The sequence below is a fragment of the Pararhizobium sp. LjRoot255 genome, assembly GCF_964252905.1.
Taxonomy (GTDB): Bacteria; Pseudomonadota; Alphaproteobacteria; order Rhizobiales; family Rhizobiaceae; genus Pararhizobium.
Genome location: NZ_CAXUPQ020000003.1, coordinates 57672 through 114661, shown reverse-complemented (window position 1 = coordinate 114661; position 56990 = coordinate 57672). Strand labels below are relative to the sequence as shown.

The 56990-nt window shown below is 57.7% G+C and carries 55 protein-coding genes (2 of these 55 cut by a window edge); 17 read left to right on the top strand and 38 right to left on the bottom strand.

The window, feature by feature from the left end:
* From ACSQ2W_RS26255 to ACSQ2W_RS26200, 12 genes are all read right to left on the bottom strand, one after another.
* A protein-coding gene (locus ACSQ2W_RS26255; RefSeq protein ID WP_436089100.1) for a hypothetical protein crosses the window boundary here: on the bottom strand, positions 1-431 show its 5' portion. It extends 196 nt beyond the left edge of the window; only the first 431 of its 627 coding nucleotides appear in the window; the start codon lies at positions 429-431; its stop codon lies beyond the left edge, outside the window.
* Positions 432-729: 298 nt separating this feature from the next.
* Positions 730-1200 (bottom strand): transposase, encoded by a 471-nt coding sequence (locus ACSQ2W_RS26250; protein ID WP_436089099.1) that lies wholly within the window; start codon positions 1198-1200, stop codon positions 730-732.
* Between the two features lie 803 nt (positions 1201-2003).
* Entirely contained in the window at positions 2004-2564 is a 561-nt protein-coding gene (locus ACSQ2W_RS26245; protein WP_436089098.1) for an NADPH-dependent FMN reductase, read from the bottom strand.
* A gap of 120 nt (positions 2565-2684) precedes the next feature.
* Complete coding sequence (mhpA, locus tag ACSQ2W_RS26240; RefSeq protein ID WP_436089097.1) at positions 2685-4292, bottom strand: bifunctional 3-(3-hydroxy-phenyl)propionate/3-hydroxycinnamic acid hydroxylase; 1608 nt, start codon at positions 4290-4292, stop codon at positions 2685-2687.
* A 12-nt stretch (positions 4293-4304) separates the two neighbouring features.
* Complete coding sequence (locus ACSQ2W_RS26235; protein WP_436084227.1) at positions 4305-5012, bottom strand: ABC transporter ATP-binding protein; 708 nt, start codon at positions 5010-5012, stop codon at positions 4305-4307.
* Entirely contained in the window at positions 5005-5736 is a 732-nt protein-coding gene (locus tag ACSQ2W_RS26230; RefSeq protein ID WP_436089096.1) for an ABC transporter ATP-binding protein, read from the bottom strand. Before ACSQ2W_RS26230 ends, ACSQ2W_RS26235 begins: the two co-directional genes overlap by 8 nt.
* Positions 5720-6673: a branched-chain amino acid ABC transporter permease gene (locus ACSQ2W_RS26225; RefSeq protein WP_436089095.1), complete on the bottom strand. Its 954-nt coding sequence runs from the start codon at positions 6671-6673 to the stop codon at positions 5720-5722. The genes ACSQ2W_RS26230 and ACSQ2W_RS26225 overlap by 17 nt, the downstream gene beginning before the upstream one ends.
* Positions 6674-6680: 7 nt before the next feature.
* Positions 6681-7541, bottom strand: a complete 861-nt coding sequence (locus ACSQ2W_RS26220; RefSeq protein ID WP_436089094.1) for a branched-chain amino acid ABC transporter permease — start codon at positions 7539-7541, stop codon at positions 6681-6683.
* 24 nt (positions 7542-7565) lie between these two features.
* On the bottom strand, positions 7566-8777 hold the full coding sequence (locus tag ACSQ2W_RS26215; RefSeq protein ID WP_436089093.1) for an amino acid ABC transporter substrate-binding protein: 1212 nt from the start codon (positions 8775-8777) through the stop codon (positions 7566-7568).
* A gap of 89 nt (positions 8778-8866) precedes the next feature.
* Complete coding sequence (locus tag ACSQ2W_RS26210; protein ID WP_436084232.1) at positions 8867-9403, bottom strand: cupin domain-containing protein; 537 nt, start codon at positions 9401-9403, stop codon at positions 8867-8869.
* Positions 9404-9465: 62 nt separating this feature from the next.
* Entirely contained in the window at positions 9466-10581 is a 1116-nt protein-coding gene (locus ACSQ2W_RS26205; RefSeq protein ID WP_436089092.1) for an alcohol dehydrogenase catalytic domain-containing protein, read from the bottom strand.
* Positions 10582-10826: 245 nt separating this feature from the next.
* Positions 10827-11564 carry a GntR family transcriptional regulator gene (locus ACSQ2W_RS26200; protein WP_436084233.1) on the bottom strand — a complete coding sequence of 246 codons (738 nt, stop codon included), beginning with the start codon at positions 11562-11564 and terminating at the stop codon, positions 10827-10829.
* 283 nt (positions 11565-11847) lie between these two features.
* Between ACSQ2W_RS26200 and ACSQ2W_RS26195 the strand changes: the two genes are divergently transcribed.
* From ACSQ2W_RS26195 to ACSQ2W_RS26180, 4 genes are all read left to right on the top strand, one after another.
* Entirely contained in the window at positions 11848-12594 is a 747-nt protein-coding gene (locus ACSQ2W_RS26195) for a fumarylacetoacetate hydrolase family protein (protein ID WP_436089091.1), read from the top strand.
* A gap of 113 nt (positions 12595-12707) precedes the next feature.
* On the top strand, positions 12708-13613 hold the full coding sequence (locus tag ACSQ2W_RS26190; protein WP_436084235.1) for a VOC family protein: 906 nt from the start codon (positions 12708-12710) through the stop codon (positions 13611-13613).
* A 20-nt stretch (positions 13614-13633) separates the two neighbouring features.
* Complete coding sequence (locus ACSQ2W_RS26185; protein ID WP_436089090.1) at positions 13634-14521, top strand: alpha/beta hydrolase; 888 nt, start codon at positions 13634-13636, stop codon at positions 14519-14521.
* Entirely contained in the window at positions 14518-15570 is a 1053-nt protein-coding gene (locus ACSQ2W_RS26180; RefSeq protein WP_436089089.1) for an Ldh family oxidoreductase, read from the top strand. Before ACSQ2W_RS26185 ends, ACSQ2W_RS26180 begins: the two co-directional genes overlap by 4 nt.
* Positions 15571-15859: 289 nt before the next feature.
* Here the strand turns inward: ACSQ2W_RS26180 and ACSQ2W_RS26175 are convergent, their stop codons facing one another.
* From ACSQ2W_RS26175 to ACSQ2W_RS26155, 5 genes are read right to left on the bottom strand one after another with little or no spacing between them, the layout of a single operon-like run.
* On the bottom strand, positions 15860-16708 hold the full coding sequence (locus ACSQ2W_RS26175; protein WP_436089088.1) for a 3-hydroxybutyryl-CoA dehydrogenase: 849 nt from the start codon (positions 16706-16708) through the stop codon (positions 15860-15862).
* The gene (locus tag ACSQ2W_RS26170; protein ID WP_436089087.1) at positions 16705-17652 is read right to left on the bottom strand and encodes an electron transfer flavoprotein subunit alpha/FixB family protein; all 948 of its coding nucleotides are present in this window, start codon (positions 17650-17652) and stop codon (positions 16705-16707) included. The genes ACSQ2W_RS26175 and ACSQ2W_RS26170 overlap by 4 nt, the downstream gene beginning before the upstream one ends.
* A gap of 26 nt (positions 17653-17678) precedes the next feature.
* Positions 17679-18428 carry an electron transfer flavoprotein subunit beta/FixA family protein gene (locus ACSQ2W_RS26165; RefSeq protein WP_436089086.1) on the bottom strand — a complete coding sequence of 250 codons (750 nt, stop codon included), beginning with the start codon at positions 18426-18428 and terminating at the stop codon, positions 17679-17681.
* Between the two features lie 12 nt (positions 18429-18440).
* Positions 18441-19598 carry a CaiB/BaiF CoA transferase family protein gene (locus ACSQ2W_RS26160; protein WP_436089085.1) on the bottom strand — a complete coding sequence of 386 codons (1158 nt, stop codon included), beginning with the start codon at positions 19596-19598 and terminating at the stop codon, positions 18441-18443.
* Between the two features lie 24 nt (positions 19599-19622).
* Entirely contained in the window at positions 19623-20798 is a 1176-nt protein-coding gene (locus ACSQ2W_RS26155) for an acyl-CoA dehydrogenase (RefSeq protein ID WP_436089084.1), read from the bottom strand.
* A 98-nt stretch (positions 20799-20896) separates the two neighbouring features.
* Between ACSQ2W_RS26155 and ACSQ2W_RS26150 the strand changes: the two genes are divergently transcribed.
* Entirely contained in the window at positions 20897-21826 is a 930-nt protein-coding gene (locus tag ACSQ2W_RS26150; protein ID WP_436089083.1) for a LysR family transcriptional regulator, read from the top strand.
* Between the two features lie 200 nt (positions 21827-22026).
* On the opposite strand, the gene ACSQ2W_RS26145 is transcribed toward ACSQ2W_RS26150, so the two are convergent.
* Positions 22027-22218 (bottom strand): hypothetical protein, encoded by a 192-nt coding sequence (locus tag ACSQ2W_RS26145; RefSeq protein ID WP_436089082.1) that lies wholly within the window; start codon positions 22216-22218, stop codon positions 22027-22029.
* On the opposite strand from ACSQ2W_RS26145, the gene ACSQ2W_RS26140 reads away from it, so the two are divergent.
* Positions 22211-22687 (top strand): hypothetical protein, encoded by a 477-nt coding sequence (locus ACSQ2W_RS26140; RefSeq protein WP_436089081.1) that lies wholly within the window; start codon positions 22211-22213, stop codon positions 22685-22687. The two genes, ACSQ2W_RS26145 and ACSQ2W_RS26140, sit on opposite strands and share 8 nt — an antisense overlap.
* 121 nt (positions 22688-22808) lie before the next feature.
* Here ACSQ2W_RS26140 and ACSQ2W_RS26135 read toward each other — a convergent pair whose 3' ends face one another.
* The 5 genes from ACSQ2W_RS26135 to ACSQ2W_RS26115 form a co-directional block, all read right to left on the bottom strand.
* Entirely contained in the window at positions 22809-24950 is a 2142-nt protein-coding gene (locus tag ACSQ2W_RS26135; protein WP_436089080.1) for a methyl-accepting chemotaxis protein, read from the bottom strand.
* 11 nt (positions 24951-24961) lie between these two features.
* Positions 24962-25891: a substrate-binding domain-containing protein gene (locus ACSQ2W_RS26130; protein ID WP_436089079.1), complete on the bottom strand. Its 930-nt coding sequence runs from the start codon at positions 25889-25891 to the stop codon at positions 24962-24964.
* 265 nt (positions 25892-26156) lie between these two features.
* Complete coding sequence (locus tag ACSQ2W_RS26125) at positions 26157-27296, bottom strand: mandelate racemase/muconate lactonizing enzyme family protein (RefSeq protein ID WP_436089078.1); 1140 nt, start codon at positions 27294-27296, stop codon at positions 26157-26159.
* A gap of 10 nt (positions 27297-27306) precedes the next feature.
* Complete coding sequence (locus ACSQ2W_RS26120) at positions 27307-28227, bottom strand: dihydrodipicolinate synthase family protein (RefSeq protein ID WP_436089077.1); 921 nt, start codon at positions 28225-28227, stop codon at positions 27307-27309.
* A gap of 1 nt (position 28228) precedes the next feature.
* Entirely contained in the window at positions 28229-28939 is a 711-nt protein-coding gene (locus ACSQ2W_RS26115) for a GntR family transcriptional regulator (protein ID WP_436089139.1), read from the bottom strand.
* A 125-nt stretch (positions 28940-29064) separates the two neighbouring features.
* Here ACSQ2W_RS26115 and ACSQ2W_RS26110 point away from each other — a divergent pair, with 125 nt between their 5' ends.
* The 5 genes from ACSQ2W_RS26110 (at position 29065) to ACSQ2W_RS26090 (ending at position 34275) form a co-directional block, all read left to right on the top strand.
* Positions 29065-30660, top strand: coding sequence for an ABC transporter substrate-binding protein (locus tag ACSQ2W_RS26110; protein ID WP_436089076.1), 1596 nt, complete (start codon positions 29065-29067; stop codon positions 30658-30660).
* Between the two features lie 73 nt (positions 30661-30733).
* Positions 30734-31747 (top strand): ABC transporter permease, encoded by a 1014-nt coding sequence (locus ACSQ2W_RS26105; protein WP_436089138.1) that lies wholly within the window; start codon positions 30734-30736, stop codon positions 31745-31747.
* A 5-nt stretch (positions 31748-31752) separates the two neighbouring features.
* On the top strand, positions 31753-32667 hold the full coding sequence (locus tag ACSQ2W_RS26100; RefSeq protein ID WP_436089075.1) for an ABC transporter permease: 915 nt from the start codon (positions 31753-31755) through the stop codon (positions 32665-32667).
* Positions 32660-33511 carry an ABC transporter ATP-binding protein gene (locus tag ACSQ2W_RS26095; RefSeq protein ID WP_436089074.1) on the top strand — a complete coding sequence of 284 codons (852 nt, stop codon included), beginning with the start codon at positions 32660-32662 and terminating at the stop codon, positions 33509-33511. Before ACSQ2W_RS26100 ends, ACSQ2W_RS26095 begins: the two co-directional genes overlap by 8 nt.
* Positions 33511-34275: an ABC transporter ATP-binding protein gene (locus ACSQ2W_RS26090; RefSeq protein WP_436089073.1), complete on the top strand. Its 765-nt coding sequence runs from the start codon at positions 33511-33513 to the stop codon at positions 34273-34275. The genes ACSQ2W_RS26095 and ACSQ2W_RS26090 overlap by 1 nt, the downstream gene beginning before the upstream one ends.
* A 5-nt stretch (positions 34276-34280) precedes the next feature.
* Here ACSQ2W_RS26090 and ACSQ2W_RS26085 read toward each other — a convergent pair whose 3' ends face one another.
* Positions 34281-35153: a 3-keto-5-aminohexanoate cleavage protein gene (locus ACSQ2W_RS26085; protein ID WP_436089072.1), complete on the bottom strand. Its 873-nt coding sequence runs from the start codon at positions 35151-35153 to the stop codon at positions 34281-34283.
* 57 nt (positions 35154-35210) lie between these two features.
* Positions 35211-36578 carry an MmgE/PrpD family protein gene (locus tag ACSQ2W_RS26080; protein ID WP_436089071.1) on the bottom strand — a complete coding sequence of 456 codons (1368 nt, stop codon included), beginning with the start codon at positions 36576-36578 and terminating at the stop codon, positions 35211-35213.
* A 300-nt stretch (positions 36579-36878) separates the two neighbouring features.
* Between ACSQ2W_RS26080 and ACSQ2W_RS26075 the strand changes: the two genes are divergently transcribed.
* On the top strand, positions 36879-37598 hold the full coding sequence (locus ACSQ2W_RS26075) for an ABC transporter ATP-binding protein (protein ID WP_436089070.1): 720 nt from the start codon (positions 36879-36881) through the stop codon (positions 37596-37598).
* A gap of 55 nt (positions 37599-37653) precedes the next feature.
* Here ACSQ2W_RS26075 and ACSQ2W_RS26070 read toward each other — a convergent pair whose 3' ends face one another.
* Both ACSQ2W_RS26070 and ACSQ2W_RS26065 read right to left on the bottom strand, forming a co-directional pair.
* Positions 37654-38673, bottom strand: coding sequence for an aldo/keto reductase (locus tag ACSQ2W_RS26070; protein ID WP_436089069.1), 1020 nt, complete (start codon positions 38671-38673; stop codon positions 37654-37656).
* A 23-nt stretch (positions 38674-38696) separates the two neighbouring features.
* Complete coding sequence (locus ACSQ2W_RS26065; protein WP_436089137.1) at positions 38697-40145, bottom strand: NAD-dependent succinate-semialdehyde dehydrogenase; 1449 nt, start codon at positions 40143-40145, stop codon at positions 38697-38699.
* A 222-nt stretch (positions 40146-40367) separates the two neighbouring features.
* Here ACSQ2W_RS26065 and ACSQ2W_RS26060 point away from each other — a divergent pair, with 222 nt between their 5' ends.
* Together ACSQ2W_RS26060 and ACSQ2W_RS26055 are read left to right on the top strand one after the other, a co-directional pair.
* Positions 40368-42524 (top strand): hydantoinase/oxoprolinase family protein, encoded by a 2157-nt coding sequence (locus tag ACSQ2W_RS26060; RefSeq protein WP_436089068.1) that lies wholly within the window; start codon positions 40368-40370, stop codon positions 42522-42524.
* 28 nt (positions 42525-42552) lie between these two features.
* Positions 42553-44256: a hydantoinase B/oxoprolinase family protein gene (locus ACSQ2W_RS26055; RefSeq protein WP_436089067.1), complete on the top strand. Its 1704-nt coding sequence runs from the start codon at positions 42553-42555 to the stop codon at positions 44254-44256.
* A 129-nt stretch (positions 44257-44385) separates the two neighbouring features.
* Here the strand turns inward: ACSQ2W_RS26055 and ACSQ2W_RS26050 are convergent, their stop codons facing one another.
* Positions 44386-44556 (bottom strand): hypothetical protein, encoded by a 171-nt coding sequence (locus ACSQ2W_RS26050; RefSeq protein ID WP_436089144.1) that lies wholly within the window; start codon positions 44554-44556, stop codon positions 44386-44388.
* Here ACSQ2W_RS26050 and ACSQ2W_RS26045 point away from each other — a divergent pair.
* The 3 genes from ACSQ2W_RS26045 (at position 44488) to ACSQ2W_RS26035 (ending at position 47083) form a co-directional block, all read left to right on the top strand.
* The gene (locus tag ACSQ2W_RS26045; protein ID WP_436089136.1) at positions 44488-45651 is read left to right on the top strand and encodes an aminotransferase class III-fold pyridoxal phosphate-dependent enzyme; all 1164 of its coding nucleotides are present in this window, start codon (positions 44488-44490) and stop codon (positions 45649-45651) included. The two genes, ACSQ2W_RS26050 and ACSQ2W_RS26045, sit on opposite strands and share 69 nt — an antisense overlap.
* A gap of 11 nt (positions 45652-45662) precedes the next feature.
* Positions 45663-46118 carry a PaaI family thioesterase gene (locus ACSQ2W_RS26040; RefSeq protein ID WP_436089066.1) on the top strand — a complete coding sequence of 152 codons (456 nt, stop codon included), beginning with the start codon at positions 45663-45665 and terminating at the stop codon, positions 46116-46118.
* Positions 46119-46285: 167 nt separating this feature from the next.
* Entirely contained in the window at positions 46286-47083 is a 798-nt protein-coding gene (locus ACSQ2W_RS26035; RefSeq protein WP_436089065.1) for an IclR family transcriptional regulator, read from the top strand.
* Positions 47084-47140: 57 nt separating this feature from the next.
* Here the strand turns inward: ACSQ2W_RS26035 and ACSQ2W_RS26030 are convergent, their stop codons facing one another.
* The 10 genes from ACSQ2W_RS26030 to ACSQ2W_RS25985 form a co-directional block, all read right to left on the bottom strand.
* Positions 47141-48592: an FAD-binding oxidoreductase gene (locus ACSQ2W_RS26030; protein ID WP_436089064.1), complete on the bottom strand. Its 1452-nt coding sequence runs from the start codon at positions 48590-48592 to the stop codon at positions 47141-47143.
* 119 nt (positions 48593-48711) lie between these two features.
* The gene (locus ACSQ2W_RS26025) at positions 48712-49971 is read right to left on the bottom strand and encodes a pyridoxal phosphate-dependent decarboxylase family protein (RefSeq protein WP_436089063.1); all 1260 of its coding nucleotides are present in this window, start codon (positions 49969-49971) and stop codon (positions 48712-48714) included.
* A gap of 150 nt (positions 49972-50121) precedes the next feature.
* The gene (locus tag ACSQ2W_RS26020) at positions 50122-51228 is read right to left on the bottom strand and encodes a branched-chain amino acid ABC transporter permease (RefSeq protein WP_436089062.1); all 1107 of its coding nucleotides are present in this window, start codon (positions 51226-51228) and stop codon (positions 50122-50124) included.
* Positions 51225-52139, bottom strand: a complete 915-nt coding sequence (locus ACSQ2W_RS26015; protein WP_436084266.1) for a branched-chain amino acid ABC transporter permease — start codon at positions 52137-52139, stop codon at positions 51225-51227. The genes ACSQ2W_RS26020 and ACSQ2W_RS26015 overlap by 4 nt, the downstream gene beginning before the upstream one ends.
* Positions 52140-52147: 8 nt before the next feature.
* On the bottom strand, positions 52148-52912 hold the full coding sequence (locus tag ACSQ2W_RS26010) for an ABC transporter ATP-binding protein (RefSeq protein ID WP_436089061.1): 765 nt from the start codon (positions 52910-52912) through the stop codon (positions 52148-52150).
* 77 nt (positions 52913-52989) lie between these two features.
* Positions 52990-54189, bottom strand: coding sequence for an ABC transporter substrate-binding protein (locus tag ACSQ2W_RS26005; RefSeq protein ID WP_436089060.1), 1200 nt, complete (start codon positions 54187-54189; stop codon positions 52990-52992).
* A 769-nt stretch (positions 54190-54958) separates the two neighbouring features.
* A complete protein-coding gene (gene aroQ / locus ACSQ2W_RS26000; RefSeq protein WP_436089059.1) occupies positions 54959-55414 on the bottom strand; it encodes a type II 3-dehydroquinate dehydratase in 456 nt (151 codons plus the stop codon).
* 10 nt (positions 55415-55424) lie between these two features.
* Positions 55425-55751, bottom strand: coding sequence for an NIPSNAP family protein (locus tag ACSQ2W_RS25995; RefSeq protein ID WP_436089058.1), 327 nt, complete (start codon positions 55749-55751; stop codon positions 55425-55427).
* A gap of 50 nt (positions 55752-55801) precedes the next feature.
* Entirely contained in the window at positions 55802-56884 is a 1083-nt protein-coding gene (locus ACSQ2W_RS25990; protein WP_436089057.1) for a branched-chain amino acid ABC transporter permease, read from the bottom strand.
* Positions 56884-56990: the end of a branched-chain amino acid ABC transporter permease gene (locus ACSQ2W_RS25985; protein WP_436089056.1), read on the bottom strand. It continues 808 nt past the right edge of the window; the window shows 107 of its 915 coding nt (coding positions 809-915); its start codon lies beyond the right edge, outside the window; it ends in the stop codon at positions 56884-56886. Before ACSQ2W_RS25985 ends, ACSQ2W_RS25990 begins: the two co-directional genes overlap by 1 nt.

Genomic DNA, 56990 nt, shown 5'->3' with positions numbered 1-56990 from the left:
TCGGCAGAGGCATGCCAGGCGCGCAGGTGAGGAGTGCCACCTGACGGCCTTGGTGACGGCCTTGGAGGCTGCGACATCGGCTGGCTTTCCTGCGCTTGCGCAGCAACGTCGGCAGCCGGACGATCAGCATCCTGCTGCTTCAGGACTTCAACCTGTGAGCCATCCGCCGCCCGCATCGTTGCTCGTGCAAAGTCGGCATCGCCTCCGTGTTCGCTGGCAGGACGCGAACTCAACGGATCAGGCAGCACGTTTCCACCCTCGTCGGGTGCGCCAGGTGCTTCATTTGCGTTGAACAAATGCGACGTCTTATCTTCCACTTCCCGGGCCAGAGCCTTGAAGTCTGTGTCGCCCCAGATCGAGTTGGTCGGCGCCCTCGGCTGTCGCCGCCCCGACTTGAATTCAACAACGAATTTCCGTTGTGGCGTTTTCATATACTCTCAATCCCAAGCAACCCGTCAAAATCTAACGCCGATCGGCGCTACTGCATTCCTGCTGGCAGACCAATACAGCTCCTCCCCGCCCGGCTCAACTGATCGGCACGCGAAAAGGCGGCGACTCGTCCTTGCGCTGAACCTCGTAGCGGGCGTGCTCTTCACGAACCATCCACGACATTCGCGCCTTCGATTGCCCGCCTCGATGGAGAAATTGGGGGCGAGCCGATATTTCTGGCGCCACACAAGGCCAGGCGGCCAATGGAGAAACTGACCGCCAGCGAGGTGCAATCTTAGATTATTCCAGCCCGAGCCTCTTGCGCAGTTCGGTATTTTCCGCCCGCAACTTCTCCGCCAGTCTCTTGCGAAGTCTCTGGTTCTCCGCTTCGAGTTGCACCAGATCTGCCAACTCATCGCCGGCCGAAAGAAGCTTCTCCTCGCGTTGATCAACGGGCTTCACTGACCGTTTCCACTGATAGTAGGTTTGTTCCGATATGCCGGCGCCCTTGATGGCATCCTTGAGCGTGCCTTTGGCTTCGGTGACCTGTGTCTCTATCCCCTTGAGCTTCTCGAGCCGTTCCTGTTCGCTATACCTTCTGGGCTTAGCGTTCGGCAACTTTGCAGCAGTGGACTTTGATACAGCTCGAACCGGTTCGGCAGTCGTCTTCTGACGCCGTGGCGACCTCTGCGTCTTGGCCGCTGATGTTTTCAGCTCGGTAGGCGTCCCTACAGAGCCAACAATCGGTCCCGTGTTATTCTCGTCAGCCATCAGTAATTCCCTCTCTAGCCATCGCCTGTTTTCGACTGAGTGGACTACATAGTCAACACAACCACCAGCCTCCTCCTTTACCGGCAGTTAATCTGCCGGAATTTGCTGTGAAGGCTTTATCAAATTTCAAGCATCGCAACACCGGCCGACTTCTTTTTGCTGGTAATCCCTGCGTGGAGACCTGCATCCTAACCCTCACCTCGCCTACCGCCGGCAAGCATGCCTTACCTCCGCCACATCGTCCCACGACCAATATCGGCACGTTCCGGACAACGCGCGGAATTGGCGTTGACCGGAGATATGACGCGAGATCGCAGTCCGCGAAAACAATATGAAAGGAGCGCACATCGGAGAACCGAGCATAGCGGTGGCAAAGCCACAGTTCGGGAATTCGTGCATGCAATTTCGGTTCCCCGGGTATCCGCAGGAGGTATGGCATTAGCGCCGCCGGCACGGCGGAAGCCGGGACCGACTGCCCCGAAATTGCATTTCGTTCGAGCCTTTCTGCCGCAGTGAGTCGAGGCGAGTGCCGACATACACAATCCCAAGGGAACCGCTGAAAACAACTGTGATCGCCCCAGGCTGGGCGAACGTCAGAATGGTAGGAGCTTGCATGCCGGGTTCGCGACACCATCGTCGCCCCGCGTCTGAAGTGATTTTGAATGATCGCCGGGCCGGACGCTCATCACCGCTGGCAACCGTGGCCGGAAAAGTTCTACTGCAGGCTGCCATCGCTGCCGGACGAGCGCCGGGCACGGCATCGGTCAACGTCTGAGTTGCGCGATGTGTTGCGCCATAGCAGGTTAACCAGCAACGCGATTGATGAAGTCCGAGAAGGCTGCAAGCTGACCACGAATGAAATCACGCGTCGGTTCATCAGTGAGTTTGCCGGTATCCGAGATCTTTGTTTGCGCGGCGCCGATCATGACTTCCGGTTTGTTCATTGGAAGGGCATCGAGGAATACCAGGATCTGGCGCAAGTGATACTGCGCCCGAACCCCGCCAAGGATTCCAGCTGATGCCGTCTGGATGACGATCGGTTTGCCAACAAAGGGGGCCGGTGCGGTGCGAGAAAGCCAATCCAGAGCATTCTTTAGAAAGCCGGGAATGGAGTAGTTGTACTCCGGGGTGACAAACGCAATTCCGTCGGCCCCACGGATCTGGTTGGCAAGCTCAAGCACGATCGGTGGAAAGCCGTCGGCCTGAATGTCAGCATTGTAGTGCGGGATCTGGTCCAGACCTTGAGCCAGACTGAATGTCATCCCTTCAGGGGCCAGGTCAGGAAGTGCACGGGCGATGGCGGCATTGACGGACTGCTTCCGTAGGCTGCCGGAAAGAATGACGACATGCTTCGCTTTGGACATTTGCGCTCCGTTTGAAAAACTGTGACATCGATGGCCTCAGAGAAATCGCCTGATGAAGCGGCGAGTGCAATGAGATGAGCAATCGCCACCGATGGCCTGCATCAGGGAATGGGCGGCCCCTCAGCCCGAACGCCGGGACTGAGCGGCGTCGCTACCAATCAGCCCGAGCTTCGTCTCGAGCTGATCGATCAGTGCCGCGATACCAGACTCCGTTTCGGCCGTGCCGAAGACGACGCGGTCGGGGCGGACGATGACAGCGCGGGCGCCGTGAAGGTTGAGCCAGCCGGAGAGAACATCCTCTTCCTCGTTTACGGAGCTGTCGGTACTGGTTCCCACCGCGAAAACTTCGAGGCCGGCTTGCGCTGCCCGATCACAAATGTTTGCGCCAAGAGGGAGACCACTGGTCAAGAGCACAAGGTTTGATCCAATGACATCATCAAGACGTTTGCGGCCCATGGCTGTGATAATCCAAGGTTGCGGGCACATCTCACCGGCGCCCGGCACGAGTTGCCCGTCGTGACCGACTGCGAGCAACCCCTGCTGTATGGGTGGAAACAATGACTGCCGTACCTGCGTACCTTTCCCCGTTGCCATAAGCGCCATCATGTCTGTGTTTCGAGTAGCAGCCTTTTCCGGATCGGTTTCGCAGATGATGTGTCCAAGGGCCTTTGTGATCGAAATAACCTTATGCACGAACGGTCGTCGTTCCTGCTGGTAGGTTTCCAGAACTAGGTCGGAGTCTCCATGCACAGCGTGAGCGAGCTTCCAGCCGAGATTGGCGGCATCCTTGATTCCCTGAACCATGCCTTGAGCGAGAAATGGTGGCGTCATGTGACAGGCATCTCCGGCCAGGAAGACATTTCCGACCCTCCAGCTTTCCGCTACAAGCGCATGAAACCGATAGGTAGCAGAGCGCCACATTTCCGCCTCACCGGGCTTCAACCAAGGGGCCAGTTGCGCCCAGATCCACTCGGGACGATTGATGTCCTCAGGATTTTCGCCAGGGAGCATCATGAACTCCCAGCGCCGAAGCCGGTCCGGGCCGACGACATAGGTATGAGGTCTTGCCGGATCGCAGAACTGAATGTTCGTCTCAGGCAGATCTCGGGTGTGGTCGCCAAGAATCATGTCGACCACCAGCCATGGTTGGTCGAAGATCAGGTCTTCGAATGCGATGCCGAGACTGCGGCGGATGAAGCTGCCGCCGCCGTCGCACCCGACAACATATCGCGCGCCGAGAGCCGTCGTTTCGCCCGTGACGCAGTCTCGCAGCATGAGTTTCGGCGTTTCCGGCGTTTTGAGGGAGACGACCTCGGTGCCCATACGCAGTTGAACAGTTTCGAGGCTTGCGGCCTTCCTGCGCAATTGCCCTTCCAGCGCGGGCTGTACAAAGGTCATGTAAGCCGGCCAACCCTGACTGTGTGGTAGTGGTGGCGATGTGAACCTGCGCAAGATCGTGCCGTCCGCGGCGTGATATTCCGAATCCTTGTAGGCGCTTACCGACGCGGCAAGGTCATCCGCGATTCCAATGTTCTGGAATACGCGCATGACTTCATGGTCCATACCCAGGGCACGCGGAAGCGCATAGATTTCCTTTGAGGCATCAATTCCGACGACGCGCACGCCTCGCTGGCCGAGGATATTGCAAAGCGTAATGCCGACCGGTCCAAGGCCAACCACGGCGACGTCGACGAAGTCATTACGCGATTGTGCGTGTTCATCATTCATGGTCTGGTACCTTCAATGTCCAAGATAAGCCTGACGAACGGCAACGTCTGTCAGCAGTTTGGCGGCGCTGTCCTCGCCGACTATCCGGCCGGCTTCGAGGAGGTAGCCGCGGGTTGCCAGCGCAAGGCTTGCACGGACGTTCTGCTCGACAACGAGAATGGATATGCCGGTATCAAGGATCCGCCTGAGCGATTGGAAGAGCTCACCGACGACAATCGGGGCTAGACCGAGGCTAGGCTCGTCGAGGAGTAGGAGGTCCGGCTTCGACATCAAGGCGCGGGCGATTGCCACCATTTGTTGTTCGCCACCGGACATCGTGCCAACACGCTGACGAAGCCGCACCGAGAGTCTCGGGAACAGCTTCAGTACCTCTTCCCGTTTTCTTTCACGCCCCTCGCGCGCGCGGGTTGGGTTGGCTCCCAGCCGGAGGTTTTCATCGACAGTCATCTCCGTGAACACGCCGCGCCCTTCCGGGACGTGGCCAATTCCGCGGTCGACAACTCTATGGGGTGATAAACCGGTGATGTCGCGGTTGAGGAACCGCACACTGCCGCCGCCGGCAAGTGGCACCATGGCGGTCATAGCCCTTAGAAGTGACGATTTGCCGGCGCCGTTCGCACCGAGGATGACGACGCATTCGCCCTGCCCGACTTTCACCGACACGCTGTCCAGGGCGAGATGCTTTCCATAGCGAACGGAAATGTTGCTGGCCTCAAGCATACTCGCTGTCTCCCAGGTAAGCGGCGACGACCGTGGGATCTGCGAGGACCTCGCGGGTCGGACCATCTGCGATTGTTATACCAGAGCTCATGACGATAGCGCGGGCGCAAAGTTCGCGCACGGCCTCCATGATGTGTTCGACGAGCAGTATCGTGATCCCGGTATCACGAAGCCCTCTAATCAGCTCAATCCCAACGCGAAGTTCGGCGGGATTCAGTCCAGCAAGCCATTCGTCGAGCAAAAGAATATCCGGGCAAGGCGCGATAGCACGCGCGAGTTCTAGTCTTTTCTGATCGATATAGTTGAGGGTCTGGACCGGCAGATCCCCCTGCCCAGCCAATCCCGCGGTGGTAAGCACAAGGTCCGCCCGTTCGCGAGCGGCGCGACCCCAGAGTGGCTTGCGTCCAAAAGCGATGGACAAGATTACATTGTCGCGCACGGATAGTGACGGCGCCAGCCGCACAAGTTGAAACGTGCGCGACACGCCTTTGCGAGCGATGCGATGTGCTGGCGTCCCATGGATCCCCTCGCCCGCAAGCAGTATCTCGCCGGCAGTTGGCGACAGCGCCCCGGATATAAGATTCATTACAGTCGTCTTGCCCGACCCGTTCGGACCGAGCAGGCCGACGACCTCACCCTTTTCCAGGGTGAAGCTGACGCCGTTTACCGCTACCAGCCCGCCGAACTGCTTCCTGAGGTTCCTGACTTCAAGCAAGGCGTTCATGGACAACCTCACTTTCTGAACGACGGCACCTGAGCTTTTGCCATCCGTCTTCAATCCTAGCTAACACACCATCCGGGAAGACGAAGACGATCGCAATGAAGACCAGCCCCAGGATCATCGAGTAGTGATCCGGAAAATGTCCAGAAAGCCATTCGAACAGGAGAAACAGCGGGATTACGCCAAACAGTGGTCCCCATAAACGTGACGCGCCTCCCAATAATGCCATGATCACCGTCATGAAGGAGATCGTTGGGTTGAATGCAATGCTTGGCTCGACATACACCCAGCGTGGGGCCTGCACCGCGCCTACCAGCGTGATCAGCACGGAGCTGAGAGAAAACAGGGCGAGTTTGACCCACGTCACGTCAACGCCTGCGTGGCCAGCAACAGTCTCGTCATCACCGATTGCGCGAACCGCCAGGCCGAGGCGGCCGCGGTCGATCCACCACCGCAGCCCGATGGCAACGATCGAAATGCCAAGCAGCATCCAGTAGATGTGCCGCGTATCGACCGGAGCGAAAATGTAGCGTCCGAGAGCGCCGGTGATATTGACTTCGTACCAGGTGAGGAGTTGTCGGACCATCTCGGCGAGGCCGAAGCTGAAAATTACGAAATATATGCCGGCAAGGCGCAATGTCGCGAGACCGACAACGAGCGAGACCGCAAGGCCGACAAGACCGGCGCAGGGTAGGATCAGCCAGTAGGAGACATATTCGTTGAGAAAGGCGACGCTATAGGCGCCGATCCCGAAGAAGGCGACCGTTGCCAATGAGACGTAGCGAGTCGGACCGGAAAACAAGGCCCAGCTGCAAGCCAGCGCAACGTAGCCCATAAAGCCGACCGCTAAGCCTTGGCCATAGTCCCCTAGCCAGAGGGGAAATGCAGCGAGCAAACCCGCTCCGCCGGCAACCGACGTGTAAATTGCAGCAGTTTTCATCGTAGCCTCACCGGAAAAGACCCTGAGGACGCCACAGCAGCACCGCAAGGAAGATGGCATAGGTGACCGCGAGCGTGAGGCCGGGATCGACGGCCGAGGCAACACCTGCCTCGACAAGGCCAAGCATTAGCCCTGCGGCAAGAGCGCCGGCAAGATTGCCCACTCCGCCCATGATGATGATCACCAGCGCCTTCATGGTCAGGAAGACGCCGTCCGTGGGTGTGAACGGTTGTGACATGGAAAGTATGGCACCGCCGAGTGCCGCCAGTGCGCCACCCGTGGCGAATGCCGATCGCGCCAGAACAACGCTGTTGATGCCCACGAGTGGCGCATACGCTGGACGGGTGGCAACCGCCCGCATGGCCATACCCCAACGCGTCTTCTGCATGACAACATAAAGCGCAGCTCCGATAGCGATCGCGAGCACTGCTCCGACCAGCCGGCTTGCCGCGATCTTTGTCCCAAGAATATCAACGGGCGCCTCAAACCAGCTATATCCGGTGAAACCGCTGCCGAAACCCAGCACCAGAAATCCCTGGAACAGAAACATCAGACCGAATGTGACGAGGATCGAATCCACTTCGAGCCTCCCGGAGCCGCGCGAACGCCGCTCCAGTGGTTGCATGACAACGGCATAGAGAAAGTAGCAGGCTGCATACGCGGCGGGAACGACGATAATCAGCGCTACGAATGGGTTGAGGCCGCCTGCAGTCACGACTAGATAGGTGGCGAAAGCACCAGCAATCACAAGCTCTCCATACGCGAGGTTCATGATCCGAGCAACGCCGTACTGAATGGTCAGCCCCAGCGCGATCAGCGCATAGGTTCCGCCAAGGACGATTCCAATAACCAGAGTGGACAGCAACATCTTCTCAACTCCATTCGCGAGCGATCAGCTCCAGGCGGGCTTCGGTACGATGAGTTGCCGCGCCCCTCGCCTGTCGGAGGGTGCAACACCGACGAAAGTGCCACCCTGCCACTGGCCAAGAAGCCAGAGATGTTTCAGCCGGTTCTCGTCCAGCTTGACCTTCCCGATGATGGTCTCAAACTCGCCGGTACGCAGTTCGTCTGCAACTGCATCGCGATCCAGACCTCGGCGGCCGATTGCCTGCTCCAACATCTGCAAGCTCGTATAAATCAGGGAACTTGCCCAATAGTCAGGTTTGCTACCGAGCACGCTTTTGTGGCGCTCGACATAGGCCCTCATTTCAGGGCGGGATGTGTCGATGCCCCCCAGGCTCATCACTCCCTCGACCTTGCCATCGTTGATGTCGGAGAAGATTGAGAAGCTTGTTCCAACGCCCGTGTAGAAAACCTTCGGGTTGTAGTCAGTCAACCGCGCCTGTTTGGTCATGGCAAACGTGTCCGGCGGATAAGAAAGCGCCACGAAAATGTCGGCGCCCGACGACGCCGCTTCGTTAAGGAGGGTGGCGAAATCCTGCGTTCCAATCGGATAGGACTTGTCCATCACGATCTCGATTCCGACCTCGGCAAACCTGTTGCGGACAACGCCAACAAGCTCGATCCCGAAGCCGTCCGCCACCGAGACCATCGCAACCTTCTTGTTGGTCGCGTCCCCGGCACCGGCAACTGCGGAGACGAGCGCCTGTGCATATTCGTCAGCGGCTCCGAGGAACCAGAAACTGTTCTTCCATTTCCCAACAACATCGATTTCACTTGGGACCAGGGATGTTCCGACGAGCTGGGGGTATCCAAACCTGTCCATCAGAGGGGCGACTGCAAGGTTAAAGCCCGTTCCCCACGGTGGCAGAATGAAATCCACCTTGTCTTGTCGCGCAAGACGCTCGATGCCACGAACCACCTCCTCGGTCTGAGAGCGATCGTCGTAAGCGATTATCTCCAAGGGAAGCCGCTTGCCGTCGGGCATCGCGATACCGCCGGCATCGCTCACGTCTTTCGCCCAAAGTTCGTAGTTGGGAATGGTGGTGGTGGTTGCGCCAGGTGCGTTTACACCGCTCTTGGACGCGATATATCCAATGCGCACGGACTTCCGGTCTTCAGCGAAAACAGGAAGTCCTGCAGTGGCAGCGAGTGCGATCGAGCCGAGACCCGAAACCATAGTCCGCCTGGAAATGTCGATCATGTTGTCCTCCCATTTTTAAACAAGCGATACCGTTCCGACCTCGCGGGTGCGCGAGACCGGTCTGCCAAAAGAGCGCTGGTAAGGACTGCCTAGATATGTGCGCCCATTAGGACGAAGGCCAGCGTTGCCGGTTTGTCGCCGCGATTGCGCCAGCCATGCCTCGTGCCGTTCTGTACCACCGTATCGCCGTGTTTGAGATGGACGACTTCGCCGTCATCCAGCTCCATCCAGACCTCGCCATCGACGACGCATGCGTAATCCACTGTCGGCGTCGTATGCATACCGGGATTGTCCATTTCGAAGGTTTCCGCAATGCCGGGCGCAGCCTCGGCGTGCTCTGGACCGGCTAGGTCGGGTCGGAATTCGGGCGACATCATCACTGCGTCAGGCGGCACCGTGATCACGATAAAGGTTGAGCCTCCTGGCGACGGAAGAAGTGTGCCACTTGTGGTCATCGGATCCATCCCATCATGCGGCAAAGTCGGCACTTTCGCCGTCACCCAAATCGGACTGGAAACAAAACCGTGCGTATGCTTCAGAACCATTTCGCGGGGCGACGGCCCGTCGCTAACCACCACGGATTTCCCGGCTGCGTTCCTGCCGGTGACGACGCGTCTAACTTTCATGAAATCCTCCCACTTCCACAGAGATATCGATACTCCGACGGCGAGCCGTCGGATCGTGCGTCTCAGGGGCAGATCACGTAGTTCGAAAAGCCGCCGTGCCGCTGCGCGATGCCCGAAATCGCAGCGTTGACCTCGCTCAGCGGGTAGCTCTGCGTCTCCAGCAGTGAGAGATCCACCAGACCGGATGCGACCATGTCGGCCATCTCCTGGCCTTCCTGTGTCGTGAACCAGGCGGAGCCGTAGAGGCGCTGGTTATGGTCCATCAGCCAATGAACGTCGATCTGCACGGGACCGGCAATTGCGCCGATATCGACGGCGATGCCGCCACGGCGCAGGCTGCGAAGCCCCTGCAGGAACGTCTCATGCTGCCCACCCGGACCGAGGCAATCGATAAAGGCGTCCACGCCTTCGTCATCCGTATGCTGCAGCGCGAAGTCCGTCACGCTGCCGTCATCGATAGAAAAGACCTCAATGCGCGAGGGCGCGAGAGCCTTGATTTCGGCGAGCAACGCCTTGTCTCGTCCCGTGCCGAGGATCTTGCTGACACCGCGGGCCAGCCCGAAAATGGCCGCGCCAATGCCAAGAGTGCCGCTGATGCCGTTGATAAGGATCGTATCGCCCGGTCCCGAGTTGACCTTCTTGAGAGCCGAATAGGCTGTCCCGAGATAGCCAAGCCGCGCGGCTTGGTCGAACGCCATATTGTCAGGGATTGTGACGATCGCCGATGCCGGCGCGACCATGTATTCGCTCAGGCCGCCGATGGGATAATCGGCAAAGGTCTGTAGGGCATGTTCGCTGAAGCCGAAATAGCCTTGGAATCCATAGTGCTTGCAGGCGATGGAATCACCCCTGCGGCAATGGCGGCAGCTGCCACAGCTTCGACCTGGATTGACGTAGACCCTGTCGCCTACCTTGAGCCCATGGACCTGGCGGCCAACGGCCGCGATCTCCCCGGCCGGATCAAGGCCGAACACCGCCGGCAGCGGCGGCAGGGGGTTCTGTGGGAACCAAGTCGTCCAGTTGGCGAGGATGTTGCCGAGATTGGGAACAATTCCGCATGCCTTGACGCGAACTAAAACGTCCATGTCGCCGGGGTTGGGCGTGGGAAGGGATTCAATCTTGAGCTCTCCGCCCACGGTATGCATGCGTGCAGCGGTCATTGTTGTCGCAATAGTCATGAATTCCTCCTCGAATTCGTCGTGTCGCTATCCCTCTAGACCGACACTCCTCACCTCGGGTGAATTCGTACCCCAGTAATTTCGAAATTTCAAGCTATTTCGTAATAATCAGTGCTCATCAGATGAAAAAACAGTGCCGAGGTCGTTACCACTCATGAATAAATGTGTAAAAGTCATGGACTTACGCGCAAGCCCATGACGGTCTTTCAATCAGAATGTGTCGGATAGTCTGCAGCGCAGTTCATTCAGCCAGCGAACGCCGCGGCAGCGGATTTCTTCCCGCCCTCGCGGACTGTAGGGTTCTCGAAGAGATGCCCGGCGTGTTCGATAACATTCTCGCTTGTTTCACGGATATGCCGTTCGATGAGACGCAACGCGCTGGCTTCGTCCCTCTTGAGCGTTGCATCAACGATCATCTTGTGCTCGGCATCCTTCTCCCGCCACTTCGGGCGGAATTGCGAAGACATGCGACGGTATCGGTGAGCGCGCTCAAAGAGCTTCTTGCGGATCTCGATCAGGTTCGGCGAGTCGCAGGCGAAAACAAGCGACAGATGAAACTCGCCATGCACCGCGCTCCATTCTTCCGATAGGTAATACTCTCGTCCAAGTCGTTGCTGCAGTTTGTCCATGCGGTGGAAGGTCGACAGGATGTTTGCTTCCCACCGATCGTCCCCCTTTTGCATCGCAAGCCGCAGTGCTTCCCTCTCTATGAGCACCCGAACATCGGTAAGGTCGTTCAGATCGGCAATCGAGACGGGGGCGACGACGAAACCGCGCTGACCTTCGGCAACCACCAAGTTGTCTGCCGTCAGTCGCGTGAGTGCCTCGCGCAGCGTGGAGAAACTGACGGAATACATTGAGCGCAGCGTCTCGAACCGGAGCTTCTCCCCCGGCTTCAGAACGCAGTTGATGATATCCTGCCGCATCTTGTGGAGGACGTCGCCAGCACGTGTCTCACCACCGGTGTGCATTTTTTCCTGCATTTTTTCCTCGAGCTGCCTGCTGCACGAAGCACACTGCCCGCAGTCTCAGGCGCATGTGCAAGTACTATGGAGAATTTCGAAATAAATCAATGTCCACACATACCGCGGCATTTTTGCTCTGCCTGACACTTGCCAACCATCGCCGATCATTTACGATATTATAGATAGTTTTCGAAATTGCGAAAGGTTGAGCATGCGATATCTGAGTTTCATCGAAGGCAATCGCCATACCTATGGCTACGTCGTGAATTTCGGAGTCGTTGACCTCGGAAAGCGCACCGGATTGCCCGACCTCAAGACCCACATAGCGGCAAGGGCGGATGTGCTCGGCCAGGAACCAATAGCCGATCCCGACTACGCGTTTTCCGAGATTCGTTTTCTGCCCACGATCCCCAATCCCTCCAAGGTGCTGTGCGTAGCAATCAACTATCGGGAACACGGCGACGAACTGAACATTCGACCTGCATATCCACTGCTCTTTACCCGGTTCGCATCCTCGCAGACGGGGCATAACGAGCTTCTGCCGAAACCGAGTCATTCCGAAATGTTCGACTACGAAGGTGAACTCGCCGTCATCATCGGTCGGCCAGGGCACCGGATCGCCGAAGCAAATGCGCTTGACCACGTTGCCGGCTACAGCTGTTTCAACGATGGCAGCGTCCGAGATTGGCAGAAGCATTCCAGCCAGTTCACCCCTGGCAAAAATTTCGCTCGCACTGCCGGCTTCGGCCCCTGGATGGTGTCGGCGAACGAATGCACCGATCCTGGCAATCTCACTCTCCAAACGCGTGTCAACGGTGAGATCCGGCAAAGAACCAACACAAGCCAGATGATCTTTTCCATTTCCTGGCTCATTTCATACATCAGCCAGTTTGCGCCGCTCGTCCCTGGCGATGTGATCGTGACGGGAACGCCAAAAGGCTTCGGTTCGAGCCTCAAGCCGCCCGTGTTCCTCGAAGTTGGAGACCTGATCGAGGTCGAAATTGAGGGAATCGGGGTCCTGCACAATGCCGTTGGGCCAGATCAATAAGTGTTTCATAATTTCGTAATTCCATATATTTTCGAAAATATCTTGATCAGCTTCGATTTTTGCGCTATCACAACAACCTGATTTCGCAATTGCGGTTTGTTTGGGAGGAAGACATGAGCCACATCGTGCATGCCGTCGGGCATATGAAGATCAACGTAAGTGAACCCGAGGCAGTCATTCGCGATGCGACGGAAATTCTCGGGCTGCGTGTGACGCATCGCACGACGGAGCAGACCTGGCTGAGTTCGAACGGTCGGGCGGCCGAGCTGGTTTTAGTGCATGCCGGTGAAAATTCAGCCCACACTATCGGCCTCGAGGCGCTGACGCCGGAATTGGTCTCTGAGGCAGCATCTCGCGTGGAGGCAGCCGGATGCCGGATCCTATCTCAAGAGCCGAGCCTGGACTGCATCGCCAAAGGGGTGACCTTTGCAACGCCGGAGGGGCTGCGATTTGAGATTCACAGCCCCATCCGTAACAAGACCTACGGCCGCCGCTATCCGACCAACGGCGTCGGACCCAACCGTATTGACCACATTAACCTGATCACGCCGAACCCAGCGGCCACTCGTGCCCAGCTCGAGGCGATCGGCGGCATGAAACTGTCAGAGCGGATGGTCAATGATGCCTTGAGCTGGATGTATGGTGGCAATCGCCAGCATCATGTCCTGGGGCTGGTCAAGGGCGCCGCGCCCGGGCTGCATCACGTCTCCTTCGAGTTCCTGGAGTTCAACCAGTACTTGCGTCTGGGCGACATCCTCGATCAGTTCGACCGTCAGCTGATGTGGGGTCCCGGCCGCCATCGCCCCGGCGACAATACTTACGCCTACTACACCGATGCCAGTGGAATGATGATCGAATGTTCTGGCGTGATGGCACATATCGCTGACGACGCCGATTTCACCCCGAACGTCATCACCAATCTCGATCGCCCCGGCAACGTGCGCGACATGAATGTCTGGGGCACGCCCGCGCCGCTCGAGTGGCGCGAATATTTCCATCCATTCGCCAAGATCGCCTGATCCAGACCGAGGTTAAGACCATGCAAGAAAAACTTACGTTCACGTCAGATGGGCTGACACTTTCGGCCGTCCTCCATGTTCCGGACGGGCGCGAGCCTGGGCAGAAGCTGCCGGCCTTCATCGTCTGCCATGGCTTTGTCGGCTCGAAAGATGAGAGTCATGCTCAGATCCAGGCGGAAATGATGGAAGCGTTCGGCTATGTCGCCCTGCGGTTCGATTTCCGCTCATGTGGGGAAAGTGAGGGGGAACGTGCGCAGGTCCGCTGCTTCGATCAGGTGGCAGACGCCAAGAACGCGCTCACTTTTCTCGCCGAGCGCGAGGAGGTAGATCCCAAGCGCATCGGCATCACCGGCCACAGCTTCGGCGCCGCCGTGTCCGTCTATGCCGCCGGCGTAGACGACCGCTTCGCCTGCTGCCTTTCCTCCTGCGGCTGGGGCAACGGCGAACGCAAGTTCCGCGGCCAGCACCCCACCCAGGAAACCTGGGAGAAGTTCATCGGCATTCTCGAAAAGGGTCGCACGCACAAGCAGGAAACCGGTGAAAGCCTGTGGATGTCGCGCTTCGACGCCGTGCCGATTCCCGAACATCTGCGCAAGAATCTTTCCCCCAAGGCGATCATGGAAATCCCGGTAGAAACAGCTTGGTCCATGTACAATTTCCGCGCGGATGACGTCGTCGCGAACATCGCGCCGCGACCCCTCCTGCTGTTCCACACGGCAAACGATATCATTACGCCAACCAGCGAATCCGTGCGGTTATTCGAGAAGGCGGGCCAACCGACCGAACTCATGCTCGTCGACACGACTGCCCATTTTCCACTCTCCGAACGAGACGCTCCACGCACCAAGGCGATGATCAAGGGCTGGCTCGACAAGTTCTTCCCCACATCCCCCGGAGCGACAACATGAACAGCACGGCGCGCGACGTGAAGCGGATCGACAAGGTGAGCCTCGAAAGCTTCTCAGCCGCCTTGCTCGTCGCCGGCGGTTTTCGGCCAGAAGACGCCCGCAAGACGGCCGAGTTGTTGGTCTGGGCCAATCTGCGCGGCGCTGAATCGCACGGAGTGCTGCGTATCCCGCGCTACATCGAGATGGCCGGACACGGCGCGATCAACACCACCGCCCAGCCTGTCTTTACCCGGACCTTCGGCGCGATCGCAACGCTCGATGCCGATCGCGCCCCCGGCGCGGTCGGCATGCAGAAGGCAATCGACAAGGCAGTGGAATTAGCCGGAACGCACGGAATCGGTTTATGCAGCGCCATTCGCATCACGCATGCAGGCGCGATCGGCTATTTTGCGGAGAAGATCGCCGAACGTGGCATGATCGGCATTGCGATGACAGCATCGAAGCCGCTGATGATCTATCATGGCGCGCGTGTCGAAGGCGTTTCGACCAATCCCCTCGCCATCGCGGCTCCGACGCGGGGCCGCCCCCTGATCCTGGATATGTCGACCGCCGCAGTGGCGCTTGGCAAGATCATGGCGGCCAAAGACGCAGGTGGTTCCATTCCGGCCGACTGGGGGGTGGATGCCGCGGGCAACGCAACCACCGATCCGTCCAAAGTCAGTGCGGTTTTGCCCATGTCTGGGCCGAAAGGATCCGGCTTGTCCCTCATGATAGAGGTGCTCTCAAGTGTGCTCGGCGGCAACCCGCTGATCTCGGTAGCGCTTGGCGAAAAGCGGGATGCAGGCTTCAACGGGCTGGTCATCGCCATCAATCCTGGCGTGATTGGTGATCAGGAACACTTCATAGATGAAGTCGAACAATTGGCTCGTGCGATCAAGGCGCTTCCTCCGGCGGCGGGCGTCGATGACGTCCTCCTTCCCGGAGAGCGCGGCTTTGCCATTGCGGATGCGCGGAGAGAGACTGGTATCCCTTTGTCGGCCGGAACCGTCAAGCGGCTGGCGGCCGAGGCGCAAAAATATCATCTCGACGTGCCGTCAGTGCTGACGTGAATGGCTGCCCCAATCAGCAGCGATGTTTGCCGCCTGCGCCGCACTACGCCTGTGCTCAAGTGCGCCGGTCCCTTGGACTGGTCGCGTAGCCGACTTCGTGCCGAGAAGCCACGCCGTGCAAAAAGCGGTTCGTGCCCCCTGCTGGACGGGCAAGAACGCGACCGTCATTTTTGCTTCAAATCCGAAATGGACAGCATGCGGCTTCCATAGAAAGGACGAGCGGAGCAGTCCAGCATCGGACGACAGTGCAACCTCAGTATAACTCCCGGCTCCGCACGATTCATCACTCTCATTGATAGTCGTAAAAGCCACGGCCTGTTTTTCGTCCGAGCCAACCCGCCTCGACATATTTCACAAGGAGCGGACAGGGCCGGTATTTCTGGTCCGCAAATCCCTCGTGGAGCACTCGCATGATCGCAAGGCACGTATCGAGACCGATGAAATCAGCCAGCCTCAATGGCCCCATCGGGTGGTTGGCTCCAAGCTTCACGCCTCTGTCGATAGCTTCCACTGTGCCCACCCCTTCGTGGAGAGCAAATATCGCCTCGTTGATCATCGGCAGGACCACGCGATTGACGATGAAGGCTGGCGAATCTTCCGAGGTGGTCACCTCTTTGCCAAGCTGCGCAGCATACCCTTGAGCGACCTCGTAAGTTTGCTGCGAAGTGGCAATTCCGCGGACCAGTTCGATGAGCTTCATAACCGGAACCGGGTTCATGAAATGAATACCAAGGAATCGGTCCGGCCGGTCCGTCGCCTTCGCAAGACGGGTGATCGAGAGGGACGAGGTATTGGTGGCGATCAGGGCTTCAGGCTTGAGAATGGGACAAAGTCGTTGAAAGACATCGCGCTTGATTGCCTCATTTTCTGTTGCGGCCTCGATGACGAGATCACAGGCGCCGAGATCGTCGATGGAGTCGGAACCTGCGAGCTTTCCGCTGATCGGAAGTTCTGTGCATTTGTTCCGGCTTATCGCTTCGCGGACCTTACCGATGCCCTCGCGGATACGGTCGCCAGATACGTCGTAGAGCTGCACGGCGATGCCAGCCTGCACGGAGACTTCGGCAATGCCGAGCCCCATCTGGCCAGCTCCGATGACGCCCACCGAACGGATGAGGATTGGACCTTGATCGGTCATGTCAGTGCCTTCTGAAGTTCCGGGATGGCTTCGAAAAGGTCGCCGACGAGGCCGTAGTCGGCGACCTGGAAGATCGGCGCTTCCTCGTCCTTGTTGATGGCGACGATGACCTTACTGTCCTTCATGCCGGCGAGGTGCTGGATGGCGCCGGAGATGCCGACGGCGATGTAGAGTTGCGGCGCCACGACCTTACCCGTCTGGCCGACCTGCCAGTCGTTCGGGGCATAACCGGCATCGACGGCGGCGCGGCTTGCGCCGACGGCAGCACCGAGCTTATCGGCAACGGGCAGGATGACCTGCTGGAACTTATCCGAAGAGCCGAGCGCCCGGCCGCCGGAAATGATGATCCTGGCCGAGGTCAGTTCCGGACGATCGGACGAAGACAGAGCGTCGGCAACGAAGGTCGACAGGGGAGTGCCGGTCGCCACCGCGGCGTTATGAACGGTGGCGACCGGGCCATCCTCGCCCGCAGGGGCGAAGGATGTGGTACGAACGGTGATGACTTGTCTGGCCTCGGTTGTCTGCACCGTCTGGATGGCGTTGCCGGCATAGATCGGCCGCTTGAAGGTGTCGGCCGAGACGACTTCGGTGATTTCCGAGATCTGGGCGATGTCGAGCAACGCGGCAACGCGCGGCAGCACGTTCTTGCCGACCGACGTGGCGGCCGAGAGGATGGTGTCATAGCTGCCTGCCAGCGACACGATCAGGGCAGCCAACGGCTCGGCGAGGTTGTTGGCAAGGTCGTCGCTTTCGGCGAGCAGCACCTTGGACACGCCGGAGAGTTTTGCAGCCGCATCGGCCACAGCCTTTGCGCCCTTGCCGGCCACCAGAACGTGTACGTCGCTTCCTGTTTCCGTGGCGATCTTGGTGGCAGCCGTCAGCGCCTTGGCGGTCTGGTCGGACAGGGTTACGTTGTCGTGATCTGCCAGAAGAAGAATGGCCATGATTTTAGTCTCCCTTTTCCTGGACCTTAGAGGACGCCGGCTTCGTGTCCGAGCTTGTCGACCAGCTCGGCGACCGACTTGACCTTGATGCCGGCCTTGCGGCCCGAGGGCTCCTCGGTCTTCAGGACCTTGAGGCGGGCTGCCGTGTCGACGCCGAAATCGGCCGGGCTCTTCTTGTCGAGCGGCTTCTTCTTCGCCTTCATGATGTTCGGCAGCGAGGCGTAACGCGGTTCGTTGAGGCGCAGGTCGGTGGTCACCACCGCCGGCAGCTTGATCTCGATGGTCTGCAGGCCGCCGTCGACTTCGCGGGTGACCTGCGCCTTGCCGTCGCCGATCTCAACCTTGGAGGCAAACGTCCCCTGCGCCCAACCGAGCAGGGCCGAGAGCATCTGGCCGGTCTGGTTGCTGTCGTCGTCGATCGCCTGCTTGCCGACGATGATCAGGCCGGGTTGCTCGGCTTGCCCCACACCCTTGATGATCTTGGCGACGGCGAGCGGCTCGACTTGGTCGTCGGTCTCGACCAGGATCGCCCGGTCGGCGCCCATGGCAAGCGCCGTCCTGAGCGTCTCTTCCGCCTTGGCCGGACCGACGGAAACGACGACCACTTCCTCGACCTTGCCGGCCTCCTTCAGGCGCAGGGCCTCCTCGACCGAAATCTCGTCGAACGGGTTCATCGACATCTTCACATTGGCAAGCTCGACACCGGATCCATCCGGCTTGACCCGGATCTTCACGTTGTAGTCGACGACCCGTTTGACGGTGACCAGAACTTTCATAACGCTCATCCTTCAGCTCGATCTAACGCGACCGAATTCGGCCAGAATCTCGGCGGTGTGCTCTCCCAAGCGCGGTGATCGCCTGGCGAGGTTGAGCCCCGACTGCGAGAACACGATTGGAGTACGCAAACCAGGCACGCCATCAAGTTCGACCAGCATATTGCGGTGACGGAACTGTTCGTCACCAAATAGGTCGCCGACCGTATTGATCGGGCCGGCCGGGACGTTGGCCGTTTCCAGCGAAAGAAGAAGATCATCACGGTTCCAAGACGTTGCCTTCTCGATCAAGGCTTGCTCGAGTGTTAGTCGGTTTTCGACACGTTTGGCGTTCGTCGCGAAGGCGTCGGAAAGCGGCAGCTCAGGTAGGGCAAGGACCTGGCACAGGCGGAAAAACTGGCTGTCATTGCCGCAAGCGATGATGATATAGCCATCAGCAACCGGAAGGGTCTGGTATGGCGCGATATTTGGGTGGGCGTTCCCCATGCGCTTCGGTGTGATCCCGGACGCCAGGAAGTTCATTCCTTGATTGGCGAGAACTGCGGCCATGCAATCGAATAGTGCCATGTCGATGTGCTGGCCGCGACCGCTATTTTGACGGGCCTGCAGTGCCGCCTGGATCGCAATCACCCCGTAAAGGCCGGTGAAGATGTCAGCGAAAGCCACGCCCACTTTTTCGGGGGGGCCATCGGGCTCACCTGTGAGATCCATGATTCCGCTCATGCCTTGGATCATGAAGTCGTAGCCCGGACGTTTTGCATAGGGGCCGGTCTGGCCAAAACCAGTCACTGAACAATAGATCAGACCGGGATTGCTTCTCGAAACGCTCTCGTAGTCGAGAGCGAACTTCTTCAACCCACCAACCTTGAAGTTCTCAATCACGATATCGGTTGATGCGATCAGGGCCCGGACCAAGTCCATATCGTCGCTCGAGTTGAAATCCGCGGTCATCGATCTCTTGCCGCGATTGCAGGCATGAAAATAGGCGGCCGAACGATTGCCCTCGCCTTCCTCTATATAAGGCGGACCCCATTGACGGGTGTCATCACCATGCGGACTTTCGATTTTGATCACATCGGCTCCCAGATCGGCCAGCGTTTGTCCGATCCATGGGCCCGCCAGGATGCGGGCAAGTTCAACGACCTTCAATCCGGCGAGAGGCGCATCAGACATTGTGAATCTCCTCGACGAAGCTGATCAGGAGAACGCTTGAATGCCGGTCTGAGCACGCCCGAGGATGAGAGCATGGACATCATGCGTCCCCTCATATGTGTTGACCGTTTCCAGGTTCTGGGCGTGACGCATGACATGGTATTCGATCTGGATGCCATTGCCGCCATGCATGTCGCGCGCTTGCCGAGCGATATCGAGGGCCTTGCCGCAGTTGTTGCGCTTGACGATCGAAACCATTTCCGGCGCGAACTTGTGATCGTCTAGAAGCCGCCCGACGCGCAGCGACGCCTGAAGGCCAAGGGCGATTTCGGTCTGCATGTCGGCAAGTTTCTTCTGGTAGAGCTGCATGCCCGCCAGCGGCTTGCCAAACTGTTTACGATCGAGGCCATACTGGCGGGCGCGGAACCAGCAGTCCTCAGCTGCACCCATGACGCCCCAAGAAATACCGTATCGCGCCCGGTTGAGGCAGCCGAAAGGCCCTTTCAGTCCCGAAACATTCGGCAGCAGCGCATCCTCGCCGACTTCGACGCCGTCCATGGCGATCTCGCCGGTGATCGATGCGCGCAGGCTAAGCTTGCCTCCGATCTTCGGCGCCGAAAGCCCCTGCATTCCCTTATCGAGAATGAAGCCACGAATCTCGTTGTTGTGAGCGACCGACTTTGCCCAGACGACGAAAACGTCAGCAATCGGCGCATTGGAGATCCACATTTTCGAGCCGCGCAGGCGATATCCATTGTCCGTCTTCTCGGCGCGCGTCTTCATGCCGCCGGGGTCGGATCCGGCGTCCGGCTCTGTCAGCCCGAAACAGCCGATCAAGTCGCCGGAGACGAGGCCCGGGAGGTACTTCTTCTTCTGTTCGTCCGAGCCGTAGGCATAGATCGGATAGATGACCAGTGAGGACTGGACGCTCATCATCGAGCGATAGCCGCTGTCGACCCGTTCGACCTCCCGGGCGACGAGACCGTAAGCGACGTAGTTGGCGCCCGCCGCTCCGTACTCCTCGGGAAGCGTGACACCGAGCAGACCTGCCTGCCCCATCAGCTTGAAGAGGCCAGTATCGGTTCTCTCGTCGAGATATGCGTCATTAATACGGGGTATCAGCTCTGCTTCGGCAAATGCCGCTGCCGCTTCGCGAATCATCCGCTCGTCTTGCGACAGCTGTTCCTCAAGAAGAAAAGGGTCATTCCAGGCGAACGTCATGGCCGTGTCTCACGTTTGAACTCCTGCCAAGATGTCAAAAAATCCATCCCGTGAGAAACGACGTTTACTCATCCAGATATGAGCTGTAGTTATAGCTCATGGATCCGCTACAGCGACGCCTGCTCCCATCGACAACCGCACTAGCGGCGTTTGATTCAGTTTGCCGGCTCGGCAGTTTTTCGGCCGCCGCTGTTGAACTGACGTTGAGCCAAGCGGCGATAAGCCGCCAAATCCTGACGCTCGAGGAGCGACTCAACACGACGCTTTTCGTGCGTAACGGACGTGGTGTGGCGTTGACGCCCCAGGGCGTCGTCTATCACAAGACCATTCAAGAGGCGCTTGGGTTAATCCGGAGTGCGTCTTTGCACGCCATGTCCGGCTCGCCCTCTGCAACGCTAAACCTTGCCATTCTTCCGACGTTTGGAACACGATGGCTTCTGCCTCGTATCCCCAAATTCGTCTCTGAGCATCCGGAAGTGACACTTAATTTTGCCACACGTATTGGCGTCTTCGATTTCAAAAGTGAAGGTATCGACGCTGCGATTCATATCGGCGGTAGCGATTGGCCGAACGCCAAGTGCACGTTTCTCATGGAGGAAGTTGTCGCACCGGTTTGCAGTCCTTCGTTCCTGAAAGACAATGCAATCGTGTCAGAGCACGACCTCCTGCGGCTGCCACTTCTGAAGATGCGATCGAGACCTCAGGCTTGGGACGACTGGTTCTCCAGCCTCGGCATAGACGGCAAGCAACCGGGAACTATGAGTTTCGAGCAGTTCCTTGGGGTTGCACAAGCTTGTGTCGCCGGTCTCGGTGTAGCTTTGATGCCACTCTTCCTCATCCGGCCAGAGTTAGATGACGGGCAACTCGTTATTGCATCGCGCCACTGGGTGCGAAGCAGAAGCAACTACTATCTCGTGTCCCCGGAGGGAAAGGAGAGTTCCAAGCCCGTCAGCGCCTTTCGCGATTGGCTTCTGCGAGAAACGGCGGAATTTTGCAAATCGGAACTGGCTGTCGACTTTCACTGTTGAGTTGGGATCCCCTCCCACCGGCACCACGGTGTGCCATGAGGTTCCGTCGCATACACTGAGGCCGACAATACGCGCAGATCGCCACTCTTGAGGCGATGTTTAGGCGGCGGCTGCCGCGGTGCAAGCCGTCGGGTACGGCGCCAATCTCGAACCGCAGATACGCACGCAGGCGATCGATTCACGATCGCTGCAACTGTCCTTCAGGCTGCCATCGACCCGATGACCCGATCAAAGAGGCGGTCTGGCAACAGCCAGCGCAGAAAGAGAATGGGCTTCGCCATGTAACCGGCTGCGTAGCGGGTTCGAGGCTTGGCGACGGTCACGGGGTTGGCGACAGTTTGCGCGATGACCGAGGGATCGGAGAGCTGCGTGCCGGAATAAAGTTTGGCCATACCATCCGCCGCCTTCGTCACTTCCGAACAAGGAAGCGGTGCTGTTGGCGACGATCCGTCTCTTTATGACCGGGCGCTCAGGCAGGCAGAGAGTGAACTGGCAAGCTGCAGGGACCTGCGCGGGCAGCTCGGCATTGTCTTTGAACACTTCGCCCGGCGGCCTTATGCAATGCTCCACTCCACACCCAACGCCGAGGACATCATAGAGGGTGTCGGCACAGAAAGTCGCAAGGCGATCGCAGAGTGCAGAGACGGGTTTCGTGCTGTCGTCGAAAAGCTGCTGACTCCTGCAGAAGACAAAATTCGCGCGTCCGGGATGTCACTCCATCAGCTTGCCAACGCGATCCTGAATTTTGCATCAGCCGCGAAACATGAGGCGCGCGATCAAGCCCACCTCGACGGACCTGCTCCTAAGCCTGACGACGATGGCTCTTCGGTGCGCAGCGTGAAGCGCTCGGGGATAAAATAGCGGCCAATCGACCTCACAGATCGACCGGCCATTTAGCAGTCGCCCAAGCGGAGCTCGACCGTCCCTGAACCAGTATGACCCGGTCAAACGATCGACCGGCCCAATTTTCCTGTCTTTCACATCATGACGCCATCGCGTAACGGCTCTGGCCAAATCGGCTGCCAGCGCTAGTCTTGAAGCGATCGACCAAACCCGCCAGCCTTTCGGTTTCTTGGGAAAGGCTCTGCGCTGCTGCGGTGGTTTGTTCGACCATCGCGGCGTTCTGCTGCGTCACCTTATCCATCGCGTCTCCCGACGCTGAAACCTCTTTCAAGCTTGCGGCTTGGTCCCTAGCAGCAATTGCGATCTCGGTGACGATACCGCTCATTGCGCTAACCTGTTCGACTATCAGTGCCAGCGAGACGCCAGATTCACCTACCAAACGCACTCCGGTATCGACCTGTGCTGAAGACGCCGAGATTAGATGCTTTATCTCCCTCGCCGCGCTGGCTGAGCGCTGAGCCAATTCACGGACTTCCTGCGCGACGACAGCGAAGCCCTTTCCGGCATCTCCTGCCCGCGCCGCCTCGACTCCAGCATTCAGGGCAAGCAGATTCGTCTGAAAGGCAATCTCGTCAATTACGCCGATGATGTTGCCGATCTTTGAAGACGATTCTTGGATCTCGGTCATTGCATTGATGGCACGTGCGACGATGTCGCCGCTCTTTTCTGCATCGGACCGCGCAGTCACCGCTGCTTTCTGGGCACGACTCGCACCCTCAGCCGTGTCATTAACGCCCTTGGTGACATCGCCCAAAGCGGCAACCGTTTCTTCCAGAGACGCTGCCTGCTGCTCAGTGCGCCGAGCCAGATCATGGGATGCCGCGGAGATTTCGTCCAGACCGGAGTGGATGGTACTCACGGCACGGATGACGGAATCGAATGCTTCCTCCAGTTTGGAGACCGAATTATTGAAATGGTCTCGTATCCTGGCATAACGTGAGTCCACCGGCGCAATCCGCACCGTGAGGTCGCCCCTCGATAGCGCATCGAGACCCAACGATATTTCTTGAAACGCTTGCTCCATCGCCTTCGCCTCGAGTTGCTTTTCGGCCTCCTGGTCCAGCCGCTCTTTTTCGGCAGCGAGACGTGTGCGCTCCGCGAAGTTTTCAGCGGCAAGCTTTGCGTACCCGGTTTCTTGGAACACCTTCAATGATCGTGCCATGGCGCCGAGTTCATGACGGTACTCGCTGCCTTCGATGATGATGGAGCTGTCTCCGTGGGCGAGCCGCTCCATAGACTGCGCCATTTTCCGAACTGCTGCCGAGATGAGCCGTCCCACAACATACGACAAAACCAGCCCGACAATTATCAGCAGCCCTGCGATGGCGAGCGTCGTAGTACGAGCGGAGCCGATGGTTGCGTCCACCGAACCATCCAAATTTCCTTGGGCGGTGGTGACAGTTGAGGAAAGCGTCGAAAAGCCGTCAAATACTTTTGCAGCCAGCGTCTTCTGAACTTCATGGGTTTCGTCCATCGCGTCGGCGACTTGTTTTACTTCCGCCAATCTCGACGTGTAATTCTGCATCAGCTGGGTTGCGCCATTAAGACGCTTCTGCTGCAGCTCGTTTTTTGCATGTTTGACCGCGCTTCCGTTCAGCGCCAACGCGTCCTTCAGCTCAGCTTGAGCTTTGTCATAAGCGTTGGCATCGCCTGTGTGAACGAAGCGTTCCGAAAAATAGAGGCTCCGATTCAGGGACGCTAGCGTGTCCGATGTCATGTGCGAAAGGATTAGGTCTTCCTGTCTCCAAGCGCTTCGCAACACATCCGCCAACGCGATGCTGGTCCATGGGCCGAACTCGGTAACTTTGGATAAAAGTATCTCGCGTCTTGAATGTAGCGAAACCATCCGATCGAATGCCTCGCTGTAAGCGGCGATGTCTCGTCGGATTCCCTCCATGCCCTGCGAAAGTATCGAGCTTTCAGCGATATGAACATCTTCCTTCTCGAATGATTTCACACCTGCATGGAAACGCTCCACAAGCGCCGGGGTAGGACTTGCTCGGAAAGTTTCAGCCGATAGCTCGATCTCATGCAGACGCTCATTATATTGTGAAATCGTGAGGCTCTCTCCGACCGTTCCGCGGTACGAAAAAAACAGCGACGAAAGACCGGCCATGCCGGAATTGGCGTTGAGCGCAAGAAGGCTCATCAAGACGATGAGAGGCACGAAGCCGGCCGTGATCTGAGCACGAATGCCCAACTTTCTCCAAACAAACATCATATGGCTCCTTGTCAATTATTCTGTGCCGCGTATCGAGCGACGTTCTGTCGCGTCACTAATTCGAAGGGGATGAAGTTCATGCGCGAAACTTTCTGTCCCTCGATCAAACTTAGTGCGGCGTCCACGGACCCAGCGCCCTGAGCGGCGGCGTTTTGAAAAACCGTGACATCCATGTCTCCAGACTCGACTGCTTTTAGAGCATCGGGAATAGCGTCGATGCCCGCGACGATCACGTCGGTCATCTTGACGCCATTTCTCTTCAGCGCCTGGACCGCCCCCAGCGCCATATCGTCATTGTTCGCTATCACCGCGTCGAATTGTGCTCCCGCCGACAACCACTCCTGAATCTGATGGTCAGCATCGGAAAGTGACCAATACGCGGACTGCCGCTCGACGACATGAATTCCAGTGCAAGGTTCGGTCGAGATGACACTATCGATGTCCTCGGTACGCGCACGTGCAGCCGCATGTGCTGGCTCACCGACCAGAACAGCGACGCGTCCCTTTCCTTTTAATAGAGCACACACCTCTTGTGTCTGCAGCGTGCCAGATTCTCTTTCATCAGAAGCGACAACGACTTGGTTGTCCGGCAAGTCTTCAATGTTGGCTGGAATGTTGTTCACAAACACCAGTGGGATGCCGGCAGTAGCAGCGATCTTGGTCATTTGCGCACCGAGGTCGCCATCATCGAGCATTACGATAAGGGCATCCACTTTAGCAGCTGCCAACTTCTCGACTTGTTTAATCTGAAGCTGAGTATCGCCGCCAGCGTCCTCGGTGAGAATCTCAATGCCCGCTATACCCTTCGCATGACCTATAAGACCGTTCATCAAGCCGGTGTTGAACGTGTCGAGGTGGCCGGCGGAAAACCCCAGAGTTCGCGCTTCCAACTGGCATGTCAACGTTAACATCGCAACAAATGTGAATAGAAGCTGCTTCATGATCCCTCCCGACGGTGTTTGGATAGTGCTTAAGGATATACTTGATAAGTACTTAAGATATCGTTTAGCAGCGGCTTGGATCGATATGTCATCACGGGTCGCCCGGAGCGATGCACGCACCACGGAAAACGGCATGATCCAGGGTGCATCGATGGGACACAAACGTCCGAGTTTTTCCTGCTTGCACCGGGGAACCTGATGGGCACAGCGAGAGCGTAGCCAGTAACGTGGCTACCCTCTCACCAAGTTCAACGGAAAAGCGCTATCAAGGATAAGCGGTTGCTCCGTCCGGCTTGCGCGTGACCTTGCGCTCCCAGTGAATGTAATCGTCTGTGGCCAGAACCTTTTCGTCGATCTCGAGGCCCCAGCCTGGCCGATCCGGACGCAGTTCCATATGCCCGTCGACCGGCATATAGGGATCCAGCGCCCATGGCGCGTGCACATGTGGCTTGAACTCGAGAATCTTGAAGTTCGGCTGGGCGGCACAAAAGTGGATATTCACGGCCGTGGCCAGCGGCCCCATGGGATTGTGCGGAGCGACCGTCACATAATGGGCCTCCGCAATAGCCGCGATCCGCCGCATCTCAGTCACGCCACCAACCACACAGATGTCCGGCTGAATGATATCGGCTCCGCGCGCGGTGAGAAGCGACAGGAATTCAAAGCGAGAATAGAGTGATTCTCCGGTGGCCAGCGGAACGGTTACCTTGGATTTCAACTCCGCCCAGGCAGGAATATGCTCTGGCCGAATGGGCTCCTCGTAGAAAAGCGGATCATTCGGGGCAAGCGCCGCAGCCAACTGAACCGCTTGGTAAGGCTCGAAAATCTTGGCATGGGCGTCGAAAGCAAATTCGTAGTGTGACGGTGTAATCTCACGGATCTTGCCAAAATAGTCGCCCGTTTCCTTCACAACTTCGCCCCACCGGCTCGCATGCAGGTCTCGGCGATAGGGACTGAGCTTGAATGCGGTATAACCATAGTCCTCATTGAGTTTCAACGTCTGGTCGAGCGCATGCTGCGGATCGGGGGCAGTATAGACGCCGCAATAGACCCGCACGCGGTCGCGGACATGGCCGCCCAGCAACATGTAGACCGGTAATCCCGCGGCCTTGCCGGCGATGTCCCAAAGCGCGTGGTCAATGGCGGAGATAGCGGCCAACCCCAGAGCACCCGGTGGGAAGCGGCATTGCTGGTTGAGCTTCAGCACCAAAAATTCTACGCGGCGCGGGTCTTCGCCTTCTATCTGGTGGAAAAAATAGTCAAGAAGCGGCGAGAGCGCCCGGTCCGGACCGTGATTGTAGCATTCGCCCCAACCGGAAATACCTTCGTTCGTCTCGATTTTCAGGAGCAGGCGTGGCCGATCATCGACTCGCTGCATGTAGGTCTTTATGCCGGTGATATGCACGTCAGACTCCTCAAGCAGCACGCATCTCGGCGGTCAGGCGAGCAACGACTGTACGCAGGGTCGTACGCTCGCTTTCGTTGAGAGCCACAACACCGGGAAGGCGAACAGGGCCGACATCCGTACCGAGCATGCCAAGAGCTTCCTTGACGACTGTCACGTTCGCACCATTATTGTATTTCGTGCGCAGCGTTTCGAACTCCGCAATCCCGTCGATCAACGACCGTGCAGCGGCATAATCACCGGCTTCGAGAGCCCGGTGGATCGCGTGCGAACGTTCCGGGAAAACGTTGACAAGACCGGAGGTGAAGCCGCGTGCGCCAAGCGCGTAAAATGCGGGCGCCCAACCCTCCGCCAGACCGCAGACCCAGATCGCAGGGGCGTCATGGGTGGAGCGGACGACCTCGGAAAGCAACATCAGGTTGGACGAAGCGAACTTGATGCCGGCGACATTCGGATGCAAAGCGAGCTGACGGAAATCTGCGACGGAAAAGCTGTCACTGCGGACATAGGCAATGAGGGGAACTGTACAGAAATCAGCGAGCTCGAGGAAATAGCGGGTTTGATAGGCCGGGCCAGCAAAAGGGTCCATCGGGTGATGACCCATCACGGCATCGGCTCCGTGGGCAATCGCATCCCGCGCAAGCGCCTTGGCATCGGCAAGCGAGCGACCGACGGCTGCGCTTACCAGCGACTTGCCAGCTGCAGCCTCGATCGTGACGCGATGAACCAAGCGAATTTCATCCATGGTCAAGGTGAAGAATTCGCCGGTATTGCCGGCGGCCATGAGATTATGAACCCGCGCCGCCGCCATGCCCTTGATGAGCGTATCCAACTTATCGACATCGATGCTTCCGTCCGCGCGATAGGGCGTGACGGGAACGCCCGAAATGCCAGTTAGTGCCTTTCTAACGGTCTCGAGCTTGTCACTCACCTTAGATATCCTTTTTGCTTCCGAAAACTATAGACAGGTAGGTCTCGCCAGATCGGACGACGTGGTCGCGCATCTGCTTTTCCGCCCCCTCAGCATCACCGTCGATGATCGCAGCGGCGATGGCGGTATGCTCTTGCAGCGCCTTTTCACGCTCGGTCGGGTCCGAATGAATGACCCGGCGAATGCTGGCATCATAGAACTGCTGTCGCTCTATGAGGCGAGCCAGGTAGTGGCAGCGCGACGCACGATGGATCTGGTCGTGAAAAGTCTCGTTGAGAGTGATCAGCTTATCGGCATTGCCGCTCTCGGTTGCCGCCTCCATGAGGTTCACCGTCGCTTGCAACACAGCCTTGCTCTCGTCCGAAATACGACGCGCAGCCAGACGACCGATCATCGACTCGAGTGCCGCACGGGCAAGAATCATTTCCTCGGCCCAGTTCATATTGAACCGGATGAGCACGCCTCGTCGTGGCAACGCCTGAACGAGGCCCTCCGCCTCCAGAAGTCGCAAGGCCTCCTTGACCGGCGTAGTGCTGACGCCGAATTGCTCCGCCAGCTGGCGCTCATTTACCTTTTCATCCGGCTCGAAGCGGCCAGCGAGGATGGCGCCACGAAGGATACGGTGGACATGGTCACGAACCGTCAGCTGAAACTGCGGATCGAGCTTCTCGATCCGTCCGGTCCCGCCTGAGAGATTTGGTTCATCTGCCATTTCTGCAAAATCCTGTTGACGCGCAAATCGACTTGTGAGATCTGATATACCAGATTTCAGATCGATGTCGATATGAAAATTGGTGAAACTTAGAGGTTGAGGAGCCTCCACGGGAGGAAATTGACATGCTTAGACGCCACTTCCTGACGCTGGTTAGCGCTGTTACTATTGCTGCCGTCATCCCGCTTGCGGCGACTGCCGCCACGCCCGAAGACCAGCTGGTCATCGCGACCAACATGTCCTCAATGCGCGGCCTCGACCCGCATGAACTCAACCAGCTCGAAGCCGCCGAGGTCGTCGCCAATCTCTATGAACGCCTGATCGTACTGCCGGCCGATAAGATCAACGAGCCCCAACCCGGCCTTGCTGAAAGCTGGACGATTTCGCCGGATGGCAAGACGTTCACCTTCAAGATCCGCGCTGGCGTCACTTTCCATTCCGGCAATGCGCTGACAGCCAAGGACGTCGAATGGTCCCTGCGCCGCCTGGTCAAGCTCGGGCTTGCCCCCTCCACAGACCTTCGCCAATGGGGCTTCTCGGCGGACAATGTCGACAGCCTGATCCGCGCCACGGATGCACAGACGGTTGAAATCGAGACGCCTGAGGTCTGGAACGCCGATCTGATCCTGCTGTCCCTCGCCAGCTTCTCGACCTCGATCCTCGACAGCGCCTTTCTTGCGGACAAGGATAAGGACGGCGACCTGGGCCGGGAATTCCTGCAGACCGCGGATGCCGGTTCCGGCCCTTATTCGCTGAAAACATGGCGCGCCAACGAGCTTTTGATCGCTGAGGCATTTGCTGACTACTCGCAAGGAGCGCCGGCCATGCGCCGCGTCATCCTCCGCCACCTGCCGGAATCGTCCGCGCAACGACTGCAGATAGAAGCGGGCGACGTGGATGTCGCGACGCGCCTTTCCTCCACCGACCTGGCGGCGCTCGAAGCCAGCGGCGGCGTGCAGATACAGAAAACCCCCGGCTTCGGCTTTTATTATCTCGCGCTGAACCAGAAAGACGAAATCCTGTCCAACCCGAAGGTACGCGAGGCCTTCCGTTACCTTATCGACTACGACGGTTTGGCCAATACGGTCATGAAGTACTACGGCATCAAGCAACAGAGCATTATTCCCGCCGCTTTGCCGGGCGCCCTCGGCGAAAACCCCTACAAACTTGACGTGGAAAAAGCCAAGCAGTTGCTCGCGGAGGCGGGATATCCCGACGGCTTCTCCAAGGTCTACTATGCAACGCCGGTCACGCCGGAATTCGAAGTTGCACAGTCGCTGCAGGCCAATGCGGCCAAGGCCGGCATAAAGCTCGACCTTCAGGCCGGCGACCATATCGGCAAGTTCCGCGAGCGGGCATTCGAGATTTTCTCAGCGCGCTCCGGCGAGCGCCTGCCCGATCCTCATGCCGTTCTGGCATCCTATGCAACCAACGCCAACAATACCGACGAAGCCAAGCTGACCGGCCTCCTGGCATGGCGCACGGCATGGGACGTGCCAAAGGACCTGCAGGACATGGTGCTGGCTGCGGCGCACGAGACCGACCGGACGAAGCGTAACGCTCTGTATGCCAAGATCAACAAAGCCTATCTGACATCGTCCCCGCCACTGGTCACCTCGTTCCAAAGAACGGATGCCAAGGCCGTTCGCAATGACGTGAACGGCTATATCGGGCATTCAACCTGGTTGACCCGGTGGGACACCGTGACCAAGGGCGATTGATCCTTCAGCAAGGACACCTGACTTGACTTCCTCCCAAGCGACCACCGTGAACAGCCCGGGCAGCGGCAAAAAGCTGCTATCCGGTGCCCGCAAGATTGCGACGTCGTTCGCAGTGATCCTGACAACCCTGTTGGGGCTCCTTATCATCACCTTTGCAATCGGGCGGCTCGTACCGGCCGATCCGGTCATCGCCGCAATCGGTGACCAGGCGGATCAGGTGACCTACGAACGCGTCTACAAGGAAATGGGCCTCGACCGCCCGTTCCTTGTTCAGTTCGGGCACTATCTTGCCGATGTGGCCCGGCTCGATTTTGGCCAATCCCACATTACCAAGAACGCTGTATCCAGCGATCTCGCCCGCGTATTTCCAGCGACCATCGAACTGGCCACTCTAGCGACGCTGATCGGTGCCGGCTTCGGGGTCCCGCTCGGCGTCGTTTCGGCGGTCCGCAAGGGCACATGGGTCGATCATCTCGGCCGCGTGGTCGGACTGCTCGGCTACTCGACACCAATTTTCTGGCTGGGCACGATCGTCATCCTTGTCTTCTACGCCAAATTCGGCCTCATTCCGGGCGGCGGGCGCATCGACATCTACAATGAAGGGCTCGTTGAGGGTCCGACCGGGTCGCTGCTGCTGGACTCCATTCTCGCCGGCGAGTGGGAAGTCTTCCTCAGCGCCCTGCATCACGTTCTCGCGCCTGCCCTGATCCTGGGCTATGCCGCCATGGCCTACCTCAGCCGCATGAGCCGCAGCTTCATGCTGGAACAGCTGCGTCAGGAGTATATTTTGACCGCTCGCGCCAAGGGTTTGAGCCAGCGCTCCGTGGTATGGCGACATGCCTTTCGCAATATCCGCGTACAGCTGTTGACCGTCGTGGCGCTCGCCTATTGCGGCCTGCTGGATGGCACCGTGCTGATCGAGACCGTCTTTGCGTGGCCCGGCCTCGGCCAGTATCTCACCTCGGCACTGTTTTTCGCAGACATGAACGCCGTGCTAGGAAGCGTCCTGCTGATCGGCATCATCTCCATCGCGATCAATCTCCTTTCGGATATTGTGTATCGCTTCATCGATCCGAGGACGCGGTGATCAGCATGACAAAGTACGGAACCCTGAACACGTTACACACCTGGCTGATCAGCGAGGACTTCACCTCGACGCGCCAGGCGCGGTTGCACAAGATGTACGTCGCCTGGCTCAGCTTGCTTGCCAACCCGCTGGCCTTCACCGGTTTTCTCGTGGTCTTGATGCTGATCATCGTGGCAGTTCTTGCTCCGTTCATTACCGCCTACGATCCCTATGGTCAGGACCTTTCCAAGGCGCTGCAACCGTTGTCCTGGCAAAACTGGTTCGGCACCGACGAATTCGGTCGCGATGTCTATGCGCGTCTGGTCTACGGCGCCCGCACCACGCTCTACATCAGCATCCTTGTCACGATCATCGTTGCGCCGATTGGTTTTGTCATCGGAGCGAGCGCTGGCTATCTCGGCGGCTGGGTCGATGTCGTACTGATGCGTATCACCGATATCTTCCTGTCGTTCCCGAGCCTGGTGCTGGCGCTGGCCTTCTCCGCCAGTCTTGGCCCCGGCATCGAGAATGCCGTGATTGCCATTGCGCTCACCGTCTGGCCCCCCATTGCCCGTCTGGCGCGCGCGGAAACGCTGACGTTCCGCCACGCCGATTTCGTCGTCGCGGCGGAGCTTCAGGGCGCCGGCATGATCCGCATCCTGCTACACCACATCGTGCCGCTTTGTGCTCCGTCCGTCGTCGTCCGTCTGACGCTCAACATGTCGAGCATCATTCTGACGGCCGCCGGCCTCGGCTTCCTCGGATTGGGCGCGCAACCACCGATGCCGGAATGGGGCGCCATGGCCGCATCCGGCCGCCAATACCTTCTGGAGGCCTGGTGGCTCACAACGATCCCCGGAATAGCAATTTTGACCGTCAGCCTTGCCTTCAACCTGCTCGGCGACGGCCTGCGCGACATTCTGGATCCTCGAAATGCGTAAATCAGCAGACACAATTCTGACGGTCGAGAACATGTCGGTCGAATTTCCGACACTGTCGGGCGCCGTCACCGCCGTGCGCGACGTCTCCTTCACCGTTGGTCGCGAAAAGGTCGGCATCATCGGCGAATCCGGCTCGGGAAAGAGCACGATCGGCCGCGCGATCATGCGTCTTCAACCTCCCAAGGCGAGGGTGAAGGCGGATCGCATGGATTTCGAGAACGTCGATCTTCTGAAGGCCAACGAGCGCGACATGTTGTCGATCCGCGGACGACGCATCGCTATGATTTTGCAGGACCCCAAATATTCACTGAACCCGGTCATGAGCATCGGCGAGCAGATCGCCGAAACCGTGTTGTTGCACGAGGGTGTATCGCGGAAGGAAGCCAGCGCGCGCACGCTGGCCATGCTCGAGCGGGTACGGATTCGCGATCCACGACGCGTGTTCGATCTATATCCGCACGAGGTTTCGGGCGGCATGGGCCAGCGCATCATGATCTCGATGATGCTGATTGCCTCACCGTCCCTGATCATCGCCGACGAACCGACCTCGGCGCTCGACGTGACAGTGCGCCAACAGGTCCTTTCCATCCTCGACGAGCTTGTCGTAGAGCGCAACATCGGCCTTATCTTCATCTCGCACGACCTCAATCTGGTCCGCAGCTTCTGCGACAGGGTGATCATCATGTATGCCGGTCGCATCGTTGAGACCATCGCTGCTGCCGATCTGCACAATGCGACGCACCCCTACACCCGTGGCTTGCTGAATGCACTCCCAAGCCTCGATCAACCGCGTGATCGCCTCGAGGTCCTTCGACGCGACCCTGCCTGGCTGGAGCGCACCTGATGCCCATGATTAAAGTCGAAAATCTCGCCGTGTCCTACGGGAAGGACGCCAGCGAAATTCGCGTTGTCGACGATGTATCGTTTTCAGTGGTGAAGGGCGAAGCGTTCGGTCTGGTGGGAGAAAGCGGCTGCGGCAAATCGACGATCCTGGGTGCTCTCGCAGGTCGAAACAAGCAGTGGACGGGCCGCATCGAGATAGACGGCGACGCCGTCGGTCAGACGCGTTCCCGTGCGCAGCTTGCCAAGCAGCAAATGGTCTTTCAAGATCCATTCGGCTCGATCCATCCACGCCACACGATCGGGCGCATTCTGCTCGAACCGCTTGAAATCCATGGACTGGATCAGCGCCAGGACCGCGTGCAGAAGGCGCTGGACGATGTTGGCCTGCCGCAGAATTTCCGTTACCGTTATCCCCACCAGCTTTCTGGTGGGCAGCGCCAACGAGTGGCCATTGCCCGAGCCCTGATCCTCGAGCCGAGAATATTGCTGCTAGATGAACCGACATCTGCCCTTGACGTGTCAATTCAGGCCGAAATTCTCAACTTGTTGAAGGATCTGCGCGAGCGGGAAGGTCTGACCTATATCCTCGTCAGCCACGATCTGGCCGTGGTCGCCCATCTCTGCGACCGGGTTGCCGTTATGCAGTACGGCGTATTTGTCGAAGTCGCTGAAAAGCAGCACCTTGTCCGCGGCACCGCAACACATCCCTACACGCGTACGTTGATGGATGGCAGCCGTGGTTACATTCCGCAACCACCCATATGACGACACTAAACCAGCCCGAGAATCTTCCGCGCGTTTTGAGGCGTTGCGAGCTCTCCACCTAGCAGGCCGATGATTTTGCTGGCTTTGTCAACCAATTGCGCATTCGTTGACGCTTCAACGCCCTTTTCCAAAAAGAAGTTGTCTTCCAGACCGACCCGCACATGCCCACCCATAAGAAAGGCGTGAGCGACAATCTTAAACTCCGCTCGACCCACCCCAAACGCTGACCACTGCATGCCGTGTGGCATAGCCCCCATGAAATAGGACAGCATCTGTGCTGTCGCCGGCGCACCCCAAGGAATGCCGAGAGCAAACTGAAGAAAACTGTCTCGGGGGATAGTGCCTTGGGAGATCATTTTTTGAGCTAAGGCCAGATGGCCTGGTTCAAATATCTCCAGTTCTGGCTTTACGCCAGCCTCTGTGATACTGGCTGCGATAACTTCGATCTGCGCCTGAGTATTGATAAGCGCGCCTTTGCCAAAGTTCAGCGAGCCCATATCCAAACTGCATATTTCTGGCTTTAGCTCCACAATGTGCCGAACGCGCTCTTCCGGCGGCCTGACGTTGGAACCATTGTCAAAGCCGTTCGTGCTTGTGAGGCTCGGCACGAACCGACCACCTGGGCCGGTTGTGAGATTGATAACTACGTCAACGCTTGCGCTGCGAATGCGATCGACCACCTCCCTATACAGATCAAGGTCCATGCTTGCCTTTCCTGTATTAGGATCACGCACATGAATATGTACGATCGCGGCACCCGCCTTCGCCGCATCAATTGACGCCTCCGCGATCTGTCGCGGCGTGACGGGCAACTGCGGGTGCCGCTGTACGGAGTCATCTCCGCCTGTCACCGCGCAGGTAAGTATTGTCAGCGACATCAAATGCGCTCCCTCTAGCTTTCAGAAAATGACCGATGCTCAATCGACCGGGACGGTTTAGGTTCGAAGCCTTTGGGGAAAGGTCAGCATCGAAACCAGCCGTGCCAGATCACCTACGTGATCCAGGTCCAGCATCTGCTGCTCGATTTCCTTGGTCTCTTCCCTTGAATGAAGCGCCGCAAAATCCATGCATTTCTGATATTTCGCGATAACTTCTGTAGGACCAAAACGACTGTTGGCCGGCTCACCGGGCGAGTCATGGCACAACTTCTCGAAGACGCGACCATCCTTCATCCTGACGGTGATGGGGCTGTCAAACGCTTCCACTCCACCCTTTGGCCAATCCTTATGGACGGTGACGCTGACCTTGCTTCTTGCCTCTTGCCACTCGGGATTGATTGCTTTTTCATCAGAGAAGCTGTCAAGAAAAACAGTGCCATCGAAGAAGCATGCGACCGTCGCATGCGGCAGGCTGAAACGCGCCTGTTCAGCACTCTCCGGCTGGTTATACTTCAGAATCTGCGAGTGAGTCACATTGATGCCGTGATCGACGGTGTCGACGTCTTCCCAACGAAGCCGATTGCTTTGAATCAGTTCCAAGAGACCATCCATGTTGCGGTGTTTGAAAAAGCAGCACGGGTACTTCTTGATCCCGACATGATAGATCCGGTAGCCGTCGCCCAGTTGAAGATCAAAGGTCGGCGTATCTGCCCACAGCTCACCATAACCGTGAGTTCCCTCCAGAATATCTGGTTGCCCAACATATCCGAGCGATGCGAGCTCTGCGGCGCAGATACCATTGCGGCCGGCGAACCCAGCTTCGATAATGTGCGCTCCGCTTCCGGTTTGCTTGAGGAGGCCTGCTGCCTGTGAAACGGCCAAACTAATTGCAGCAGTCGTCTGATCGGTATCGAGATTCATCAGCTTGGCAGCTGCAACTGCGTTGCCAATGGTTCCCAGGCAGGCCCAGCTTGCCCACCCCTTCTTCATTCCTCGGTCAAACGCCAGTCCCAGCCGTGCTGCGACTTCATAACCCAGAATGAGAGCCTCGAGGAGCCGGCCACCTGAGAGTTGGTACTTTTCGCAAAGAGCGAAGACGGCGGGCCAATGACCACAAGAGTACATTGTCTCCGGAAAACTGTCGTCCTCAAGTTCGGTTGCATGCGCGGAATTGGCATTAGCGATCGTCGCATATTCCACAGGCGCCAGGTATCCGGCGCCAAACACCCCCGCTTCCGCGTGCCCTCCCTTACTTTGCACATAGTTGATAACGGTCCTACCGACTTTCATCTTTGTGCCGGCAACGTTCATCCCCACGTGGCTAAGCCCGAGTAGCTTGGCGTAATCAACAACCTCGGTCGGAATGCTCGACAGCGACGTCTCGCGGACGAATTCCGCGATTTCCCTTGTGGTAGTTGCTCCCATTTTTCTCTCCCATCGTGGAATAGCCCCACGCCTCTCTATGTATCATTTTTCGGGACAATATACAGCTTAATGCGATTATCGTGTTATTTTGACGGATGTCAAATTCATTCGTTCGGCGATTTTGGAAGTGTTGGAGAGTCCTGGGATATGAACCCATTTGACAAGACCTAGGCGGGAAGGCATTATGCCATTAATAAGCACGCCATCTCGATTTTCGGGACTTATTTAAGCCTGACTATCGTCTCGTTGCGGAGCTGGCGTATATTGGCCGCGATGTCTGATACGTTATCGGGAGACAAAATGCTCGAAGTAAAACAGTTGGTTGCTGGCTACGGCCGTTTGACGGCGCTAAAGGGTGTCAGCTTTAAGGTCAAACAAGGAGAAATCGTCTTCGTGGTAGGCCCTAACGGCGCCGGAAAGTCGACCTTGCTCAAGACGATCGCAGGTCTGATGTCGCCAAACGCCGGTGAGATTCGATTTCGGGACCGGCGCATCGACGGGAAAGTGCCCGAACAACTGTGCCGTGAGGGGCTCGCGCTCATCCCGGAAGGACGCCATATTTTCAAGACCCTGACGGTTCAGGAGAATCTAAAGGTCGGTTCAATGATACGAAAGAACTCGGCCGAGGTGAGTGCCGATCTCGAGGCGGTTCTCAACACATTTCCAATTTTGCGAGACCGCTTTTACGGTATTGCAGGGCATCTTTCCGGTGGCGAACAACAACAACTAGCAATTGCCCGATCGATCCTTCAGCGCCCTTCCCTCCTTATGATCGATGAGCCATCCTTGGGTTTGGCGCCGTTGGTCATAGATCAGGTCTATGACAGTTTGAGGGCGCTCAATCGAACCGGCCTCACACTTCTTATTGTTGAGCAATCAACCGCAAGGATTATGGAGCTCGCATCTCGCGTCTACGTCATGCGTAACGGCAATGTTGTGCTTGAAGGAACCCCAGACGACCTCGCGGACGGCAAAGCGCTCGATGCCGCATATTTCGGCTTTGCTGCAGAGTCGGTATAAAGGCCAATTGATCGAACGACGCGCGTTTTCATTCGCTTTGCGACTGGCTTTCTCGTTAGTCTTTCGCGTGCAGGGCCCAATCGGCCGGACCGAGGCGATCCTCGGCGAACCTTCGGTGATGCCAATAAGGATAGAGATCGGGTAGGCGACTTATGTTATTCAGCCGCGTCATATCGTCAGCGCTCAGCTTGACATCGATGGCAGCAATATTCTCGCGAAAATGGTATTCTGTAAGTCCCCCCACGACCGCGGAGGCAACACCCGGCCTTCCTAATACCCAGGAAAGCGCGATATGTGCCATCGGAGCACCGTGCTCCTCCGCTATTTCTTTGATGAGATCGACAATGGCCCAGAGACGCTCCTCATCGCGGATCGGCGGACCGCTCCAGCTTGCATCTGGGCCATGCCAATTCGGCGGCTTTAATCTGCTGAACACTCCGGAGAGAAGGCCGGATGTTAGCGGACTCCAGACCATGATACCAACGCCCTGGTCGATGGCGATCGGCAATAGCTCGTATTCTGCTTCGCGCGCTTCCAGCGTATAATGGATCTGCTGAGCGACGAAGCGCGGAAGCCGATGCATTTCCGCTGCATGAAGCGACTTCATGAGCTGCCATCCCGCATAATTCGAGCAGCCAACATATCGGATCTTACCCTGTTGAACGAGCGCGCCGAGCGCCTCAAGCGTTTCCTCCACGGGGGTAAGCCCGTCCCATTCGTGCAGAAGAAAAAGATCGATATAATCGGTGCGCAGCCGTTTCAGGCTGCGTTCGCACTCCCGGATGATATGATACCGCGATGCGCCCTCGTCATTGGGGCCGTCGCCGATGGGCAATCGCGCTTTGGACGTGACCAGAACCTTGTCGCGCCGACCTTCGAGAACCTCACCCAGAATCGCTTCCGAGCGACCATTGGTATACATATTGGCCGTATCGATAAGATTGATCCCGCCATCGATGCAAACGTCGACCAGGCGTCGAGCATCCTTGACGTCATGCGCACCTCCGAACGACAACGTTCCCATGCTCAGCGCCGAGACCTTCAGTCCGCTGCGGCCGAGGTTTCTGTACTCCATTCCTCATCTCCCGTTTTGCCACGTCATATGTCGCCCAGGCAGACGTATTTGATGTCCAGGAATTCATGGATGCCGTATTTGGAGCCCTCTCGCCCGAGCCCGGACTGTTTGACCCCTCCGAAGGGGGCGCGTTCGTTCGAAACCAGTCCCGTATTGACACCGACGATACCGCATTGCAAGGCTTCGGCCACTCGCCAGACGCGCCCGATGTCCCGCGAGTAGAAGTAGGACGCCAGCCCGTATTCGGTGTCGTTGGCCATGGCGATGACATCGTCTTCGGTCTTAAACTGAATCACCGGCGCTAGCGGCCCGAAGGTTTCTTCCCGCGTGACCAGCATACGGGAATCGACATCAGCTAGAATGGTCGGTTCGTAGAACGTGCCACCAAGCGCCGAACGCTTGCCGCCACGCACGATGCGCGCCCCTTTTCCGAGCGCGTCCGAAACATGCTGTTCCACCTTGGCCACCGCGCGTTCATCGATCAGCGGGCCTTGCGTGACGCCGCTGCCGGTGCCACGACCAAGCTTGAGTTCGCCGACCGCACGGTCGAGTTTTTCCAGGAAAGCATCCGCGACCGTTTCCTGTACAAAGATGCGGTTGGCGCAGACACAGGTCTGGCCGCTGTTGCGGAACTTGGAAACCATCACGCCGTCGACCGCGCGGTCGAGATCGGCATCGTCAAAAACGATGAACGGAGAATTTCCGCCCAACTCTAACGACAGCCGCTTGATGCTCCCGCCCGCCCGGGCCATGAGCCAGCGCCCGACGGCTGTCGAACCCGTAAACGTGATCTTCGCAACCGTGGGATTGTCGCAAAATTCCTCGCCGATCGGCCGGGCATCGCCCGTGATGACCGAGAAAGCGCCTTTGGGAACGCCGGCTTCCTCGGCAAGCGCCGCCAGCGCAAGAGCGGAAAAGGGCGTTTGCGCCGCCGGCTTAAGGATGATGGTACAGCCGGCGGCTAGCGCCGGGCCGACCTTCCGCGTGATCATTCCGTTCGGGAAATTCCACGGCGTAATTGCCGCGCAGACGCCGACAGGCTGTTTCAACACTAGGATACGTTGTTCTGGCGATGTGCCTTGCAGCACGTCGCCGTCAATGCGCTTAGCTTCTTCCGAATACCATTCCAGATATCCGGCATTCCCCAGGATTTCCCCCTTCGCCTCCGCCAGCGGTTTGCCTTGTTCGGCCGTCAGGATTTGCGCAAGGTCGTCGGCGTTCACGACAACCAAGTCGTACCATGCCCTGAGAATGCGGGCGCGCTCCTTGACGGTGCGGCCGCTCCATTCGCGTTGGACTTCCTTCGCCTTATCGATGGCCGCGCGCGCTTGCACAGGTCCGAGATTGGGAACATGCCCGAGCAATGCGTCGTCGTAAGGATCGCGCACCTCGACGCCACCGCCGTCGCAGACAATCCATTCCCCCGCGATATAGGCCGCTTCCCGGAAAAGGTCGGGTCTGGACAGTGTCAGCCCCGTACGTGTTTTAACCTGATCTGACATGAACCACCGTGACAGTAAGACGCGCGCCCCTAGGGGACGCAGACGTGCGTTGAGGGCGAATTCCGTATTTCGAGATGATAGCTCGTTTTTCGGTACGTACGCCATTGCAATGGCTCAGTCAATGATTGTCTCGAAACTAAACCCCTCGATTCCTCCACTCCCTGGCATCACAAGAACGCCGTCCCTCGCGTCTTGGAATGCCGCTTTGTCGCGCGGGCGACCGCAACGTTCTTGACAAATCTGGGCGCTCGGTATCTATTGTCATTAATTAGAACCTTGTCCCATTTATCGGGACTTCTAAAAGCGATAAGGTGGATTATGAGCATTAGCGTCGGCGTGGACGTGGGCGGAACCTTCACGGATCTTTTCATGATGGATACGGAAACTCTCGCTTTTCGTACGGCAAAGGTTCCCACGACGGTCGATGACCGCTCGCGCGGATTCCTTGAGGGACTGGAAACGCTCGGCGCGCGGCCGGCGGCCATCGACTGGCTGATTCACGGCACGACGGCCGGTACGAACGCGGTTCTCGAACGCAAGGGTGCGCGCTGCGGTCTAATCACTACGCGCGGTTTTAAGGATGTCCTGGAAATAGGACGTCGGACGCGCCCGAACGCCTACGGTTTATCCGGAAGGTTTGACCCGCTGATCCTTCGTGATTTCAGGCTCGAAGTCACCGAACGGGTCGATGCGCGCGGTCAGGTCATCACCCCTCTCGACGAGGAGGATGTGCGCTCCGCCGCCCGTCGCCTGCTGGATATGGGCGCTGAAGCTCTGGTAATTATGTTCCTGCATTCGTACGTCAACGAGGCGCATGAGGCCCGCGCCGCCAGCATCGTGCGCGAAATCTGGCCCAACGATCACGTCGTCGCGAGCCATGAAGTGATCCGCGAAATGCGCGAGTTCGAACGCTGTAGCACCGCGGCGATCCATGCCTCCATCGGCCCGGTGGTCAGCCGGTATATTTCTGACGTTGCCACTCGCCTGAAGCAGAGCGGCTTCAAGAACGAGCTCCTCGTCATGCAGGCCAACGGCGGCATGATGGCGTCATCTCTGGTCAGCCGTCATGCCGTTCACACCGTGATGTCAGGTCCAGCGGCCGGCGTGCTGGCGGCGGCCGCGATCGCCAAGCGCGCCGGAATCGACAATCTCGTCACCGGTGACATGGGCGGCACCAGCTTCGATGTCGCGATCGTATCGAATGGCGAGCCGATCGTGTCCTCGGAAAAGGATCTCGCCTACGCGGTTCCCATCCGCGTTCCCATGATCGACATCCACACCGTTGGCGCTGGCGGCGGCAGTATTGCGCATCTGGATAAGGCCGGCATGATTCGCGTCGGGCCGGAAAGCGCGGCGTCGTTTCCCGGACCGATCGGCTTCGGGCGAGGCGGCACCGAACCGACGATAACCGACGCCAACTTTCTGCTCGGGCGGCTCAATCCGAACGTGATCACCGGCTCGGCGTTCGCCGCGCCGTTGGACAAAATCGCCGCCGCCTTCGAGGAGCGGATCGGACGGCAACTCGGTCTTGACGCGTATGAAACGGCGGCGGCGATCCTCCACGTCGCCAATGCCGAATTGGCCGGGGCTATAAGACTGGTGCTGATCGAAAAAGGGCACGATCCGCGAGATTTCGCGCTAATGCCGTTCGGCGGCGCTGGCCCCCTGCATGCCGTGTCGATCGCACGCGACCTGAACATTCCCCGCGTTCTGGTGCCGCGCTATCCCGGACTCAATTCGGCCTTGGGCTGTGTGCTGGCCGACGTCCGGCATGATTTCGTGCAGACGGTCAACAAGCCGCTGGACGGAATCGATCGCAATACCGTGCAGCAATTGCTCGCCGGACAGGAGCGCACCGGCCGCGACCTGCTGACCCAGGAAAAGGTCGACGTCGTCGAAGTGAAGGTGTCGCATGAATTCGACCTTCTCTTCCGGGGTCAGTCGCATACCTTGCGGGTACCGATGCGGGGAAGCCATTTCGACCCGGAGGTATTGGAGATAGACTTTCTCACGCAATATCTCGCCCGCTACAATCTTTCCCTTCCGGAAATGCATCCGAGCCTCGTCAATGTCCGCACGACCGTCGTCGGCGTCCGCGAACGCGTCGACCTCGGCATTTTCAAGCCCAAGCCGGGCCTGCTAGACGATGCTGTGACAGGATCGCGCGAGGTGTATTTCGATGGTCGGTGGCGCAAGTCGCTGACCTACGAGCGCGACAAACTGCCGGAAGGCGCCGAAGTTCGGGGCCCGGCCATCATCGAACAGCCCGACAGCACATTCGTTCTCGACCCCGACGCATCGGCCAGGGTCGACGACATCGGCAACCTTCTCGTTCATGTCCACGGCTGAGCCCGCCTTGCGATTGAGGAATACTGGAATGTCCAAAGCAATACAGCGCGACGATTCAAATTCCAAGCTGGCAGAGATTGACCCTGTCACGCTGACCGTTATTGAAAAGGGGCTCCAGCAGGTTTGCACCGAAATGGATCTCGTTCACGAGAAAACCTCGTTTTCGCCCATCATCTCGGAAGCATACGACCGTGCGAATGGCATTTATCATCGCGAGGATGGGCGGATGATTTCCCAGGGCGAATTGGGCCTGCCAATCTTCCTGGGACAGCTGGCTGTCACCACCAATACGGTGATCCGGATGAGAAAAGATCTGGTCGATGGCGACATCGTCATCATGAACGATCCCTATCTCGGCGGCTCGCATCTCATGGACGTGCGGATGATCCGCCCCTTCTATTACAAAGACCGGCTTTGGTCCTACCTGTCCAATGTCGGCCATTGGCGCGACACGGGCGGAGTGGTCCCGGGCGGGTTCACCACGCGATCGACGGAGATTCATCAGGAGGGATTGCGCATTCCACCGATCAAGCTCGTCAAGGCGGGCAAGATCGAGGACGATGTGCTACAGCTCATCCTCAACAATATCCGCGTGCCCAACGATACCATTGGCGACGTCAAGGCGCAGATCGCTGCGCTTGACGCAGGCGCCAAACGCCTGACCGCCCTCATCGACCGCTATGGCGAGGATCTCGTCGACCGCGCCATCACGGAGCTGGAAGTACGCTCTGAGTGTCTCATGCGATCGCATATCGAGACCATTCCCGACGGCGTCTGGACTGCGAATGCCTATGTCGACAGCGACGGCATCGTCAACGAGGCGCTGACCATCCGCGTCAATCTCGAGGTCAACGGCTCTGATATTCACGTGAATTTTCACGGATCGAGCGTGCCATGCGCCGGCCCCTTGAACACCGTTTGGGCGACGACGCTTAGCGCCGTTTATATCGCGCTAAAGCATATTTTCCCGGACGTGCCGATGAATGCCGGTTGTTTCCGCCCCATTCATGTGGAGGAGCCGCGTGGCACCTTCCTTTATGCCGAGTATCCGAGCCCCACGGCGGGCTCGGCGGCGGAGGTATCGCAACGCATTATCGAGGCGATCCTGCTAGCGCTGGCGCCAGCGATCCCCGACAAAATCTTCGCCCCGGCGGCGGGAACCAGCGGCAATCTGTGCCTGGGCGGCATCGATCCCGAAACGGGCGAGAACTACGTGATGTACTACTTCTCCGGCGGCGGCTATGGGGGCTGGTACGATGGCGACGGCATCAGCAACGGCTGCGCCACGATTGGAATTTCCAAGTCACAGCCGGTGGAAATTCTGGAACTGCGTTATCCGGTTCTCTTCGAGCACTATTCGCTTCGTGAAGGGTCGGGCGGTGCCGGACAATTCCGCGGCGGGCTCGGCGTCGCCTACCGGATGAAGCTGCTCAGAGGTACTGCTACGGCTTCCTTCATGATGGACCACGGCCGACAGGGGCCACCGGGCACGCTTGGCGGAAAGCCTGGAGCGCCTAACGAGATCGTGGTCTTCCATGGCGGCCAGACCGAGATCCCTGAACATCTTTCCAAGGGTGAGGGCTATATCCTGCGACCGGGAGACTGGATCGACGTCAAGACGCCCGGCGGTGGCGGTTACGGCGACCCCCTTGCTAGAGATCGCGACAGCATCGCAAACGATGAAAAGAGGGGATACCTCCAAACAACAAGCGGGCTTCCGGCGCGCGGCTGAAAACGCAGCGTATCAATCTAAATGGACAACACATCAATGCACTTGAATCGCACTATAGACAACGAGCTGGATCACGCGACAGGCGAACTCAGGCGTGAATTTTCAGCAAGAAACCCGTTGAGCGAGCGATCAGCGCTCGACGCTAGGCAAGCGCTGCCAGGCGGCAGTACGCGCTCTGTGCTCTTCTACGAACCATTTCCGTTGACGATCATTTTTGGCGAGGGCGCGCAGATCACCGATCTCGACGGCCACACCTATGTCGATTTCATCGGCGAGTTCTCCGCCGGATTGTACGGTCATTCCGATCCCGTCATCCGGCAAGCGATAATCGATGCGCTGGATGGCGGCACGGTGCTTGCCGGGCCGAACCAATACGAGGCGCGGTTCGCGCAAGCCCTGAAACTACGCTTTCCCAGCATGGAGCTGCTGCGCTTTTGCAACTCGGGAACCGAGGCGAACATCTTCGCGCTGCTGACCGCGCAATACGTCACAAAGCGGCGGAAGGTTATGGTTTTCGAAGGCGCCTATCACGGCGGCACAATGGTGTTTCCAGCCGGCGGCAATCCGTTAAACCTGCCGTTCGACTTCATCCTTGCCACTTATAACGATTGCGACGAGTCCACCAGACTGATCCGGGAAAACCAGACGGATCTCGCCGCCGTCATCGTCGAGCCGATCCTGGGCGCGGCTGGCAATCTTCCCGGCAGAGACGAGTTTTTCGCCACTTTGCGGCGCGAGACGCAATCCGCCGGTAGCCTGCTGATATTTGACGAGGTGAAGACATCCCGCTGCGGCGCTTCCGGAATGCAGGGGCGTTTCGGCATCACGCCGGATATGACGACGCTGGGCAAATATCTGGGTGGCGGCCTGCCGGGCGGCGCTTTCGGCGGACGCGCCGACATCATGGAGCACTATAACCCCTACAAGCCGGGATCGCTGCGTCATGCGGGAACCTTCAACAACAATGTCTGCACCATGGCCGCTGGGCTGGCGGGCCTGACGAACGTTTTCACTCCGCAGCGCGCAGACGCGTTCCATGATGAGAGCGAAAAGCTACGTCTCGATTTGCAGGCGTTGACGGATGCACGCTCTGTCCCCTTATCCTTCGAGGGCCTTGGATCGCTCTTTACGCTGCATTTGGGCGGAACGCCTCTACTGCACGCTGCGGATGTGACGCCGCTAAGTCGTCAGGTCGGTCTTCTGTTCCATATGCACGGGCTGCTGAATGGTATCGCCATTGCCGGGCGGGGCGATTTCTATCAATCTCTGCCAATGACGCAAGCCCATCGCGATAAGGCAAAAGTGGTGTTCGCCTCGTTCGTTTCCGAGTATGGAGATATGATTTCACGACTGGCGGAACAGAATTCGACAACCCGACGCACAATGGCGATATAAGGAGAAACCCCGTGGACGAAGCTTTGGCCCGGCAGGCTTTCGATCTCGCGATCCAAAGCCACAAACCCGATTTCGGAACCTTTTTCCTGGCGCGATTGCTGGCCCTCGACATTTCTTATCGGGACGAAAAGTGCATCATCCAATTTCCTGTCCAGGATTTTCTCTTCAATCCGCAAGGATCCCTTCACGGCGGTGTGCTCGCCACAATTATGGACATTTCGATGGGGCATCTCATCCACCACGCCTATGGGCGCGGTGGTGCTACGATTGAGATGAAGGTCCAATATATGCGGCCTGTGAAAACAGGCCCTGCGGTGTGCGTTGGAGGATTTCTAAAGCGAGGAAAAAACCTGGCATTCCTTGAGTCTCGACTGGAAGACGCTTCGGGGGCGTTGGCGGCAATCGCGACCTCGACTTGGAAATGCAGCCCAGCCCCGCCCCCCGAGGCAACCTTGTTTTTGTACTGAACCGGATGTGGGCCAGTATTCGCCCGGCACTGTGCCGGTTGGCACACGCAAGTTGCTATTTGGCCAGCTTTTTGGGACTATGTCTCATATTTCTGTTTGGTCGCGGCGCTTGATGAGTTAATCAGGGTATATTCTCGCCGACACAAATTCGTAAGGAGACAAAGTTGATGGCCGATGATTCTGAATCGACGGCGGGCCCCCTGGAGCGATACATTTCCTTTCTTGAACTCATCGCAGCATTTCCTGGAGAACTGACGACAGCGGATGTTGCCCACGCTTTGCAGCTACCGAAATCGACTACGCATCGCCTTTTGAGGGTGCTCAGTCGTTCCGGCCTTGTCGAAGGCGGGGATAACAAAGACCGGACACTTTCGCTTGGCAATCGTCTCACCAGACTGGTTTATGCTGCCGGCCACGCCGACTGGATCGAAGCCGCTGTCTCGCCCACTCTCATCCAAGCAACTGCAAAATTCCCAAATGCCTCTATCTATGTCGCTCGGTTGGCTGGCCACCGCGTGTTCGTTGTTGCCTCGGCAGCGGGCGATCCACGCTGGAAAAGCTACGTCGTCCCCGGGCAGGAGCTGCCGCCCCACGCTGCGGCCAGCGCCAAGATCATCCTTGCTCACCAAGAGGAATCGCTTGTGGAGACAGCTTTGGCGCGCCCCTTGCAGGCCTTCACGCCAAATACGGTGACGGATGCGGCCGTCGTCAGAAGCGAGATCGCAAGTGCGCGCAGGGACGGATACGCAGTCTGTGTGGAGTCCATCCACGAAGGAATGTCGGCCCTTGCCGTCCCGATTCATGTACCAACCGACGGCGTTATTTACTCAGTCGGCATTACGGGGCCGGTAACCCGTGCGATCTCCGAAGATCTCCAGTCACTTGTTGCTATGCTCCGCGAGACCGCGCAATCGCTGACACCGATACTTTCATTGCGCGGCCGCAGCAAGGGAAAGGCAGCGTAAGACGCAAAGTCTGCGTTTTAATGCAAGGCTTCCCCAGGCAGGGTTGAAACCTGTAGGTTAGAGGCCCAGATCGGTCGTTTTCGCAAGGTCGAAGACCTTGCCCGGATTGAGAATGGCATCGGGGTCCAATGCTTTGCGCACGCTTTGCATTAGGAGCATGGATCTGGTGTCCTTGTAACGCTTCAAAAGGTCGACCTTGGACAAGCCGATACCATGTTCAGCGCTAATGGAGCCCCCAAGCGCCGTCACGAGGTCGTAGATCACCAGGTTGATGGTCTTGGTATCTTCCGCTGAGGCAAAGACATTGAAGTGGATGTTGCCGTCTCCTACATGGCCAAAGGCGAAGGGGATTGCATCAGGAACGCTATTTTTGACCGCAGCGGGCGCGTGATGAAGGAATTCGGCAATACGTGAAACCGGGACCGAGATGTCGTGTTTCGCACTTGTACCATGCCTGCGCTCTGCTTCAGAGATCTCCTCGCGTAAGCGCCACAAGGTAGCGCGTTGCTGCTCACTGTGCGCCAGTACAGCATCAGCGACTATCCCTGCTTCAAAAGCAATTGCCAGGTTTTTCTCAATTGTGTCGGCAAGGGTATCTGACCTTAAAGCAGTTGAGGCTTCAACAAGTGCGTACCAGGGATGTGAGTGCTGTAAAGGATCTCGCGCACCATCAAGCGCCCCTAAGACCAGCTCGAGACACTCGCGTTGCATCAGCTCAAACGCTGTAACGCAATCACCTATCTCCGACTGAAGATCCCTCAGGAGGTTAACCGCGGCATCGGGAGACGGCAGACCAACGAATGCCGTGACCCGCGATTGGGGCAAGGGGAAGAGTTTGAGAGCAGCTGCCGTAACAATACCGAGCGTGCCTTCCGAGCCGATGAACAGTTGCTTGAGGTCGTAACCTGAGTTGTTTTTCCGAAGGGGTTGAAGGCCGTTCCAAATCGATCCGTCCGCTAACACGACCTCGAGCCCTAACACCAGTTCCCGGGTCGTGCCGTAGCGAAGGACGCCCGTCCCGCCGGCGTTGGTTGAGACTATACCCCCGATTTGCGCGCTTCCTTCCGCTGCAAGGCTGACTGGCAGAAGACGGCCAACGTCCCTCGCAGCGGTCTGCGCATTCTGCAGGACAACCCCCGCATCAGCCACAATTACATTGTCGAGCACGTTTATGCTTCGGATCCGATTGAGCCGCCGCAAGGACAGCACGATTTGCTGCCCAACGGCGTCGCCAGCAAGCGGAACCCCTCCCCCGACCAATCCGGTATTGCCGCCCTGTGGCACCACTTTCACCCCATGAGAAAGGGCAGTTCGCACCACAACGGCTACTTCATCCACCGTCGATGGTTCGACAACGCAGAGCGCGGTGCCCTCGTGACGACCCCGCCAGTCCACAAGATAGGAGGACATCGCCTCCCGATCGGTCTTGACGGCAGAACCGCTGATCGCCGATTTCAGTTCTCTAAGGAAACCGCTTTTTTGCAAAGTGTCACCAATAACCTGAGGCAAGCGGGGGGTTCGCAAAACGTCCCGCCCCTGCCAGATCCCAATTTGTGCCCGAACTGCATTCCGCCACCCTTAACACCGGCGCAAGCTTCTCAAGCCCGAGCGAGAGCTTCACCGGCGGCTCAATAACTATGTTCATCATAGGCCACGGGTGAATCCGCGGCGCTTCGCCGCACAAAATTGATCGCCTCACGAACCGCTGCAAGATATTCATTGACCACTGGCAGGTGGGCCGGGTTAACCCCTTGCTGAATGGCTTTGGGGTCGCGCATCCGCCCTCTTAGCCAACCGCGTTCTTCCAAACGGTCGGCGACAGCATAGATGTCAAGCTTGGGATCGCTGGTAGCGAACGAAATGAGGTTACTCTCGCCGTTGGGTGTGAGGCAATAAATGTCAGGAATTGCATTCAGCCCTTCAATCAATTGCATGGTAGCGTCCATAGTAAGTTTCGCTGCACGCAAGTAGCCGTCCATGCCAAGGAACTGCATCACAGACCACGCGGACGCGACGGCGCCGCCGGCCTTTGTTCCGAGGAAAGTGGGCGTAGAGTACGTACCACGTGGCCATCCGCTGAAGGAAAAACGCTCGTGCTCTTGATCTTCAGCGTTGCGATAAAGAACGAGGCTGGCGCCCTTTGCGGCGTATCCGAACTTGTGAATGTCGGCCGACAAGCTTGAAACGCCAGGAACGCGAAAATCCCAGTTTGGTATTGGATATCCCAATCGTTCGGCAAAGGGGGAAAGAAACCCGCCCCAGCAACCGTCGACATGTAAACGCAACTTCAGCTCCTCAGCCAAGGCGCCAATGTTGCCGATCGGATCAAAGGTGCCGAATGGATAATTGGGCGCGGATGCGAAAAGCATTATAGTGCCTTCGTCGACCGATGCACGCATCAGCGCGGGGTCCGCACGAAAGTTTGCCGTGTGCGGCGTACGTTTTACGTCAACTCCAAGGAGCTGGCCCGCCTTGTCGAGGCACGGGTGAGCAGTCTCGCAAGCGACGATATTATATCGTCCGTCGGGTTCACCACGCGTGTAGCGCGTGAGGTCGCGTGCGGTCTTGACCGCCATGAGGACGCTTTCCGTCCCCCCCGACGTGAAGGACGCTCCGGCACCGGTCGGGGCATTGAAGAGCGACAATGCCATTGATTTGATGTCGTCAGTCATACGTTCGAGGCTCTTGAACGCCCTTCCCGCGCCCAGTCCGTTTTCGGCGATATATTCACCATAGGCTTCGCGCTGTATGTCGAGGGTCTCGTCATCGACAAAATAAGTATAAGAGGGAACCCGTCCCGCCTTCCAGTCAAAGTCAAGCGACTTCATCTGGCGGAGCTCCTTCAGAATGACCTCTTTCGAAACACCTGTTTCTGGAATTTGCTTCATCTCACGTCCCTCCTGATCCGTTCACTTGAGTCCGGATGGTTGATTTCAATTTTCCGATCAGCGGAATCTTGGCAAAGTTGACCGTGGGCCTCGCACCCGGAATTAGAGCAAGACGGGTTGGAGCTTGGCAGCTCTCGTTAATTCGAACGTCTAGGCCCTCGCAGAGCTGGGGCGATCGACCGGTTCAGTCACATTCTCCTGGGTTTCCCCAGAATTGACGGACACACGTCCTTGAACGTCATTGGGCCGCGCCAGCCATCGCAAGCTGAGTTCACGCCCACCCATAATCCCACCTTTTCGGAACATCAGGATTAGCAACATGATGACCGCAAGAATGAGTTCCTGGGAGCCGGGCGGTAGGGCCAATTGCAGTTGACCAATCTCGAAGCCTGCTTCCGCCCGACGAAAGACATCGATGACGACACTGATGACGGCGACACCCAAAACCGCGCCCGCCAAACTCTGCATGCCGCCGATAACCAGCATCGCAACGATCAAGAAAGTCTGGTTCAAGAAAAAGGTCCCGATAGAGACTGTTCCCGTGAAGTGAGCGAAAAGCACACCGCTGAGCCCGACCACGAAGCCGGACAGGGTAAAGGCGAACAGTCGTGACCAATAGAGTGATACGCCCGAAGCGGCGGCCGCCACCTCGTCCTCACGCGTAGCCCTAAGCATGAGCCCCCACCGTGACGTCTGATAAAGATAGGCGATAGCAATCGCACAAGTGGCACATCCCAAGGCGACCCAAATCGTGACATAAACGGGTAGACCAACGATGGTTGACGTTCCCATCGTGACGCTATCCCAGTTTGAGTAGACGACATTCAGAATAAACATCAGGGCAAGCGTGGAAATGGATGCACCAAGGCCCGAAAGCCGCATCAGGATCAAGCCCGAGACAAAAGCGACAGAGCCGGCAAGCACGATTGATGTGAATGCTGCCGGCAGCAGCGGAAAAGTATTGTCGCGCAAGATTGCTGGTAGGCCCGACATCGTTATTGGCTTTAGCATCTGGCAACAAGTCTGCCATGCGGTGGCATAAGCCGCGATTGCAGCGAAGGCCATATGACCAAAGGAGACAATCCCGGAATTTCCCACGAAAATGTATAGTCCCACCGCAAAAACCAGGCGGATCAGAGCCTCCGTTGCAACGCGTTGCACGCTCGGCGAGGTGAAATGCGAGATGAGAAATACGATAATCGCGAGCGGCACGATCAACCCGACAACGGGAAACAGATTACGGACCAGACGCATCATACTCTCTCCTTCGCAGCGCTCGTCACGATCAGACCCTGGGGTCGAACGAGCAAAATCAGGATAACCAGCGCGAAAACCCCGGCATCGCGAAAAGCTCGCATGTCTTCGGGCAGATAAGATTGCAGGAGAACGCTGACTATACCGACGACGAAACCACCAAGAACCGCACCGGGCAAGGAACCCATGCCTCCGATAACAGTTGCGAAGAAGGCATATACGACAGGCATCATGCCCAGCTTGATATCAAGCGTCCCGGTCTGGATGACGAACAGCAGGGAGATCGTCCCTCCAAGGAGGCCGCTGATGGCGAAAGCGATTGCTATGACACGATTGGCCGGAACACCAAGTAGCCGTGCCATCTGAAAGTCTTCAGCGGCAGCGCGCAGTTGCACTCCCAACGATGTCTTCTTTAGGAATAGCACCAACGCTATGAGAAGTGTCACCGCCACAACCATCGTCAGAAGTTGCACTCCCGGAATTCGAATTCCAAAAAACTCGACCGCCTGCGTCAGCGAGCCGCCGATGCTGACTGCCTTCGGACGTCCGCCGTGCAACAGCGTCAGAAGGCTTTGGAGAAAGTAGCTTACGGCAAAGGATGAGATGAGGAGTGTGGTCGGGTTGGAGTTGCGAAGTGGTCGAAACGCGAGGCGTTCGGTAAGAAGCGCGAGGACCGTGACCGTCAGCACGACGCAGCCGACCATCATCGCAGCTGGCAAGGCGCCAAACATCAGCGTCGGTGTGATCGAAGCCGTCGGCACGACGAGGGAATACGCTCCAATTGTCACGTAGTCGGCCTGAGCAAAGTTAATAAGCCGCATCACGCCAAAGACCAACCCGATGGCAAGGGCGACGAGAGCATAGAGACTACCTAAGGCAATCGCATCTATGAGTACCTGGATGAAATTCAACATCGAAGAACCTATATCAAAGCGTTGGCGCGGGAAGCCTTGTCTCCAAGATATGCGCGCCGCACATTTGGGTCTCTTTTAACCTCGTCCGGGGTGCCTTCTGCCAGACTTCTCCCGCCGTCTAGAACGTGAATTCGCTGGCATACGCCCATGATGACTTGCATATTGTGCTCGATGAGCATCACTCCGCATCCAAACCGTTTCGGAATGCCCACAATAGTTTCCATCAGCTGCTCGCATTCCTGGTCGTTCATGCCGGATGCAGGTTCGTCGAGCAGGGCGAAGGAGGGCTGCAGGGCAAGAGCACGCGCGATGCTGATGCGGCGTTCATCGCTGTAAGGCAACGAGCCACACAAGAGGTCATGTCCTCTGCGATACCCGATCCAGTCCAAGATATCGTGAGCCTGTTCAGCGGCAATCTTGTTCGACAAGCCTATGCCCAGACCGGCCACCGTCAAGTTTTGTGCAACAGTCAGTTCTCTAAAGAGCCGCGCCGCCTGAAAGCTGCGGGCAATTCCTGCCTGTGCCATTTTTCTGGCGGAGAGCGTCGAAACGTTCTTGCCATCGAGACAAACGATCCCTGGGACGGGTCGTTGGAAACCACTCAGGACATTCACCATCGTGGTTTTTCCGGCTCCGTTGGGGCCAATCAGACCAAGAATGTTTCCCTCTCGCAATGTGAGATCGACACCGCGCAGGGCTTTGATACCGCCGAAACTTACATGTATGTTTTTGGCCTCTAAGACCTTTTTCCTGCCTTCAACCATAACGAACATGCCTCGACTTTATGACATCATACCAGCTTCTGCCCGCTCGCGCAGAGCGGGCAGAAGTGGCGATAGCCGGTTGACTATTAGCCCGCGCGGAACAGAAGTTTCATGTCCGGCTGGAACTTGTTTCTGTACATCTCCAGTGCTCGGAAAGAGCCATTTTCAACCTTCATAACAAGTTGAGGGCGATTGATCTGGATATGAAGCTGATCGGTGTAGGACGTGAGGCCCGCCGTGAAGGGCTCATCCTTGAACTGGTTCATTACCCCAACCACCGCCTCAGACTCGGTTGTTCCGGCCTTCTCAACCGCGCGCGCCCATTGTTCAATTGAACTGTAGCCTAGGACCGCGAACGATGATGTTGGGTCTTCACTCCAGCGTTTTTTGTAGGCGGCGAGGAACTTGTTGATCTCTTCGCGCGGATCATCACCGTAAAGGGACATGATCGCGGGGATGTAAAAGTCCTTCAGATCGGGCACTGCGCCGAGCCAATAGTTATCGGTCATACCGGTCAGCGAGACGACCGGCGTATCAATGCCGGCAGCCCGGATTTGGCGGACCGCAGAAGCACCTCCAGGCGTATACGAGCACAGGAAAATGACATCCGGTGGGGTAGCAAGGCCCTTCAGACGCGTGATCTGGGATGCAAGTGACGGGTCGTCATTTCTGAATGTATCCGAGCCAGCCAGCGTGCCGCCCAAATGATCCCAACCTGCTCGGTACCCGGCGCATCCCGACTTGCTATATTCGATGGATACATCTTCGAGCGCATAAGCGTTCCGGAGGCCCATAACGTTGTAGGCATACTCGGCCATGACGATACCTTGCGTCTGCGCGGCCGTATGCGCGGTAAATACAAGAGGGCCCACTCCTTGGACGCCCATTTTTGCGTCACCTGCGCCGGGAGAGATGGCAACAATGCCAGCGTTCTGGGCCGCCAGAGCCGCCGGAGCGCCATAATCGTAGTCTGTCGGTACGATCAGCATTTCAGCGCCCCAGTCGAGCAGGTTCGCACCCGCTGTACCCGCAAGCGTTTGATCTGTTTTCGTGTCGATGACGCGATACTCGATTTGGCGGCCGAGTAGGCCGCCAGCCGCGTTGATTTCTTCAATCTTCAGAACTGCGGCCTTGAAAGGCCCGACGTCATAATTTGCCATCCACCCCGACTGCGCGATCGCGAAACCAACCTTAATCGGCTCCTCGGATTGTGCAGTCGCATCTGCGGTGGCTAACGCGGCGCTCAGCAGCAGTCCCACTCCCAGAAATTTCGATTTGGAACTCATGGACTTCCCCTTTTTTCTCAAAAAACGGAACTACGTCCCGTTCTTCAGCATGACACCACAGCTTCTGTGACTTGTCAAATGTTCTGATGCGGGGATCGGAGCAATGAGTCTGCGGCGGTTGCCTGGTGCAACAACGCTGTCGCGAACTGAGAAAGGCGGGCGCGCAAAATTGATGTTAACGATTACAGCGGTGTATGTGCGCTTTGCGCGCGTTTGCCGGCCGGGGAAAGCCGAATGCAGACGACCGAAGCCGCACCTCCACAGCCTTGCTGCACAAGGCCTCAAACGATGGTCGATATCGGTCTTTGTGATCGACATAGCGCTTGGCGCGCTGTCTCGGTTCACCTTGGCCGCACCACTCTTCGGAACGCTTTGCTGGGCGCGATTGGGCGCTCCAACTCTATAACATGCGCACAAACCAGCAGGTTTGCGCCAGTTCGCCGCGGGTCAGGCAGTCATAACCCGCACCGACGACAAGGGCGTCAAGGGTCTCCGATACCCAGATGGCAGGCCTCCATATCAAAGGCAACGCCTTCCATCCAAGTGGAACTACACCATAACCCCAAGAAACACGTAGCGGTTATCTGCGAACTGTCCTTAGGTTGTAAGGCTCCCGTGGCGCAGCCGGAGGCATCCAATCCAACGCCGGCTCAGTTCTCAGCGGAAACCGGCCTTTTTTTGCCGACAGTTTGCTAATTCGAGATTCAAAATTCGAAACGAGCCGACCTAACCGAGTGAGGTCAGGTCGGCAATTTATACAAGCATCCAATTAAGGAGCACGAGTGATCGCGTGGATATCGGCAACAGCGTCAATTGCGTACAGGTAGCTTCGGAAGCCGAGGCCCGCAATGACACCCTTCGCCACTCTGGAAACGTGGGAAGCATGCCGGAACGGTTCCCTACTATGAATGTTTGAAATATGAACCTCGATCACAGGCTGCTCCGATAATTTCAGCGCGTCTGCAATCGCAACCGATGTCGTCGCCCATGATCCAGGGTTGATTACTACTGCGGCTCCTATGCTTCTGGCCTCATGAATCCAGTCAATTAGAAAACCCTCATGATTGGTTTGTCGAAAGAAATTCAGTTGTAAACCATGTCCTGCCGCACGCTCACGGCACATCACCTCAATCTCCTGCAGCGTTGTCGATCCGTACACCTCAGGCTCGCGGCTACCAAGCAGATTCAAGGAAGGACCATTCAAGACGACAATCGACGATACCATCGCACGCACCTCACGAGATCAGCTGCGCCAAAACAGGCTGAAGAATCTGATTGGACGCATATCTTACGAGAGGCCCGTCCTTGTCAGTCTCCGCCCAGACCTTTTGCCATTCTTCGTCCTTTAGGAACGCTGTCCATTTCTGGTCGCGCTCGGCCAAGTTCTCCCATTCGATCATATAAATTAACTGGTCGTTGGCTTCACCAATCGCGACTGTCCAAAAGCCAACTGGTTTGATCCCCAGCCTTTTGAAAATCTCGATCGTGTGCTTCTCGAACCGTTGAACGACTTGCCCCAGTTTCTTCGGCGCAGCGTGATAAACTCGGAGTTCGTGGATCATCGTATTGCTCCATTCTATTCAAGGTTGGGATTGGGTTATGACGGAGAAGGTCAAACGGAAAGATTTTGCGCTGAGTCTTGCGTCGGCGTGACGCGCGACTCACGAACGCCGTCTTCCTTCACACGCCCCGGCCATTTGAACTCACGGCCTGCCATGATGCCATCTTTTCGAAACATCAGGATCAAGAGCATGAGCGTTGCTAGTATCAACTCCTGAGATCCAGGAGGGATCGCGATATCTAGAGGCCCGATGGCGAAACCCGCCTCAGCGCGTCGAAATAGGTCGGTCAAGACGCTTATGACCGTAACACCGACCACAGCACCGGCGAGGCTTCTCATCCCGCCGACCACGAGCATCGCCACGATTAGGAAGGTATGACTGAGGAAGAATGTACTGACTGAAACAGTACCGGTGAAGTGCGCGAACAGAACACCGGCCAGTCCAGCGACGAATCCGGACAATGTAAAAGCGCCAAGGCGAGTCCAGTAGAGCGACAAGCCCGAGGCTGCTGCGGCAACCTCATCCTCACGCGTGGCTCTCAGCATCAGGCCCCAGCGCGACCTCTGAAAAAGATAGGCAATCACAATGACCAGGAGAGCAGCCGAAAGAGCACCCCAGGTTGAAACGTAAACCGGCAATCCTACAATTGTGGAGTTACCCATCGTGACGCTGACCCAATTGGAGTAGATGACGTTGAGAATGAACAAGAGGGCAAGCGTAGAGATCGATGCACTAAGGCTGGACAGCCTCATCAGTACCAAACCCGATACGAACGCGACCCCACCGGCGAGGCCAATGGACGTCATTGCTGCTGGAAGAAGCGGGAGCGTGTTGTCCCGGACAAAGGCTGGCAAGCCCGACATCGTGATCGGTTTCATCAAAGCGCAACATGTCTGCCACGCGGTTGCATAGGCCGCGATCGCACAAAATGCCATGTGTCCAAAGGACACGATGCCAGAGTTACCGGCAAAGATGTATAGTCCAACGGCGAATACGAGGCGTATGAGGGACTCGGTCGTCACGCGCTGTGTGCCGGGCGAGCCAAACGTCGTGATGAGAAATACCCCGATCACCAAAGGTATTATTAGCACCAGAACCGGGTAGAAGCGTTGGATTAGTTGAACAGGACGCATCAGACTCTTTCCTTAGAAGCGCTTGTCACGATCAAGCCTTGGGGCCGAACGAGAAGTATCAAGATGACCAACGTGAACACACCGGCATCACGAAACGCACGAATCT

Coding starts and splice junctions, on each gene's coding strand:
- ACSQ2W_RS26250 (WP_436089099.1), bottom strand. CDS start 1,200: ATGGCTGACGAGAATAACACGGGACCGATTGTTGGCTCTGTAGGGACG.
- ACSQ2W_RS26245 (WP_436089098.1), bottom strand. CDS start 2,564: ATGTCCAAAGCGAAGCATGTCGTCATTCTTTCCGGCAGCCTACGGAAG.
- mhpA (WP_436089097.1), bottom strand. CDS start 4,292: ATGAATGATGAACACGCACAATCGCGTAATGACTTCGTCGACGTCGCC.
- ACSQ2W_RS26235 (WP_436084227.1), bottom strand. CDS start 5,012: ATGCTTGAGGCCAGCAACATTTCCGTTCGCTATGGAAAGCATCTCGCC.
- ACSQ2W_RS26230 (WP_436089096.1), bottom strand. CDS start 5,736: ATGAACGCCTTGCTTGAAGTCAGGAACCTCAGGAAGCAGTTCGGCGGG.
- ACSQ2W_RS26225 (WP_436089095.1), bottom strand. CDS start 6,673: ATGAAAACTGCTGCAATTTACACGTCGGTTGCCGGCGGAGCGGGTTTG.
- ACSQ2W_RS26220 (WP_436089094.1), bottom strand. CDS start 7,541: ATGTTGCTGTCCACTCTGGTTATTGGAATCGTCCTTGGCGGAACCTAT.
- ACSQ2W_RS26215 (WP_436089093.1), bottom strand. CDS start 8,777: ATGATCGACATTTCCAGGCGGACTATGGTTTCGGGTCTCGGCTCGATC.
- ACSQ2W_RS26210 (WP_436084232.1), bottom strand. CDS start 9,403: ATGAAAGTTAGACGCGTCGTCACCGGCAGGAACGCAGCCGGGAAATCC.
- ACSQ2W_RS26205 (WP_436089092.1), bottom strand. CDS start 10,581: ATGACTATTGCGACAACAATGACCGCTGCACGCATGCATACCGTGGGC.
- ACSQ2W_RS26200 (WP_436084233.1), bottom strand. CDS start 11,564: ATGCAGGAAAAAATGCACACCGGTGGTGAGACACGTGCTGGCGACGTC.
- ACSQ2W_RS26190 (WP_436084235.1), top strand. CDS start 12,708: ATGAGCCACATCGTGCATGCCGTCGGGCATATGAAGATCAACGTAAGT.
- ACSQ2W_RS26185 (WP_436089090.1), top strand. CDS start 13,634: ATGCAAGAAAAACTTACGTTCACGTCAGATGGGCTGACACTTTCGGCC.
- ACSQ2W_RS26180 (WP_436089089.1), top strand. CDS start 14,518: ATGAACAGCACGGCGCGCGACGTGAAGCGGATCGACAAGGTGAGCCTC.
- ACSQ2W_RS26175 (WP_436089088.1), bottom strand. CDS start 16,708: ATGACCGATCAAGGTCCAATCCTCATCCGTTCGGTGGGCGTCATCGGA.
- ACSQ2W_RS26170 (WP_436089087.1), bottom strand. CDS start 17,652: ATGGCCATTCTTCTTCTGGCAGATCACGACAACGTAACCCTGTCCGAC.
- ACSQ2W_RS26165 (WP_436089086.1), bottom strand. CDS start 18,428: ATGAAAGTTCTGGTCACCGTCAAACGGGTCGTCGACTACAACGTGAAG.
- ACSQ2W_RS26160 (WP_436089085.1), bottom strand. CDS start 19,598: ATGTCTGATGCGCCTCTCGCCGGATTGAAGGTCGTTGAACTTGCCCGC.
- ACSQ2W_RS26155 (WP_436089084.1), bottom strand. CDS start 20,798: ATGACGTTCGCCTGGAATGACCCTTTTCTTCTTGAGGAACAGCTGTCG.
- ACSQ2W_RS26150 (WP_436089083.1), top strand. CDS start 20,897: ATGGATCCGCTACAGCGACGCCTGCTCCCATCGACAACCGCACTAGCG.
- ACSQ2W_RS26145 (WP_436089082.1), bottom strand. CDS start 22,218: ATGGCCAAACTTTATTCCGGCACGCAGCTCTCCGATCCCTCGGTCATC.
- ACSQ2W_RS26135 (WP_436089080.1), bottom strand. CDS start 24,950: ATGATGTTTGTTTGGAGAAAGTTGGGCATTCGTGCTCAGATCACGGCC.
- ACSQ2W_RS26130 (WP_436089079.1), bottom strand. CDS start 25,891: ATGAAGCAGCTTCTATTCACATTTGTTGCGATGTTAACGTTGACATGC.
- ACSQ2W_RS26115 (WP_436089139.1), bottom strand. CDS start 28,939: ATGGCAGATGAACCAAATCTCTCAGGCGGGACCGGACGGATCGAGAAG.
- ACSQ2W_RS26110 (WP_436089076.1), top strand. CDS start 29,065: ATGCTTAGACGCCACTTCCTGACGCTGGTTAGCGCTGTTACTATTGCT.
- ACSQ2W_RS26100 (WP_436089075.1), top strand. CDS start 31,753: ATGACAAAGTACGGAACCCTGAACACGTTACACACCTGGCTGATCAGC.
- ACSQ2W_RS26095 (WP_436089074.1), top strand. CDS start 32,660: ATGCGTAAATCAGCAGACACAATTCTGACGGTCGAGAACATGTCGGTC.
- ACSQ2W_RS26090 (WP_436089073.1), top strand. CDS start 33,511: ATGCCCATGATTAAAGTCGAAAATCTCGCCGTGTCCTACGGGAAGGAC.
- ACSQ2W_RS26085 (WP_436089072.1), bottom strand. CDS start 35,153: ATGTCGCTGACAATACTTACCTGCGCGGTGACAGGCGGAGATGACTCC.
- ACSQ2W_RS26080 (WP_436089071.1), bottom strand. CDS start 36,578: ATGGGAGCAACTACCACAAGGGAAATCGCGGAATTCGTCCGCGAGACG.
- ACSQ2W_RS26075 (WP_436089070.1), top strand. CDS start 36,879: ATGCTCGAAGTAAAACAGTTGGTTGCTGGCTACGGCCGTTTGACGGCG.
- ACSQ2W_RS26070 (WP_436089069.1), bottom strand. CDS start 38,673: ATGGAGTACAGAAACCTCGGCCGCAGCGGACTGAAGGTCTCGGCGCTG.
- ACSQ2W_RS26055 (WP_436089067.1), top strand. CDS start 42,553: ATGTCCAAAGCAATACAGCGCGACGATTCAAATTCCAAGCTGGCAGAG.
- ACSQ2W_RS26050 (WP_436089144.1), bottom strand. CDS start 44,556: ATGACCGTACAATCCGGCGGAGAACTCGCCGATGAAATCGACATAGGT.
- ACSQ2W_RS26035 (WP_436089065.1), top strand. CDS start 46,286: ATGGCCGATGATTCTGAATCGACGGCGGGCCCCCTGGAGCGATACATT.
- ACSQ2W_RS26025 (WP_436089063.1), bottom strand. CDS start 49,971: ATGAAGCAAATTCCAGAAACAGGTGTTTCGAAAGAGGTCATTCTGAAG.
- ACSQ2W_RS26020 (WP_436089062.1), bottom strand. CDS start 51,228: ATGATGCGTCTGGTCCGTAATCTGTTTCCCGTTGTCGGGTTGATCGTG.
- ACSQ2W_RS26015 (WP_436084266.1), bottom strand. CDS start 52,139: ATGTTGAATTTCATCCAGGTACTCATAGATGCGATTGCCTTAGGTAGT.
- ACSQ2W_RS26010 (WP_436089061.1), bottom strand. CDS start 52,912: ATGTTCGTTATGGTTGAAGGCAGGAAAAAGGTCTTAGAGGCCAAAAAC.
- ACSQ2W_RS26005 (WP_436089060.1), bottom strand. CDS start 54,189: ATGAGTTCCAAATCGAAATTTCTGGGAGTGGGACTGCTGCTGAGCGCC.
- aroQ (WP_436089059.1), bottom strand. CDS start 55,414: ATGGTATCGTCGATTGTCGTCTTGAATGGTCCTTCCTTGAATCTGCTT.
- ACSQ2W_RS25995 (WP_436089058.1), bottom strand. CDS start 55,751: ATGATCCACGAACTCCGAGTTTATCACGCTGCGCCGAAGAAACTGGGG.
- ACSQ2W_RS25990 (WP_436089057.1), bottom strand. CDS start 56,884: ATGCGTCCTGTTCAACTAATCCAACGCTTCTACCCGGTTCTGGTGCTA.